This window comes from [Clostridium] symbiosum ATCC 14940 (assembly GCF_000466485.1).
Lineage (GTDB): Bacteria > Bacillota > Clostridia > Lachnospirales > Lachnospiraceae > Otoolea > Otoolea symbiosa.
In genome coordinates, this window is sequence record NZ_KE992890.1 from 1 (window position 1) to 57,671 (window position 57,671).

The 57,671-nt window shown below is 48.4% G+C and carries 49 protein-coding genes and 2 pseudogenes (1 of these 51 running past the window's edge); 38 read left to right on the forward strand and 13 right to left on the reverse strand.

Annotated features, from left to right (window positions below):
* Nucleotides 1-18: 18 nt before the first annotated feature.
* Entirely contained in the window at nucleotides 19-363 is a 345-nt protein-coding gene (locus tag CLOSYM_RS09225; RefSeq protein ID WP_044902300.1) for a hypothetical protein, read from the reverse strand.
* A 154-nt stretch (nucleotides 364-517) separates the two neighbouring features.
* On the opposite strand from CLOSYM_RS09225, the gene CLOSYM_RS23645 reads away from it, so the two are divergent.
* The gene (locus tag CLOSYM_RS23645) at nucleotides 518-643 is read left to right on the forward strand and encodes a hypothetical protein (protein ID WP_021641906.1); all 126 of its coding nucleotides are present in this window, start codon (nucleotides 518-520) and stop codon (nucleotides 641-643) included.
* A 73-nt stretch (nucleotides 644-716) separates the two neighbouring features.
* Here CLOSYM_RS23645 and CLOSYM_RS09230 read toward each other — a convergent pair whose 3' ends face one another.
* The 4 genes from CLOSYM_RS09230 to CLOSYM_RS09240 all read right to left on the reverse strand — a co-directional run bounded on the left by CLOSYM_RS09230 (nucleotide 717) and on the right by CLOSYM_RS09240 (nucleotide 2,528).
* Nucleotides 717-911, reverse strand: a complete 195-nt coding sequence (locus CLOSYM_RS09230) for a hypothetical protein (protein ID WP_044902301.1) — start codon at nucleotides 909-911, stop codon at nucleotides 717-719.
* Between the two features lie 438 nt (nucleotides 912-1,349).
* Nucleotides 1,350-1,529 (reverse strand): hypothetical protein, encoded by a 180-nt coding sequence (locus tag CLOSYM_RS22785; RefSeq protein ID WP_021641908.1) that lies wholly within the window; start codon nucleotides 1,527-1,529, stop codon nucleotides 1,350-1,352.
* 311 nt (nucleotides 1,530-1,840) lie between these two features.
* On the reverse strand, nucleotides 1,841-2,152 hold the full coding sequence (locus CLOSYM_RS09235) for a hypothetical protein (protein ID WP_021641910.1): 312 nt from the start codon (nucleotides 2,150-2,152) through the stop codon (nucleotides 1,841-1,843).
* Nucleotides 2,145-2,528, reverse strand: coding sequence for a hypothetical protein (locus CLOSYM_RS09240; RefSeq protein ID WP_021641911.1), 384 nt, complete (start codon nucleotides 2,526-2,528; stop codon nucleotides 2,145-2,147). The genes CLOSYM_RS09235 and CLOSYM_RS09240 overlap by 8 nt, the downstream gene beginning before the upstream one ends.
* Before the next feature lie 200 nt (nucleotides 2,529-2,728).
* Between CLOSYM_RS09240 and CLOSYM_RS09245 the strand changes: the two genes are divergently transcribed.
* The 15 genes from CLOSYM_RS09245 to CLOSYM_RS09315 all read left to right on the forward strand — a co-directional run bounded on the left by CLOSYM_RS09245 (nucleotide 2,729) and on the right by CLOSYM_RS09315 (nucleotide 19,546).
* Nucleotides 2,729-3,061: a helix-turn-helix domain-containing protein gene (locus CLOSYM_RS09245; protein ID WP_044902302.1), complete on the forward strand. Its 333-nt coding sequence runs from the start codon at nucleotides 2,729-2,731 to the stop codon at nucleotides 3,059-3,061.
* 135 nt (nucleotides 3,062-3,196) lie between these two features.
* A complete protein-coding gene (locus tag CLOSYM_RS09250; RefSeq protein ID WP_021641913.1) occupies nucleotides 3,197-3,391 on the forward strand; it encodes a hypothetical protein in 195 nt (64 codons plus the stop codon).
* 1,330 nt (nucleotides 3,392-4,721) lie between these two features.
* Complete coding sequence (locus CLOSYM_RS09255) at nucleotides 4,722-6,449, forward strand: sigma-54 interaction domain-containing protein (protein WP_021641917.1); 1,728 nt, start codon at nucleotides 4,722-4,724, stop codon at nucleotides 6,447-6,449.
* A 345-nt stretch (nucleotides 6,450-6,794) separates the two neighbouring features.
* Nucleotides 6,795-8,000: a 2-hydroxyacyl-CoA dehydratase subunit D gene (locus CLOSYM_RS09260; protein ID WP_021641918.1), complete on the forward strand. Its 1,206-nt coding sequence runs from the start codon at nucleotides 6,795-6,797 to the stop codon at nucleotides 7,998-8,000.
* 1 nt (nucleotide 8,001) lies between these two features.
* The gene (locus CLOSYM_RS09265) at nucleotides 8,002-9,189 is read left to right on the forward strand and encodes a 2-hydroxyacyl-CoA dehydratase subunit D (RefSeq protein WP_021641919.1); all 1,188 of its coding nucleotides are present in this window, start codon (nucleotides 8,002-8,004) and stop codon (nucleotides 9,187-9,189) included.
* Nucleotides 9,190-9,312: 123 nt separating this feature from the next.
* Nucleotides 9,313-10,188: a 3-hydroxyacyl-CoA dehydrogenase family protein gene (locus CLOSYM_RS09270; RefSeq protein ID WP_021641920.1), complete on the forward strand. Its 876-nt coding sequence runs from the start codon at nucleotides 9,313-9,315 to the stop codon at nucleotides 10,186-10,188.
* Between the two features lie 17 nt (nucleotides 10,189-10,205).
* A complete protein-coding gene (locus tag CLOSYM_RS09275; protein WP_021641921.1) occupies nucleotides 10,206-10,991 on the forward strand; it encodes an enoyl-CoA hydratase/isomerase family protein in 786 nt (261 codons plus the stop codon).
* Complete coding sequence (locus CLOSYM_RS09280; RefSeq protein WP_242828660.1) at nucleotides 10,963-12,207, forward strand: thiolase family protein; 1,245 nt, start codon at nucleotides 10,963-10,965, stop codon at nucleotides 12,205-12,207. The genes CLOSYM_RS09275 and CLOSYM_RS09280 overlap by 29 nt, the downstream gene beginning before the upstream one ends.
* Complete coding sequence (locus tag CLOSYM_RS09285; protein ID WP_021641923.1) at nucleotides 12,200-13,561, forward strand: butyryl-CoA--acetate CoA-transferase; 1,362 nt, start codon at nucleotides 12,200-12,202, stop codon at nucleotides 13,559-13,561. The genes CLOSYM_RS09280 and CLOSYM_RS09285 overlap by 8 nt, the downstream gene beginning before the upstream one ends.
* 44 nt (nucleotides 13,562-13,605) lie before the next feature.
* Nucleotides 13,606-15,006, forward strand: coding sequence for a sodium/glutamate symporter (locus CLOSYM_RS09290; RefSeq protein ID WP_021641924.1), 1,401 nt, complete (start codon nucleotides 13,606-13,608; stop codon nucleotides 15,004-15,006).
* On the forward strand, nucleotides 15,003-15,317 hold the full coding sequence (locus CLOSYM_RS09295) for a (2Fe-2S)-binding protein (protein ID WP_021641925.1): 315 nt from the start codon (nucleotides 15,003-15,005) through the stop codon (nucleotides 15,315-15,317). Before CLOSYM_RS09290 ends, CLOSYM_RS09295 begins: the two co-directional genes overlap by 4 nt.
* A 4-nt stretch (nucleotides 15,318-15,321) precedes the next feature.
* Nucleotides 15,322-16,911, forward strand: coding sequence for an FAD-dependent oxidoreductase (locus CLOSYM_RS09300; protein WP_021641926.1), 1,590 nt, complete (start codon nucleotides 15,322-15,324; stop codon nucleotides 16,909-16,911).
* Between the two features lie 4 nt (nucleotides 16,912-16,915).
* On the forward strand, nucleotides 16,916-17,260 hold the full coding sequence (locus tag CLOSYM_RS09305) for a (2Fe-2S)-binding protein (protein ID WP_021641927.1): 345 nt from the start codon (nucleotides 16,916-16,918) through the stop codon (nucleotides 17,258-17,260).
* Entirely contained in the window at nucleotides 17,250-18,374 is a 1,125-nt protein-coding gene (locus tag CLOSYM_RS09310) for an NAD(P)/FAD-dependent oxidoreductase (RefSeq protein WP_021641928.1), read from the forward strand. The genes CLOSYM_RS09305 and CLOSYM_RS09310 overlap by 11 nt, the downstream gene beginning before the upstream one ends.
* A 14-nt stretch (nucleotides 18,375-18,388) precedes the next feature.
* Nucleotides 18,389-19,546 carry an iron-containing alcohol dehydrogenase family protein gene (locus CLOSYM_RS09315; protein ID WP_021641929.1) on the forward strand — a complete coding sequence of 386 codons (1,158 nt, stop codon included), beginning with the start codon at nucleotides 18,389-18,391 and terminating at the stop codon, nucleotides 19,544-19,546.
* A 151-nt stretch (nucleotides 19,547-19,697) separates the two neighbouring features.
* Here the strand turns inward: CLOSYM_RS09315 and CLOSYM_RS09320 are convergent, their stop codons facing one another.
* Nucleotides 19,698-20,474 (reverse strand): class I SAM-dependent methyltransferase, encoded by a 777-nt coding sequence (locus CLOSYM_RS09320; protein WP_021641930.1) that lies wholly within the window; start codon nucleotides 20,472-20,474, stop codon nucleotides 19,698-19,700.
* Nucleotides 20,475-20,758: 284 nt separating this feature from the next.
* Between CLOSYM_RS09320 and CLOSYM_RS09325 the strand changes: the two genes are divergently transcribed.
* From CLOSYM_RS09325 to CLOSYM_RS09375, 12 genes and pseudogenes are all read left to right on the forward strand, one after another.
* Nucleotides 20,759-21,223: a hypothetical protein gene (locus CLOSYM_RS09325; protein ID WP_024738845.1), complete on the forward strand. Its 465-nt coding sequence runs from the start codon at nucleotides 20,759-20,761 to the stop codon at nucleotides 21,221-21,223.
* Between the two features lie 168 nt (nucleotides 21,224-21,391).
* Nucleotides 21,392-24,244 (forward strand): annotated as a pseudogene (locus CLOSYM_RS24345) (DUF5724 domain-containing protein); the annotation flags it as partial.
* Between the two features lie 118 nt (nucleotides 24,245-24,362).
* A complete protein-coding gene (locus CLOSYM_RS23430; protein ID WP_242828661.1) occupies nucleotides 24,363-26,468 on the forward strand; it encodes a DUF4132 domain-containing protein in 2,106 nt (701 codons plus the stop codon).
* A 329-nt stretch (nucleotides 26,469-26,797) separates the two neighbouring features.
* Entirely contained in the window at nucleotides 26,798-27,835 is a 1,038-nt protein-coding gene (locus tag CLOSYM_RS09335) for a zinc-binding dehydrogenase (RefSeq protein ID WP_044902303.1), read from the forward strand.
* Nucleotides 27,836-27,893: 58 nt separating this feature from the next.
* A complete protein-coding gene (locus tag CLOSYM_RS09340; protein ID WP_044902304.1) occupies nucleotides 27,894-28,736 on the forward strand; it encodes a class I fructose-bisphosphate aldolase in 843 nt (280 codons plus the stop codon).
* A gap of 35 nt (nucleotides 28,737-28,771) precedes the next feature.
* Nucleotides 28,772-30,310 (forward strand): xylulokinase, encoded by a 1,539-nt coding sequence (locus CLOSYM_RS09345; RefSeq protein ID WP_009298657.1) that lies wholly within the window; start codon nucleotides 28,772-28,774, stop codon nucleotides 30,308-30,310.
* A 15-nt stretch (nucleotides 30,311-30,325) separates the two neighbouring features.
* On the forward strand, nucleotides 30,326-31,384 hold the full coding sequence (locus tag CLOSYM_RS09350) for a DctP family TRAP transporter solute-binding subunit (RefSeq protein ID WP_021641937.1): 1,059 nt from the start codon (nucleotides 30,326-30,328) through the stop codon (nucleotides 31,382-31,384).
* 32 nt (nucleotides 31,385-31,416) lie between these two features.
* Nucleotides 31,417-31,947 (forward strand): TRAP transporter small permease, encoded by a 531-nt coding sequence (locus tag CLOSYM_RS09355; RefSeq protein ID WP_021641938.1) that lies wholly within the window; start codon nucleotides 31,417-31,419, stop codon nucleotides 31,945-31,947.
* Nucleotides 31,944-33,242: a TRAP transporter large permease gene (locus CLOSYM_RS09360; protein WP_021641939.1), complete on the forward strand. Its 1,299-nt coding sequence runs from the start codon at nucleotides 31,944-31,946 to the stop codon at nucleotides 33,240-33,242. Before CLOSYM_RS09355 ends, CLOSYM_RS09360 begins: the two co-directional genes overlap by 4 nt.
* Before the next feature lie 179 nt (nucleotides 33,243-33,421).
* Complete coding sequence (locus CLOSYM_RS09365) at nucleotides 33,422-34,381, forward strand: D-2-hydroxyacid dehydrogenase (RefSeq protein WP_021641940.1); 960 nt, start codon at nucleotides 33,422-33,424, stop codon at nucleotides 34,379-34,381.
* A 257-nt stretch (nucleotides 34,382-34,638) separates the two neighbouring features.
* Nucleotides 34,639-35,487 carry a MurR/RpiR family transcriptional regulator gene (locus CLOSYM_RS09370; RefSeq protein ID WP_003503911.1) on the forward strand — a complete coding sequence of 283 codons (849 nt, stop codon included), beginning with the start codon at nucleotides 34,639-34,641 and terminating at the stop codon, nucleotides 35,485-35,487.
* 21 nt (nucleotides 35,488-35,508) lie between these two features.
* Nucleotides 35,509-36,648 carry a glycerate kinase family protein gene (locus CLOSYM_RS09375; protein ID WP_021641943.1) on the forward strand — a complete coding sequence of 380 codons (1,140 nt, stop codon included), beginning with the start codon at nucleotides 35,509-35,511 and terminating at the stop codon, nucleotides 36,646-36,648.
* Between the two features lie 158 nt (nucleotides 36,649-36,806).
* On the opposite strand, the gene hutH is transcribed toward CLOSYM_RS09375, so the two are convergent.
* Entirely contained in the window at nucleotides 36,807-38,327 is a 1,521-nt protein-coding gene (hutH, locus tag CLOSYM_RS09380) for a histidine ammonia-lyase (RefSeq protein WP_003503913.1), read from the reverse strand.
* A gap of 259 nt (nucleotides 38,328-38,586) precedes the next feature.
* Here hutH and CLOSYM_RS09385 point away from each other — a divergent pair, with 259 nt between their 5' ends.
* The 4 genes from CLOSYM_RS09385 (at nucleotide 38,587) to CLOSYM_RS23435 (ending at nucleotide 44,334) form a co-directional block, all read left to right on the forward strand.
* Nucleotides 38,587-39,537 (forward strand): sensor domain-containing diguanylate cyclase, encoded by a 951-nt coding sequence (locus tag CLOSYM_RS09385; protein WP_021641945.1) that lies wholly within the window; start codon nucleotides 38,587-38,589, stop codon nucleotides 39,535-39,537.
* A 150-nt stretch (nucleotides 39,538-39,687) separates the two neighbouring features.
* Nucleotides 39,688-42,594 carry an AAA family ATPase gene (locus CLOSYM_RS09390; RefSeq protein ID WP_021641946.1) on the forward strand — a complete coding sequence of 969 codons (2,907 nt, stop codon included), beginning with the start codon at nucleotides 39,688-39,690 and terminating at the stop codon, nucleotides 42,592-42,594.
* Nucleotides 42,595-42,823: 229 nt separating this feature from the next.
* The gene (locus CLOSYM_RS09395; RefSeq protein ID WP_044902311.1) at nucleotides 42,824-43,366 is read left to right on the forward strand and encodes a DUF6323 family protein; all 543 of its coding nucleotides are present in this window, start codon (nucleotides 42,824-42,826) and stop codon (nucleotides 43,364-43,366) included.
* A gap of 80 nt (nucleotides 43,367-43,446) precedes the next feature.
* Entirely contained in the window at nucleotides 43,447-44,334 is an 888-nt protein-coding gene (locus CLOSYM_RS23435; RefSeq protein ID WP_021641949.1) for a DUF6179 domain-containing protein, read from the forward strand.
* Nucleotides 44,335-44,456: 122 nt separating this feature from the next.
* Here CLOSYM_RS23435 and ftcD read toward each other — a convergent pair whose 3' ends face one another.
* From ftcD to CLOSYM_RS09420, 4 genes are all read right to left on the reverse strand, one after another.
* The gene (gene ftcD / locus CLOSYM_RS09405) at nucleotides 44,457-45,335 is read right to left on the reverse strand and encodes a glutamate formimidoyltransferase (RefSeq protein ID WP_003503917.1); all 879 of its coding nucleotides are present in this window, start codon (nucleotides 45,333-45,335) and stop codon (nucleotides 44,457-44,459) included.
* A gap of 77 nt (nucleotides 45,336-45,412) precedes the next feature.
* A complete protein-coding gene (locus CLOSYM_RS09410; protein ID WP_003503918.1) occupies nucleotides 45,413-45,979 on the reverse strand; it encodes a cyclodeaminase/cyclohydrolase family protein in 567 nt (188 codons plus the stop codon).
* Nucleotides 45,970-47,238 (reverse strand): imidazolonepropionase, encoded by a 1,269-nt coding sequence (gene hutI / locus CLOSYM_RS09415; RefSeq protein WP_044902305.1) that lies wholly within the window; start codon nucleotides 47,236-47,238, stop codon nucleotides 45,970-45,972. The genes CLOSYM_RS09410 and hutI overlap by 10 nt, the downstream gene beginning before the upstream one ends.
* A gap of 86 nt (nucleotides 47,239-47,324) precedes the next feature.
* Nucleotides 47,325-49,082: a urocanate hydratase gene (locus CLOSYM_RS09420; RefSeq protein WP_081697064.1), complete on the reverse strand. Its 1,758-nt coding sequence runs from the start codon at nucleotides 49,080-49,082 to the stop codon at nucleotides 47,325-47,327.
* Between the two features lie 615 nt (nucleotides 49,083-49,697).
* Between CLOSYM_RS09420 and CLOSYM_RS09425 the strand changes: the two genes are divergently transcribed.
* The 6 genes and pseudogenes from CLOSYM_RS09425 to CLOSYM_RS22390 all read left to right on the forward strand — a co-directional run.
* The gene (locus CLOSYM_RS09425) at nucleotides 49,698-50,888 is read left to right on the forward strand and encodes a M20 metallopeptidase family protein (RefSeq protein ID WP_003503921.1); all 1,191 of its coding nucleotides are present in this window, start codon (nucleotides 49,698-49,700) and stop codon (nucleotides 50,886-50,888) included.
* A gap of 26 nt (nucleotides 50,889-50,914) precedes the next feature.
* Nucleotides 50,915-51,178: a hypothetical protein gene (locus CLOSYM_RS09430; RefSeq protein WP_021641953.1), complete on the forward strand. Its 264-nt coding sequence runs from the start codon at nucleotides 50,915-50,917 to the stop codon at nucleotides 51,176-51,178.
* A complete protein-coding gene (locus tag CLOSYM_RS09435) occupies nucleotides 51,175-52,092 on the forward strand; it encodes a hypothetical protein (RefSeq protein WP_021641954.1) in 918 nt (305 codons plus the stop codon). Before CLOSYM_RS09430 ends, CLOSYM_RS09435 begins: the two co-directional genes overlap by 4 nt.
* A gap of 331 nt (nucleotides 52,093-52,423) precedes the next feature.
* Nucleotides 52,424-53,812 (forward strand): MATE family efflux transporter, encoded by a 1,389-nt coding sequence (locus tag CLOSYM_RS09440; RefSeq protein WP_003505730.1) that lies wholly within the window; start codon nucleotides 52,424-52,426, stop codon nucleotides 53,810-53,812.
* 33 nt (nucleotides 53,813-53,845) lie between these two features.
* Complete coding sequence (locus CLOSYM_RS09445) at nucleotides 53,846-55,075, forward strand: DUF4026 domain-containing protein (protein WP_021641955.1); 1,230 nt, start codon at nucleotides 53,846-53,848, stop codon at nucleotides 55,073-55,075.
* A 185-nt stretch (nucleotides 55,076-55,260) separates the two neighbouring features.
* Nucleotides 55,261-56,073 (forward strand): annotated as a pseudogene (locus CLOSYM_RS22390) (GNAT family N-acetyltransferase); the annotation flags it as partial.
* A gap of 47 nt (nucleotides 56,074-56,120) precedes the next feature.
* Here CLOSYM_RS22390 and CLOSYM_RS24035 read toward each other — a convergent pair.
* Complete coding sequence (locus CLOSYM_RS24035) at nucleotides 56,121-57,224, reverse strand: alginate O-acetyltransferase AlgX-related protein (RefSeq protein ID WP_021641956.1); 1,104 nt, start codon at nucleotides 57,222-57,224, stop codon at nucleotides 56,121-56,123.
* Nucleotides 57,225-57,242: 18 nt separating this feature from the next.
* Nucleotides 57,243-57,671, reverse strand: partial view of an MBOAT family O-acyltransferase gene (locus CLOSYM_RS09455; protein WP_021641957.1) — the end only. 984 nt of this gene lie beyond the right edge of the window; only the last 429 of its 1,413 coding nucleotides appear in the window; its start codon lies off the right edge, out of view; the stop codon is at nucleotides 57,243-57,245.

A 57,671-nucleotide genomic window follows, 5' to 3' on the forward strand; every position in this document is an offset into this window, starting at 1 on the left:
AAAGTGCTTGACTTTTTATTAGCAGGCTTTCTTATCACTTGCAGCCGGAAGAGTTACAGGCTGCATCACAATCTCAGAGATAAAATCCAGATCACAGATTTTGAGTACTGGCTTGCCATCGGAGCCGATATTCATCGAAAACTCTGCATCATACAGGCCAGGAGCCTTTACAACTTTGTTCATCAGGTCATAATCAGCGGAGCTTTTCGCTGGCCGGGTGCCTTTTGATCCATTTGTGTTGTCTTCAGCTACTAAATCAACGTTGAAATAGTAGTTCATTGTAACACCTGATTTAATCTCACCTGTTTTTTCTTCCACAATCTGATACTGCCCTGCATAAAGTAAAATAATTTGCTGTTTCATAATATAACCTCTCTTTCTTACTGGCACCGACATAAGAGCCGATGCGTATAATTTTGTGATATATCAACCCTGCAAGGAGGATTGCAATTGAATCGGCTCCCCTGAACTGCTATAATGTAATCAGCAACGAAAAATCATAGAAAGGAGAGGAGCCGTGAACAAGATATTAAATATCCTGTTCGGGCTGATGGAAATCGCAATAGGAGTTGCGATCCGCATAGCCGCTTGTTACTGCATGATGACTGCTATTTTACACATCATCAGTACTCGGTTTATATAATCAGCCTTGCTTTAGTCTGCCTGACGTCAGCTGGAACTTTGTCCGCTGTTATACGGACCCGATTCAAAAGCTGTCAGCACACCAAAAAGCAAAACCGCAGTAACCTTATAGGCGGTATAGGAGCCTTTTCAAGAGCCAGAAGTATCTGCGCTTCTTTAAAACGGCACTCTGAAATTAACTGAATTGCTTCATTTTCTATTGAAGTGCGCAAATCCAAACAAGCCTGTAATTCTTTAACTTCTTGCAGCAATATATCATATTTTTTCATATAACACCCCCAACGCTTCATTTTACCAAGAATGTATCTCAAAAGCTCAGCTGCAGCCAAACATCCGGACTCGATTTTGAGATACAAATCCGAACGATTACCGCGGCCGGAAGTAATGCGGGGACTTCACCCCCACGCCCCCGACCAGGGACCAGCCCCTGGACCCGGATTGAACCCCAAGCCCCTAAAGGGGCCGCGCTCGCCGTTTGGCAGAAGGGGCAATCCATTGTCTTGCCCCTTACCGGGGCAGCTTATGGGGGATTGTGTAAATCAAGGGGCTTTCGCGGCATATCCTCGCTGCGCTTCGGTATTCCACGTTCCCCTTGACTTACGCCAAGGTTCTCGCAAACGCCGGGGGATTGGCAAAATAGAAGGAGAAAAACCCAACCCCTCAAGCGGCGAGCGCGGCCCCCTCTGCGGCTGGACGCCCGTATCCAGTCACAGAAGCCGCCAGTAACAAAAAATGGATAGATACTCGATAAAAAGCGCAATCAGCATCAAAACCATACAAAACCGCTTTATTTCATAGTAAACTTCACAGCCAGAGAACCGCCGGAGCAGCTTCATGGTAAAATACCAAAGGGACAGGCAACCAGCTGCACATAACAATATCGACATAATGATTCCTCCCGTTAGATTGAATGGCTCTCCCAAACCTGCTATAATAGAATCACCACAAAACAAAATAGAAAGGGGGGAGAGCCATGGACAAGATATGGAATATCTTGTTTTGGCTAATTGAACTGGTACTCGGCGTATCAGGTATTTTAGCCATTTGTTACTGCATGATGCCGCTTGTACTACGCGCCATCGGTATATAATTATCAGCTCTGTTGGTGTGATTCTGACATCGGCCCGGATGCAACCCGCTATTATACGGATTACGTCTAAATGGCTGCCAGCACACCAGAAAATAGCTACAGTAACCTCTATTTATCAAGAAATGCGCTGCATTCACCGGAAAGTTCATAGAGCATTCGGTGTACATTCACTGCATTGCGGTGTATACTCTTCAATTCTGCAAAAGACTGTTGTAATTCCTTATACCGGGCTTCAAGCCTGTCATAGTCCTTCTGGAGCATCTCAAGGCGTATCAGCCGCTTATTCTCACTGTGCCTTGCATCAAGGATCACATTTTCAAATTTCTCGTTAAAGCCATCTCCACAATAATTATCAATGTACTTGTATAAGTCCTCTGTCAGGCGGATGGACTTAGAAACGTTCTTCGGCTGCTTATACATTGACGCCTCCTAATGCCTCGGCAAATGCCGGAGAAGACATTAAATCGCCATAAGCGCAACCAGCATATCGATAAACTGAATGCATCATAGCAGATGAAGAAGAACGATACCAAACAGCACGTTTAACATCACCATTATGATTTAAGTTAGGTATTAAAACATTTTCCAAAATATAATACAACTGACATGTTACGATTCCACCGACAATAGTAGGCCGAATTTCCATGATACAGTCAAAACCCTCGATTGCTATGTAGGATAAATAGATTACATCTTTTCCGACATATTCAAACTGCCAATGGATAGGCTTACCAATGCCCCATGAATACTTAATAATTTGCTTTACGTTTGCTTTTGTTACAAATCCCCTTGCCATGCTTTCCTCCCATCTATGACTGGTATAAGAGCCAATCACACACCGTTTTACATTGAGACATTAAAGATTTACAATAGAGGTGACAGTATGGTAAAATGTTATATTAATAACTGAGTCTACTTGTCTATCTCTTAGTTAAATTATACTACTAAAAAGATGAGTGGTCAAGAATAATAATCATAAATATGGGAGGATATTTGATGAACTTTATCACTATAATACTTAAAGAAATGGAAAAACAGAAAATATCAGCCTATAAACTCTGTAAAGACTTAGGAATGAGCCAACAAACATTTAGTAATTGGAAAGATGGAAAGATGCCAGCGCTGGATAAAGCTATAGCAATAGTCATATATTTAGGATTATCAGCAGATGAGATCTTCAACATAAAAACGCAAGAATTAACCACAGAGGAAAAAGCACTTATTAAAGCATACCGTAAGGCTAATCCGGCTATGCAGGAGGCAGCACGTAAGCTGTTAGATGTAAGTGAGACGGAACAGGAAAGATCATCAGCTTCCAGAACTGGTTAAAAAAAATGGTAAATGATAGAAATATTTGCCAGATATTAGATACCTATTTCAAAACGTTGGCCGTTACCCAACATCCAGCCAGCTACTTGAGATATAAAAATGATTAAAAACGATGAAAGAAAAGGATAAAAGGCAATGAAAGAAACAGAAGGCCAAAAAGCCTGGAATGAATATTGGAGACAGGAAAACCCAAAAATCCATAAGAAACATAACATAATGCCAATATTTATTATAATTGCAATAATTATTTCTATTATTTCATTGTTTATGACTGGAAAATTAAAACTCCCGAGTGATGGTAACTTAGATATTGAAACCGGCCGCAGCTAGGCATCCGGCCGGCTATTTGAGATACATTAAATTTAATAGACATAGCCGAAAGATAGAAGTATAATAAAAGTGCTGTTGTTCCTTCCACAGTAGGAAGGAGGTGACACATTTGAATTACATAGCAGACTTTTTAATTTCGGTTATGGCAAGTATAATTGGCTTTTATATTTGCAAATGGCTAAACCGAAATAAAGACAACAGTTAGCCAAAAGAAGCCCTAAGGAATCGCACTCCTTAGGGCTTCGCTTTTGTGACACATTTTTATAGCAAACTTTTTGGCTATCTTGATCTTATATCATATAAACAAATTTGTCAAGAATAATTGTATCTCATAATTTCTGCAGCCGCCAGCTCCGGCTCTCAAAAATGAGATACAAAAATCATGCGTAGTGATGTAGACTCTTAATCTATTTGTCCAGGGTTCGAGTCCCTGAAGGCGCACTGATAAGTACTGATTTTGCAGACTGAGAGCTGTGGGGTCGGTGCTTTTTTTTGCGTGAGAAAGGCCCCGGGGGTTCCGGAGCCTTATTTTGTATCTCAATTTTTTATGCAGCGGTTCCCGGCCGGAGACGAATGCGGCGAAGCGTGAGATACATTAAATTTAATAGACATAACAGAAAGATAAAAGTATAATAAAATTGCTGTCGGCACTCCCAGCAGAAGGGAGGTGTTAACATGCAAGATTTAATAACCTTTTTAGTTTCGATCGCGGCAAGTGTAGCTGGCTACTACATATGCAAATGGCTAGACCGAAATAAGCACGACAGTTAGCCAAAAAAGAACCCTCAGGACTGGCCTCCTGGGGGTTCACTTGTGTTAACATGCATTTAATAACCTTCTAGCTATGATCATATTATACCAAACGAAAAAAAATGTCAAGGGAAACTGCATCTCAAAATTTATGCAGCCACCGGAGCTGGCATCCACGAATGAGACTGAAGGCGCGTTGATAAGTACTGATTTTGCAGACTGAGAGCTGTGGGGGCAGTGCTTTTTTTGCAGTAGTTTTGAGGACACTTTGACTGGATTAATTTACAATATAAAATAAATTCCTCAGCCGTTGGAGATAAATTAATGTGTATCCATATCACAGCAATTTTAATATATTTTAATTTCCAGTACGAATCGAAGATGATATAATGACCGCATAGCGTGCATTATACCGCACAGAAACCGTAAACAGTTTCTGCGTTTACCGCAGTAATCCGGGCTGATTTCCGTCGGAGACTCGTGTGAACGCAGGGAACATGGTATAATAAACCGATAGGGTGATAAAACGGCCTTTTTTACATAAGTGAATACGGATGGATGTATTCAGGAAAGGAATTACATGAAAATAAAACCAGGTGACAGCCGTGAATTGAGCAAATCTTCAGAGACTGAGACTGAGGTTTCAACGGGGACAATCCTGATTGATCAGGATTATCATATTATCTACTACAATGAATATGCTAAAAAAATTCTGTCTGCGGGTGATGATGCAATTGAGCATCGCTCGGTCAGGCATTTTCTTGGACAGACGTTTACACTTCCGGAGGAACCGGACAGCGAAAAATCGTTTTATTATGAAATACAGGGACGGCAAATCCTTGTCACTGTAACCAGATGGGGAGGCGGGGAGGAAAAAGACGTGCCTGCCTATCTGATACTGCTTCTGCTTGAGCCAAAGCTGGCACAGAATGAATTGGAAGAGTATGCAAAAAAACAAGTGCTACAGGATCTGCAGGAGATCATAGAGGCATCCTTTGACGGTATTTTAGTTACAGATGCGGCGGGTAACGTGGAGCTGGTTAACCAGGGATATGTGCATAATACCGGCATTACGCGAAAAGAGCTTCTGGGAAGAAATATACTCAAGCTGGTCAATCCCGTATGGATGAAACAGTCGGTAGTGGGTATGGTACAGGAGAAGAAGGAGACCATATCGCTCAGACACATGACCAGGAATGGAAAATCCATTATTGTGACGGGTACCCCCATCTTTGATGAACAGAAAAATATAAAAAAGATTGTTGTAAATTCCCGGGATATATCAGAGCTTTATGCCCTCAGTGAAAAGCTGGAGTCAGCAAAAAAGATGGAAGAAATCTATATGCAGCGACTGAAGCTGCAGGAGGAACGAGGGGAGACCCCGGATGACGTCGTCATCGTCAATCCGGAAATGCAGCAGGTCTTCCGTCTTGCAAAAAAACTGGGGAATTTTAATACAAACGTTCTTCTTACCGGGGAGTCCGGCGTAGGAAAGGACGAGGTGGCTAAATTCATTCACAAAAACGGTCTTCGGGCCTCCAAACCGTATGTCGCAGTCAACTGCGGCGCCGTACCGGAAAACCTGTTGGAGTCTGAGTTGTTTGGTTATGAGAACGGCGCATTTACGGGTGCCTTGAAATGCGGAAAAAAGGGATTATTCGAACAGGCGGAGGGAGGCGTACTATTTTTGGATGAGGTGGCTGAAATTCCGCAAAGTCTTCAGGTTAAGCTGCTGAGGGCGCTGGAAAACCGCGAGATTATGCGTCTGGGGGGAACAAAGCTGATACCATTGAATGTAAGAATTATTGCCGCGACCAATCAGGATCTGCCTGCCATGGTGAAAAACGGGAGTTTCCGCGAAGATCTCTACTACCGTCTCAATGTGGTAAATATCCGCATCCCGTCACTTCGGGAACGAAAGGATGAGATACCGCTTTTATGTCTGAAATTCGTCCACTATTATAACAGACAGTATGGTGAAAACAAAAAAATGACTTATCCGGTTATCAGGGAATTTGAGAAATACTCCTGGCCCGGCAATATACGGGAACTTAAAAATGTAATTGAGAACATGTTTGTGCTGTCGGACGGAGAATATCTGAATGTCAGGGATATCCCCTGGATTGGGCGGAAACAGAAGCTTGGTAATCAATATGAAGGAAGAACTCTGGAGGAGGCGGTGGAAGAGGTAGAAAGGGAGCTTCTCAGGGAGGCAAAAGAAAAGTTTCATACTACCCGTCAGATTGCAGAACATTTAAAGGTGAATCAATCCACCGTGGTCCGTAAGCTCAAAAAATATCAATTATAAAATGGATATAACCAGCGTTATCGATACCATTGGCTCTAATCAGGCAGCGCAGCAAATTTTGCGCCGTTCTTATTGGAGCCCAATTTATTTATATGCCGTCCGGCATCTTTATGCAAATATGCATCAAAGATGCAGAACGGCATCATTTTTTTGCTTTATTCAGGCATAAAAACAGCTTTATAACGGGTTAAATTATAAAATCAACGCATTTATAAACGATAAAAATTACAATAAATCTTAATTTAAATATTTTTTAATCAGAAATAGATACTTTCAGGATAGAAATGAATTGTCTGGCACGGAAGTTGCTTTTAATAAATCCAAAAAGGGAAAGGAGTTTACGGTATGACATCAAAAGAAATGCTGAATCAGCTTTTAGACCAGCATTATCAAAATGCAATAGAAGCGAAGCAGCAGGGAAAGCTTGTGGCCTGGGCAACATCCATATCACCGCAGGAGCTTTTAGAAACCATGGACATAGCTGTGGTCTATCCGGAAAATCATGCAGCAGCAATCGGGGCAAGAAAGTGTGCGCTTGAACTGCTCGAACACTCAGAATCCAATGGGTACTCGACAGATATTTGTTCCTACGCCCGGGTGAACCTGGGATATATGGAGGTTCTGGAAAGCCCGGCCGGCAATATACCGCTTCCGGATCTGATCTTCTGCTGCAATAATATTTGCAATACTGTGTTGAAATGGTATGAAAATATAGCCAAAGAACTGAATATTCCCATGATTTTAATTGATCTTCCGTTCAACCATGAGTATGAAGTGACAGAACAAAATGTCCGTTACATCAGAGGCCAGCTCTCTGATGCAATCAAACAGCTGGAAAAGCTGACAAAAAGGTCCTTCGATTACGAAAAATTTCATGAAATTATGAAGATTTCTTCCGAGACAGCCGGGTGGTGGAAAAAAGCTTCGCTGATGGCCCGGGCCAAACCGTCTCCTTTAAATGGGTTTGACCTCTTTAACTATATGGCGGTGATTGTCTGCATGCGGGGGCGTAAAGAGGGGCTGGAGCTTTTTAAACTGTGGGTCAGAGAGCTGGAGGAACGAAAAGCTGCCGGATTGGGGCCGTGGAAGGATCAGGAGGAGAAGATTAGAATCCTTTGGGATGGCATCGCCTGCTGGCCGTATCTGTCCGCCACATATAAAACACTTAAAAAGTATGGCATTAATCTAGTGGCTTCCACCTATCCGGACTCATGGACAATTCTGTATGAAGCAGGTGATTTGGACGGGATGGCGAGGGCATACAGTTCTAATTATGTCAACCGGAACCTGGACTACGGAGTAGATAATCTGTCGGATCTGGTGAAAGAGTTTTCAGTTGACGGCCTGATTTTTCATTCAAACCGAAGCTGCAAGCTGATGGATTTCAGGCAGTACGAAGTGATACGCCGGGTAGTGGAGCGGACTAATGCCACGTCGGTTATCTTTGATGGAGATCAGACCGATCCGAGGGCGTTTTCGCTTGCTCAGTTTGAAACGAGGATACAGTCTCTGGCTGAGACAGTGGAGGAGAAAAGAAAGGCAGGTGCGTGAAATGGATAAGCCCCAACAGGAAATTGGATTTTTGTGCCGGGCAGCCGATCATCCGCGGGAAACCGTCTTAAGAGCGATGGAAAAGACAGGGAAGAGGGCAGTGGGATGTTTTCCGCTCTACACGCCGGATGAGCTGGTGGATGCAGCCGGATTTTTGCCGGTTGGAATGTGGGGCGGTCCGGGAGTGTCACCCCGGTCGGGACAATATCTCCAGCCGTTTTGCTGCTCCGTAATGAGAGCAAACATGTCCCAGGCGCTGGACGGAGTTTATGATATGCTGTCGGGCGTGCTGATTCCCACATTCTGTGACACACTGAAATGTGTTGCCGAGAACTGGAAGGCAGGAATCCCCAATATTCCTGTTTTCCCTATGGTTTATCCTCAGAATGTTGGGAGCGCCGCTGCTGCTGCGTATCTGGAGGATGAGTTTATAAGAATAAAAGAGAAGCTGGAGCAGTTGGCGGGCCGAGGTATCACGGAGGAATCCCTGGTGGAGAGCTTTGACCGGTTTGAGAGATGCCGTTCGGTCATGAGAGAATTCACCGGTCTGGCCGCATCCCATCCGGATTTGATCAGTGCAAAGACAAGACATAAGATATTGAAATCATATTATTTTATGGACAAACCGGAATATACCGAAATTCTGAATGGTATTAATGAAGAACTGAAAAAGAGGAAAGGGAGCCGGGATTCGAATCCGGTACGGGTTGTGGTGACCGGGCTGATGCTGGAGCCGGATGCGCTGTTAAATATGCTGGATGCCAACCGGCTCTGTATAGCAGCGGACGATTTGGCACAGGAATCCAGAATTTTCCGTGTACAGGGAAGCAGAGAGGGAACTGTATTGCAGAGGATGGCCAGGAGGTTCTTAGACCAGAGGGGAGATCCGTTTCTCTGCGAACAGGGAAAGAGCAGGGGGAAACACCTGATTGAAATGGTGCGCCAGACTGGGGCAGCCGGCGTTTTGATTGTCATGATGAAATTCTGTGAACCGGAGGAATTTGATTTTCCTGTTTACAGGAAAGAGCTGGATCAGGCGGGAATTCCATACCTTTATATAGAATTGGAGCAGTCGATGAGTCAGGCGGAAAGTATTAGTACCAGAATGGAAGGATTTGTGGAGGTATTACGCAATACAAATGCATCTTTAGGTAACGGTTCAGACAGGTCTGCGCATTTGCTGCGCTGACCGTGCGAAAATGTAGTGGAAGCAAGCATCCGGCTCATCGCACAGCAATTTTATCAGCCGGATGCCGTAACAGTTCATGCTGTCTGAACTGTTACATCTTCCGGCAGATCAGGGGAGGTTTAAATGAAGATTAAAAATGTGGCCGTACTCGGATGCGGCACAATGGGGAACCAGATTGCCATACAAAGCGCTCTGTGCGGATATCGGGTTACAAATTATGATTTGAATCAGGATATGATTAGAAAAGCAGAGACATTTACAAGGGACTGGTTCACTTCCAGGATAAAAAAAGGAAAGATGGACAAGGAGGAAGCGGTCAAAGCGCAGGGGCGCCTTGTATTTACCGACAGCCTGGAAAAAACGGCTGCGGGTACAGATCTTGTGATAGAGGCTGTTCCTGATATTCTGGCCGTTAAAAGACAAGTTTTGAGCGAGACAGACCAATACACACCGGAGCATACCATTTACGCGAGTAACAGTTCCTATATTGTAAGCTCCCTGTTTGCAGATTCGGTTAAAAGACCGGAAAAGGTGGCCAATTTTCATTTTTTCAATCCGGCCCTTGTGATGCAGCTTGTGGAGATTGTACGGGGGCCTCATGTATCGGATGAGACGGTTGATACGCTGATGGAATTTGCCGCCTCCATTAATAAAACACCGGTTTTGGTGAAAAAAGAAATCTACGGATTTGTGGTAAACAGGATATTCAGCGCGATCACTAAGGAGGCCTGCTATCTGCTGGATCAGGATGTAGCATCGGCGGAGGATATAGATACGGCTGTAAAAAAAGGTCTGAACCACCCGCTTGGCCCCCTGGAGCTTCTGGATATGACAGGAATTGATCTCGAATATCACGTACTGATGGAACATTACCGGATGACGGGTGAGCTTGCCGATAAGCCGTCGGCGGCCATTGTGGAGCATTTTGCAATAGGAGAATACGGCAGGAAAACCGGGAAAGGTTTTTACCGGTATGAAGATGGCAGCAGACGTTTGTGAAGGGAGGGTTATTGTAGATGGGAAGTTTTGTCAGGCTTGCGGTAAAGGAACGGATTGCGTATTTGTCACTCGAGCGTCCCAAGGCGTATAACGCGCTGTCAAGACAGGTGGTGGATGAACTGGATGAAGCGCTAGAGGAGATTGCTTCATGCGGGAGTATCAGTGTATTGGTAATCAGGAGCCGGAAAAACTTTGCGTCAGGAGCGGACATACGGGAAATGGCGGATTTAACGCAGGCGGAAGCGGAAAAGTTTTCATTCAGCCCTACATTTGACAAACTGGCTGAAATCCCGATTCCCACGGTAGCGGCGATCGAGGGTTACGCCCTGGGCGGAGGACTGGAGCTGGCACTGGCCTGTGACTTGCGGATTGCCAGTGAAGATGCAGTGCTTGGTTTACCTGAAATTACACTTGGCATTATGCCGGGAGCCGGAGGCACGGTCCGCCTGCCGAGGATTATCGGGGAGGCTAAAGCAAAAGAACTGATTTATATGGGCGAAAAAATCACTGCCAGGGAAGCCGGCAATATTGGTCTTGTGAACAGCGTTGTAAGTCCGGATAGCTTTGAGGAAGCTGTGGAAACTCTGGCCGGGAAGTTGAGCGCCGGTTCCGGTTCCGCCCTGCGTGCGGCTAAAAGATCAATCGATGGCAGCCTGCAGGAGCCGGATCGCAGAAGAGCTTCGGGAAATGAGCGACAAAATTGGTCCGCCCTGTTTGGCACATATGATCAAAAGGAGGGGATGCACGCATTTATCGAAAAGAGGAGACCGGAGTTTGAAGCCGGAAAAAGTGAAGGGAGCTGAGGAAATGAGAAGCGTAGTAATTACAGCGGCATGCAGGACGCCTATAGGTGCGTTCGGAGGAGCTTTTAAGAATCTGGGAGCACTGGATCTGACAATACCTGTGATGCAGGAACTGATTAAAAGGAGCCGTCTGGATGCAGGGCGGATTGATGATGTAATCTGGGGATGCAACTACCAGAAAACATACAGGGAGAATAATCTGGCGAGGGTAGCTGCAGTGAAAGCCGGACTTCCGGTTACAGTACCGGGGATCACGGTTCACAGAAACTGTACCTCCTCGGTGTCATCGGTACAGTTGGGATTTTACCAGATCCTGGCCGGAGAAGCAGACTTTATTCTGGCCGGAGGCACCGAAGTGATGAGTAACGCCCCGCACACAGTGGAAGGAGTCCGCTGGGAGAAAAAACTGGGGAATTTTGAAATTCGGGATTCCATGTGGGATTCGCTCACGAATCTTGGCATTGGGCCGGCCATGGGAATTACGGCAGAAAATCTTGCCGAGCGGTATCAGATAAGCCGAAAAGAGCAGGATGAGCTGGCGCTGCTCAGCCAGCAAAGAGCGTGCAGGGCAGTGGATGAGGGGAAATTTAAGGAGGAGACGGTTCCGATTGAGGTGAAGAGCAGGAAAAAAACGGTGCTGGTGGAACGGGATGAGTATCCCAGAAAGGATGCTTCCCTAGAGGCACTGTCTAAGCTTTCCGCTTCCTTCAAAGAGGATGGAACCGTGACGGCCGGCAACGCCTCCGGGATGAATGATGCCTCCTCCGGCGTGATTCTGGCGTCGGAAGAAAAGGCCAGAGAACTTGGCCTTCCCATTTTGGCCCGTATCATCTCAACGGCAACGGTGGGGGTCGAGCCGGATATAATGGGAATCGGTCCTGTGGAGGCTGTCAATAAGGCGCTTAAAAAAGCAGGACTGAGATTGGAAGACATGGAGCGGGTCGAGATTAACGAAGCATTTGCCGCCCAGTATCTGGCCTGTGAAAAGGCATTAAACCTGAACCGTGAAATTACGAATGTAAACGGCAGCGGAATATCGCTGGGACATCCTGTGGGAGCCACAGGCACACGTATCATCACATCTATGATTTATGAGCTTTTGCGTGAACGGAAGCGTTACGGGCTTGCGGCCATCTGTGCCGGGGGAGGTATGGGAACGGCAATGGTTCTCGAAGCATTGCAAAAAGAAGATCAGGAGGAGCGGTCTCATGTATAAATTGAGCGAGCTTAAACGCCGTTATCAGGAAAAGCTTGTGACGGCAGAGGAGGCGGTGCAAAACGTACGATCGGGGGATCGTGTGCATTACGGGCTTTTTGGGGGGATCGTAAGGGAACTGGATCAGGCGCTTGCGCTGAGGGCCGGAGAGCTTTCCGATGTCACAGTCTATGCCACCATATGGGGAAACGGATATATTCCCGCTATTATACAGGCAGATCCTGGGGCAGAACATTTTCATTACTGCAACACTCATTTCAGTACGCTTGACAGAAAATTAAATAAAGAGGGGGTATGCTGGTTTGTACCCGTGCAGTTCAGGGAAAATCCAAAGCTGTACGCGGAAAATGTAGACGGCGGGATCGATGTGGCGATGTTCCAGACGGCTCCCATGGATGCATACGGAAATTTTAATTTTGGTCCGCAGATTGCGGAATATTGGGGAATCTTAGAAAAAGCGAAAACCGTAATCGTGGAAGTAAATGAGAAGATGCCGATAAACCACGGCATGCAGAATGTTATTAACCTGAGTCAGATTGATTATGTTGTCGAAGGAAAAGGCTATCCGCTGAATTATTTGGAATCAAAGCCGGCAACGGAGGAAGAACTTAAAATTGCGGAACACATCGTTCCCCACATCAAAAGCGGAAGCACGCTGCAGCTTGGGATAGGAGGAATTCCCAATACGATAGGAGCCATGCTGGCCGATTCCAAGGTGGATGATTTAAGCGTCCATACGGAGATGTTTGTGGAAGCATACCTGAAGCTTTACAAGGCGGGTAAAATATCCGGCAGCAAAAACATTGATAAAGGAAAGATGGTTTATACCTTTGCCAGCGGCAGCAAGGAATTATTTGACTTTATCGACAATAACCCGATTACATGCGCCGCGCCGGTTGACTATGTCAATGATATAGGAGTTATCGGAAGTATCAATCAGATGGTATCTATTAACAGCTGTCTGCAGGTAGATCTGTTTGGCCAGGTGAATTCCGAGTCATCCGGCTGGCAGCATATCGGAGGCACGGGGGGACAGCTTGATTATGTGCTGGGAGCCTTTCAGTCAAAGGGCGGGCAGAGCTTTTTATGTACGCCGTCGGTACGGACCGGAAAAGACGGAAGGAGAGAATCGCTGATTAGGGCGAGGCTTCCGGAGGGGAGTATCGTGTCAGTGCCGAGAAGTGCGGTTCACTATGTGGTGACAGAGTATGGGGCAGTTAATCTGAAGGGAAAAACGACTTATGAGAGGGCAGAGCTTTTGATATCAATTGCCCATCCGGATTTCCGGGATGAACTGAGGGAAGAGGCAAAACGTATGGGTATCTGGAGAACAAGCAGCAGGGTTCTGGCATAATAACGTTACTGTATTCAAATGATAAATTTAAGGGGGTATAAGATATGACAGTTTACACTGTTTTAACAGATTTTGCATTAGCATCCTTTTTAATACTGGTTGGACAGCTCCTTCGCGCAAAGGTACCGCTTATCCAGAAATATTTTATTCCATCCAGCCTGATGGCCGGTTTTCTGGGGCTTTTCGCTGGCAGGGAATTTTTGAACATTTTGCCGTTCTCCGATTCTATGGGGTCTTATACCAGTGTGCTGATGATTATAATATTTGCAGCAATCGGTATTAACGGATTTAAGATCAATAAGGGCGTCCTGAAAAGGGAAGCGGAGCGTGTGGTCGGATATGGCCTGTATAAGGGGGCACAGAGCGCTTTGCAGTGGTGGCTTCCCGCACTGGTGGGAGTGCTGGTCATCTCCAAAATATGGCCGGATATTAATTATGGCTTTGGGCTTCTCCTGGCAGCCGGGTTTTTGGGAGGACACGGCACCGCAGCAGCAGTTGGAACGACAATGGCGGAGCTGGGCTTTGCCGATGCCCCGGATCTGGCTATGACCTCGGCAACGGTAGGCATCCTGGCGGGTGTGTTCGGCGGGCTGATCTTTATCAAATGGGCCACGGCCAAGGGATATACTCAGTACATAAAGAACTTTGCTTACCTGAGTGGCGACTTAAAGACTGGTATGGTCAGCAGGGAAAACCAGGAGGAGATGGGAAGGGATACGGTTTCCTCAATTGCCCTGGATCCCCTGTGCTGGCATTTGAGTATTCTGATGGTTCCCACAGGACTCGGCTATCTTTGCAGCAAGCTGGTAAAAAGCTATTTTGCCGTCAATATTCCCAATTATGCCTGTGCGTTTATTCTGGCACTGCTCTTCTTCTGTGTGGCAGGCGGTCGTACGGACAGAGGAGTCTACCGTTATATTGATAAGCGGGTGAATACGCGCATCAGTGGAACATGTACCGACTATCTGGTGTTTTTCGGAGTAGCGAGTATCAAGATACCGATTATTGTAAAATACGCAGGCCCTCTTTTCGTTCTGATGATTTTGGGCATTTTCATTGTCTGGTTTATACTTCGTATCCTGGGACCGGCCATGAACCGCGACAGCTGGTTTGAACGTTCTATATTCGTATACGGCTATGCAACCGGCGTATTCGCCATTGGCTTTTTACTCCTTCGCATTGTAGATCCGGAAAATGAGTCTAAGACGCTGAACGATACCGCATTTACAACACCATTTCTTACACCGGTGGAAACCTTTGTATGGGCGGCCGGTCCGGCAATGCTGATGGGGGGTCAGCACTGGCTGTTCATAGGGATATTTGCAGCAATGTTCTTTGGCCTTATTATTGCCGCAATGGTAATGAAATGGTGGTATATAAAAATTCCGCTGTCGGAAAGAAAGGCGATTGTTAATTACAGCGGGGAAGAGGAGGAACAGCTATGAGAATCGATACGCATCCAATCATCGGCCGGATAGAAAAGGGGAGGATGGTCGAATTTGAACTTGACGGCATGAAAATGAACGGTTATGAGGGGGAACCTATTGCAATGGCGCTTAAGGCGGCCGGAATCCAAATCCATCGGTACACATCCAAACAGCATGAACCGCGAGGGATTTTCTGTGCAATTGGAAGGTGTACGGACTGTGTAATGATTGTAGATGGAAAGCCGAATATCCGCACCTGTGTGACTCCGCTGAAAGAAGGAATGAAGGTGCAGACACAGTACGGCGTCTCGGCAAAACCGGAGGAGTGAGGACATGAAGAGATATGAATTAATAATAGTTGGGGCCGGACCGGCCGGCCTCTCTGCCGCGATAGAGGCGGCAAAGAGGAACATGCAGGTGGTCGTATTTGATGAAAATTCCCGCCCGGGAGGCCAGTTGTTTAAACAGATCCATAAGTTTTTCGGTTCAAAAGAACATAAAGCAAAAACAAGGGGATTTATCATAGGGGAGGAACTGCTTGTACAGGCAAAAGAGCTGGGGGTCGAGGTGATTTTAAATGCCACAGTAATCGGCCTTTATCGTGAAAAGGAAGTCTGCGTCATGCAGGATGGGCAGCTCGTACATTATAAGGGAGACAATATTATCGTTGCTGCGGGAGCCGCGGAGAATATGGTGACATTTCGCGGCTGGACGCTGCCGGGCGTAATCGGAGCCGGAGCGGCCCAAACGATGATGAACCTTCATGGAGTAAAACCTGGAGAACGCATTCTTATGGTGGGATCCGGTAATGTCGGCCTGGTAGTCAGTTTCCAGCTGCTTCAGGCCGGCTGTAAGGTAGTGGGAGTGATAGATGCGGCCAAACGAATCGGAGGATACGGCGTCCATGCGGCCAAACTGACCCGGACGGGAGTACCGTTCTATCTTTCCCACACGATTGTGGAGGCAGAGGGCGGCGATCACGTGACTGGCGCCGTTATAGCGGAGGTGGATGACAAGTGGCAGACGGTTCCGGGAACCCAAAAGCATCTGGAGGCAGATACGATTTGTATCGCAGTCGGCCTGTCGCCTATGTCCCAGCTTGTGCGGATGGCAGGATGTGAAACAGCCGACGATCCGAGAAAAGGCGGCCTGGTTCCGGTTTGTAATGAATACGGGGAGACTTCCATCCCGGGAATCTTTGCCGCCGGAGACGTGGCCGGAATTGAAGAGGCCAGTTCGGCAATGATACAGGGCAGAATCGCCGGCCTGGCGGCGGCTGAGAGAAGCGGTTATCTGGAAGAAGATGAGATGAGCGCATTGTTTCTGGAAGCCAACAGTTCCCTCAGCCGGCTTCGACAGGGCATGTTCAGCCATGCAAATAAGGGCAGGACAGATTTAACAGAGACGGATGAGGGATACCGGCTTTCGGCCAGCCTTCTGTCGAGGGGGTATGTGGAGGACTCTGAGATTCAGGAATTCCCCTGCGCTGTTTCCCACACGCCGGGAGTGCATCCGGTCATTGAATGCACTCAGAATATCCCGTGTAATCCGTGCCAGGATGCCTGCCGTTTCGGTTGTATCAGGGTAGGGGAGACAATCACGTCCCTGCCGCAGATAAGGGAGGATGCAAAATGTGTGGGATGCGGAATGTGTGTTGCAAATTGTTCCGGGCAGGCAATTTTCCTGGTAGATGAGGACTATGATGAGAGCCATGCAAGTATAACGATACCCTATGAATTTCTTCCTCTTCCAGAAAAAGGGGCGGCAGGAACCGCGCTCAGCCGGAGCGGGGACAGGCTCTGCCGGGCTGTGGTATCGGATGTCAGGAGCGTAAAAGCAATGGATCACACGAATCTGGTTACCATGCTGGTACCGAAGGAATTTGCAGGATCGGCGCGGTTTATCGAATTTGAGGAGGGATAACGGAATGGAAACAATTATGGACCGTTCAATTGATATCGGGAAACTGATTCCCCAGCCGGACGACGATGTGATTGTCTGCCGTTGTGAGGAAGTTACAAAAGGGGAGATCCGTCAGGCTGTTCATGATGGAATGCGCACATTGAATGAAATCAGAAGGTATCTGCGCACAGGGATGGGACTATGCCAGGGGCAGACCTGCGGAAAGCTGGTTCAGTCTATCGTAGCCAGGGAATTAGGGGTAAAACCGTCCGATCTCCAAATGAATACGGCAAGGAGCCCTGTCAGGCCCACGGAAATGGGAGTATATGGCAATGAGATTATAGAACAGGAGGGAAAAGATGAAGCATAATGCACAAGTGGTAATAGTCGGAAGCGGCCTGGTCGGCTGCTCAGCGGCCTATTATCTCTGTAAACATGGCATTCAGCCGATTGTTCTTGAGAAAAAGGAAATCGGACACGGCGGTTCCAGCAGAAATGCGGGGGGAGTCCGGCAGTCTGCAAGAGATCCCAGGGAACTTCCGATGGCGATGTATGCAGTCGAAAATATTTGGCCGGGACTCAGCGAAGAACTGGGAATTGACATTGAATACAGGCAGAAGGGGAATCTCCGGCTTGCGAAGACATCTGAGCATATGACGATTCTGGAAAAAACGGCTCTAAAATGCCAGTCCCTTGGTCTTGCCATGACCATGCTGTCGGGGGAGGAGACGAGAAAAAAGAATCCATTTATCTCCGATGAAGTGATTGGTTCCAGCTGGTGTCCGACGGACGGGCATGCCAATCCGCTTCTGACGACTCTCGGATTTTATAAAAAAGCCCGGGAAATGGGGGCCAGATTTATCACGGGAGAAGAAGTCGTTTCGCTCAGGAAAGAGAGAGGAAGAATCTCAGGCGTAGTCACAAAATGTAATGTATACGGAGCGGAACAGGTAATTGTCGCAAGCGGGTTTGAGAGCCGGGCGATTCTCAATACGGTTGGAATTGATATTCCCATGCGTAAAAAGCTGTTGGAGAGCCTGGTGACGGAGGAGATGCCGTATATGTTTGACGAAATGCTTGGTGTGGCGACCTCAGATTTTTACGGGCATCAGACGAAGCATGGCTCCTTTGTCTTCGGCGGGGACGCAGGATTTGGAAATTATTATGATTTCCAGAAGGAGACGATGTCCACCAGCCTGTCGCCGTCCGTGATTTGCCGTGGAGTTCTGCGGTATTTCCCGATGCTCTCGGAAATGAAGGTGGTACGTGCCTGGGCCGGATGGAAGGATGAAAGCGCCGATGGGATTCCGGTTATCGGTCCGATTGGGGAAGTGCCGGGACTTTACGCTGCCTGTGGTTTTTCGGGACATGGTTTCGGCATTGCCCCGGCAGCCGGAATGGAGCTTGCGAACCTGATTGCCGGCGGAAAAAGCGTGCTGGATCTAAGAGAGTTGAGATATAACCGTTTTCTCCCGAAAAAATAGGATGGAGGTACACAATGAAAGCATTTACATTCAATATGCCTGCTAAAATCTATTTTGGGGCAGGGGTAAGCAAAGATTTATCGGAGCTTACGCGCCGGTTTAACGCGGACAAGGTTATGCTGGTTACGGATCGGGTGATCGGAAATACAAAAGGTTTTGCCGCCATCGCGGAAGGCCTTGAGAAAAATGGAATACAAGCCATTGTCTACGATGACACGTCACCGGAACCGCCGGTGGAGGCAGTGGACAGAGCGGCGGCTGTTATGAGGACGAGCGGCTGTCAGATGGCGGTTGCAGTGGGCGGTGGCAGCGCTATCGACAGCGCTAAGGCAATGTGTATGCTGTGTACAAATGAAGGCTCGGTCCGGGATTATCTGTTTGGAGGAAGCCGCACAATTGAAAACCGCCCCCTTCCGTTAGTCTGCGTCCCGACGACGGCCGGAAGCGGAAGTGAGGTGACCGCATCCAGTGTAATATCGGATCCGGAGAGGGGAATTAAGCTGTCCGTAACCCATGAATGGCTGATTCCTCTGGCTGCAGTGATTGATCCTGTTCTGCATATGGATATGCCTCCTGTTATTACTGCGTCGACCGGAATGGATGCGTTGACCCATGCAATTGAAGCGTATGTTTCCAAAAACGCGGAACCTTTGTCCGACGCGCTGGCCCTTGCCGCCATTCGTTTGATAGGGCAGAATATCCGCACTGCAACATACCGGCCGGATTGCCTGGAGGCACGCTCCGCCATGGCGCTGGCGAGTCTGATGGCGGCTGCAGCATTTGTCAACGGAGGTCTGGGAGCAGTGCACGGTATATCCCAGGCAATGGGCGGAATTGCCCATGTGTCCCACGGAATCGGCAATGCTCTGCTTCTCCCCTTTGTATGCGAAGCCAATCTGCCGGGTAATATGGAGCGCTATGCACAGATTGCACCACTGCTGGGAGAACGGACGGAGGAGCTTTCACTCCATCAGGCAGCCCGCTGCTGCGTGGATGTCATCCACCGGATGATTAAAGAGCTGGGGCTGCCGGCCGCACTGCATGAAGTTAAGGTAACGAGAGAGATGTTTCCTGATATTGCGAAAGGGGGCATGGAATACCGGCTTATGCCGCTGAATCCGGTACCTTTGAGCGAGAAGGAGATCCTTGATATTTTAGAAAAAGCATATTAGAATTTTGAAGATTATATCTGAAAAATAAAGAGGGCGGAAGTGTTTCCGTCCCCTTTGCATTAGCGGTCACGCTTCAGCGCGCGGGTCTTACTTAAACGCAGGCACCTACACTCCCGCCGAAATCGGCGCTGGCAGACTATGTTACAGCCCGTCAAATCACCCGGCACGGCACTACCTCTTTTAACTTCACGGCCCTGGTCATTATAAAGCTGGGAATATTATGCTCCTTCAGATTGCCTTCATCGTTTGTATCTTCCAGGATGTGCGTCAGGAGGAATCCGGCCTCCAGCTGTCCTCCTATCTGATCCTCCAGTGTATGGGAGAACTGTACCCCGCAGTCCGTATCTTCCAATTGTTTCATATGGTTAGCATTTTTTAACGGATTGAAGGGCAGAGAGTTTGTCAGCATTTTTTCATCGTCGTCAAAAATATAGTTGATTCCGGTGTCAAGACCTGAGAGCATTACGCCCTTGTCTTTCAAAATCCGGTAGCATTCCCTGAAGATTGGCTTCACTTCCTCTACATAGCAATTGGAAACGGGGTGGAAAATGAGATCAAAGCTTTCGTCTTCAAAAGGCAGCGGTTTTGTCATATCTGCGCGGATGATTTGAATATCATAGCCTTCCCGGGCCGCCACCATCCGCTCGCTTTCCAACTGCTTCGGTGAATAATCCAGCACGGTGCAGTCTGCGCCCGCCGCGGCAAAGAGCGGCATCTGCTGGCCTCCTCCGCTTGCCAGACCAAGAACTTTTTTTCCCCGCAGGCGGCCGAACCACTCTGCAGGCACCGTTTTGTTCGGGGTCAGCACTACGCTCCAATCGCCGCGTAAGGCGTGTTCATATTCTTCGTGTGAGATGGGGGTGCCCCACACCCAGCCGTCTTCTATCCAACGGTCAATTGTTTTCGCATTAATATCCTGATAGTTCATAATTATAATTACTCCTTTAAGCGCACCTGATTATCAGCGGGTTTCCTGTTTTACTTGTAGGTGCGATTATCCCTGTCATTTCCACTGTAAGCCAGGAGGGCAGTCCTGTCAAGTTATTACTTACGTCGGCGTGAATCACGGGATACTCATATGAAATGAAGGGGCGGCATTCCGGCTAAAATCCGGCTTGCCAACCGCTCCTGTACAAGTTAAACTGATATCAGACAGGCATAACAGGGTAACAGTTCATGCTGTCGGAACTGTTACATAACAGGAGGTGGCACATGGCGTTTACGATTTATGCAAAGATGAAACGAGTGGGGAAACAAAAAAAGGAGGATTTGCTGCCGGTTCCGTTTGAACTGGAAAAGAGACCGGACACGGTGCGGGAGCTTGTGACGGCTCTGGTACGGCTGTCCGTATCGGAATATAACGAGCGTAAAGATGAGGGGCAGGTGCTGCGGTATCTCACGAAAGAGGAGATAAGCGGCCTGGCCTCGGCAGGCAAAGTCTCGTTCGGTGTTCGGGGCGGCAATGATGCGGATCCGGAAAAAGCGGTCGAGAATGCGCTCCAGTGCTTCGAGGACGGGATTTACCGCATATTTGCCGGAGAAGAGGAGCTGACCGGACTGGAAGAGCCGGTTCCATGGGTGAACGGGGCAGAAGGTAAAGAAGGTAATGAAGATAAAGGAGACGATAAAACCCCGGTATTTACGTTTATAAGACTTACAATGCTGTCGGGGTGGTAATGGAAACGGAGGGTTTTGATGGCAGATTATACATATCAGACAAGGCGGAAGATGACGGAAGACTGGGTTGCCCATGTAAAGGAGAAAGCAGGTCATTTGTCGAAGAATGAAAAGCAGCTTCTGCCCGGGGCAGCTTACCATTCAGTTGCCCAGGCACCGCAGGATTGGATGAGGGGGCTTTTTGACAGCGGTAAATATCAAAAGCTCAGTGATTTATACAGAGGGGAACTGCCGGGGCTTGTTAAGGCGTGTGTTCCGGAAAAACTGACAGAGGAATTTTATTATGCGCTGGATCAGATGAATCAGTTTCAGATGACGGCTGGATGGTACCGCCGAAGCGTCCGTTCTGACAGCTACCGTCCATTCGTCTATCAGAGCGTACAGCTTTTATGGGCTTATGCCCGGCTGGAATTTTACGGAGGCTCTCTGGCCGATATCTTAACCGGCCGGATCGATCCGGAGCAGTATGATCACGCCAGAACAGAGCGCTGGAGCTATGCAGAAATGCTGGCGGCGCAGATAGATCGGAAGGAAGAGGCGACGATACAGGCGGTGAAGGACATACTTCTCGGAGAGGGAAATACCCTGATGATCAGCCACAAACTGATACGGGGTATTGTCATGAGCAAAAACACAGAATTGTACGAGATACTCGGAAAGTTCCTGCTGGCGGCACGCCTTCAGGAAGGGGCGAGGCAGGCTGTCTGTGAGACGATGGATGCAGGCCGCCCGGAGGCATTTCTACATCTGTTCGGTGTCATTGAAGAAAATAACCTGGTACGATATTCTTCCGTTAAACGGGCAGTCAGCACCTGGATCGGAATCTTTGACGAAAAGAGCGCGGAGCGTATCACTGAAAAGCTGGTTCGTCTGATGGGACAATGTCTGAGAGATGACGGTTTCTGCCGGGAACAGCTTGCCTCCAATGATTCTATTGCCATCAGCTGCGGACTGTGGGCGAAAGGATTTTACGATGCGCAGCAGGCTGTCACGGAAGTCCTGGAGCTGATCCGCCATGGAACGAAGAATCAGAAAATGACAGCGTCCTATTTTAACCGTTCTCTTCAGTTCGGCTATTTAAAACAGAAGGCGGCAAAGGAGGCGATTCTGAGCTGGCCGGATGATTTGGAGCTGGCGGCCTGCTTCCTCCCGAGCTTTATGGATAACACTTACCGGTGTTTTACACAGCTGTTAGAGGAAAAAGACGGGCGATCTTATCTTCAGCTTTGCGACGGCAAGGTCAGGAAGCCGGATAACCTGCCGGTGACGGAAATCTTTGAAAATGAGAAGGAAGCCAGAAAGGTTTACATTCTGTTCCGGGATATGTTAAGCCGGATTCCGAAAAAGGGTATAGACTTAAATCCCTGCATCTTCCCATGGTACCGTGTGACGATGACGCAGTCGGATATTGCCCTCAGGATGTGCCTGATTGCCTGGATGCTTCAGGATGAGGCTTATCTGGATGAGGCGGCGCGTCTGATTCCGATTGTCGGCCAGGGAAATACGTACGGCGCAGCGCGTGCTGCAGCAGCCAGGGTGCTTTTATACCGGCCGCAGACACCGGCGCGCAGGGAAGTGCTGTTTGAGCTCCTCCACAATCCGGAGGAATATACGATGCAGTCGGCATACCGGCTGGCGGAGGACATGGAACTGGCGGTCGGGGACTACCTGATAATTGAAAAGAACCTGAAATATAAAAAGGGCAGGGCCGGTGTCCTGGCTCTTCTTCGGAAACAGGAACCGGCAGCGCTGCGGGAATCGGTCGGCCGGCTTTTGGAAACGGATTCGGAGGAATGCCGTATGGGCGCCCTCGATCTGGCGCTTCAGATTAAAAAGGAAGGTCCGCAGGAATTTGCAGCCGTCAGGCCCCTCCTTGAGACGCTTACCGGGCCGACGGGACGGGAACAAGTGATTCTTGGAGAACTTCTGGGAACAAAAAGCGAGGCTCAGGATATTTTGAATACACCGGGCTTCGGCCTTTATGATACAACGAAAGAGTGGCTTCTGCCTCCTGTGGAGGTGGACGAAAAACAGTCTGTAAAGCTGTTTGCAGGCGGCGAAGATGCGTGCATCCAGATTCTGGAGCGGCTGAACAGCCTGATTGAAGAGAAAAATGAGCTGGAGTACAAGACGGCCTGGGGCGTAGAAATGCTTCTGGGCACAAAGCTGGATAACTGCCGGTGGATCCACGGGGATCCGGAGGCAGAGCCGTTAGATGCCCTGCCGTTTCGGGAACTGTGGGAAGACTTCTACAGGAAAGAGATTAAAACGGAGGAAATGCTGCTGGAGCTTTATCTGTATCAAAAGTGCCGGGCCCAGCGCAACGACTACGAAAGGAATCTGGAGCTGTACAGGAAAGTGTTCGGCAGCGGGCTTTTGAAAAAACCGCCGTTTAAGAAGCTGGTACAGGGCCTGCGTTATGGAGCGCAGGCGGGGACAGTCATAGACACTTTGTTTACCCAGTACGTTCCGGCAGGCCTGAAAGCCCGGTGGGGACTTAAAGGGACTGCAAAGCTGCTGGCGGTGCTGGAAGCATCCAATGCATTTTATGAATGTGAGGAGAAACGGTGGAATGGAGAGAAGGAATGTTTTACAAAACGGGCTGCCGAGCTTCCCATCTTTAAGGAAATGCGCTGGTGGCTGTCTCTCGCGGACGAAGGCGATTGGGGAAGCGCCTTTACCCTGCGCTTTAAGCTTCAGGAGTTCTATGATAAGCTGAGAGGCAAAGAGGTTCTCCGCCGATATGACAGAGTAAGGGCCGGTTATCTGACTCTTGCGGACTATGTGGACTGCTATGTAAAAGGCATTTGGGACAAGGATCTATTCTACAAAGCGGTATTTACCTTCCTGAGCCTTAAGAGTCTGATTGGACCTGCCAGCACAGTGGAGCAAAAAGGGGCTGTATCATCCAGGGATGCACGTATCGGGGAACTGAATGCCTTTTTTGGGCAGGGGGTAATCCTCCCGGTGGATGGAAAATATCATTTTGACCAGATCGGGGATGAGGTACCGGCAATGAAGCTGGCCCACGAAATCTATCAGGAGGCGGTTCCGCTGATCCTGAAGGTGGAATTAAAAAGGGGGGGAGCAGGAGACCCCATTCTCAGGATACGTATCATCGATTCAGGCGATTTATGGCATCGATGTGATGATTCAGATTCTGACTGCGCTTGGGAAAGAGACATTACAGCGCAGTTCAGGCTATTATTCAAGTACAACCGAGCGGAAAGCCGTTTTAAGCCATCTGCTCAAGGTGTGCCGGCCAAAGCCGGAGGAGACGGCAGAAGACTTGAAAAAAGCCCTGAAGGGAACGGATATCACAAGGAAGCGGCTGGTGGAGCTGGGCATGTATGCGCAGCAGTGGATTCCTCTTTTGGAGGAATATTTGAATCTGCCGGGATTCCAGAGCGGCTGCTATTATTTTATGGCCCACACAGGGGAACGGCTGGATGAGTTTACTACCTCTATGGTAGCTAAATTTACTCCGCTCACCCCGGAGGAGCTGCAGGACGGAGCTTTTGATATCCACTGGTTCTTCGAGGCATATGAAATGCTGGGAGAGAAGGAGTTTAAGCTTCTCTACGATGCAGCCAAATATTCTTCCGCCGGGGCCGCCCATGCCCGGGCCAGGAAATATGCCGACGCCGCTCTCGGCAAAGTGGAGAAGGAGGCGTTAAAAGCAGAGATAGCGGAGAAGAGGAACAAAGATCTGCTGATGAGTATCGGACTTTTGCCTCTCGCTCCGGAAAGTAAGGATGAAGAAGATCGGAAGAGACGGGAAGAGGATTTGCTCGACCGTTATCAGTTTATTCAGAAGTTTCGGAAAGAAAGCAGGAATTACGGTGCGCAGAGGCGTGCCAGCGAAGGCCGGGCTGCTGCGCTCGCGCTTCAGAATCTCAGCGTCAATGCCGGTTTTACCGATGTGACAAGGCTGACGCTTCGGATGGAGAACCGGCTGGTGGAGACAATGGACCGTTATTTTGAATGGGCGCCGCTTGATGAGCTGGAACTCAGGATTCTGGTGGATGAAAACGGAAAGAGCAGTCTTCAATGCCAAAAGGGAGGAAAGCTGTTAAAAGCAATTCCGGCAAAATATAAGAAAAATGAGATTGTTGCGGAATATCAGGAGGTCAATAAAAAGCTGAAGGAACAGTACAGCAGGACAAGACAGATGATGGAGCAGGCGATGGAAGACAGGACGTCCTTTGAGATATGGGAATTCCTGGAGCTGGCGAAAAATCCTGTCGTCCGTCCGATTACCTCCCCTCTTGTAGTAATGGTAGCAGGAGAAGCCGGCGACATCCCCGGCAGCAGGTTATCCGGCAAAACGGCCGCTTCTTATGACGGCGAGGCAGCAGAGGGGGCCGGAATGCGGATGGGATTCCTGACAGAGGAAGGGCTTAGAGACTGGTCCGGTACACTGACACCTGTAAAGCGGGATGATAAGATCCTCATAGCACATCCCTCTGATTTGTATAAAGAGGGGCATTGGCATGAGTATCAGAAGTTCTTATTTGACAATCAGCTCAGGCAGCCCTTTAAGCAGGTGTTCAGGGAACTGTATGTGAAGCTTCAGGAAGAGCTTGATAAAGACGACTCCAGAATGTTTTCCGGAAATCAGATCCAGCCTCAGAAGACAGTCGGTGCCTTGAGGAGCCGCCGCTGGGTTGCCGATTACGAGGACGGACTCCAGAAGATTTATTATAAAGAGAACATTGTTGCCAGAATCTATGCAATGGCGGACTGGTTCTCGCCCAGCGATGTGGAGGCTCCCACTCTTGAGTGGGTGGTGTTCTCCGATCGGAAGACCTTCAAGCCCCTGAAAATCAGGGAGATACCGGATGTGCTGTACAGCGAGGTTATGCGGGACGTCGATCTGGCGGTCAGCGTAGCTCATGCGGGCGGAGTCGATCCGGAGACAAGTCATTCAACGGTTGAGATGCGCAAGGCGGTTGTGGAGTGCAATCTGGAACTGTTTAAGATTAAAAATGTCCGCCTGGAGGGGAGCCACGCCTTCATTGATGGGAAGCTGGGGCAGTATACGGTGCATCTGGGAAGCGGAGTGGTCCACCAGATGGGAAATGCGATGCTGTTCGTAGTGCCTGTCCACTCGCAGCACCGGGGCCGTATCTTCCTGCCGTTTGTCGATGATGATCCGAAGACGGCGGAAATTATGTCCAAGATTCTTTTATTTGCGGAGGATAATAAGATTAAGGATCCAACCATTCTGGAACAGATTCGATAGGATTTTCAGATATAAGCCGGACATGGGATAAAAAAGAGGAAGACTATATGGTTAAGCCATATGGCCTTCCTCTTTTTGGTGCGTTCAGATAATGTAATATTATTTCAAAAGAAACAATCCGATCTATAGAAAATGATTGTGCATAATGCATATAAAACCATTGAAATATAGAAGCTAACAAGCTATAATATAATACTTTTAACGAAAATTGAAATATATTTACAAAAATACATGTATCATATTGAAAAAAAATTACAGATATGATATTATTCGAATGTAATAAGAATACAAAACAATCCAGCATAAAAAGGATAAGGGGAGGAGTTAAGATGAAAGCAGTAGTTCTTCATGGACCGAACGATTTTGCGACGGAAGAGATCAAAAAACCGGAAATCGGAGATCACGAAATGCTTTTAAAGATGAGAAAAGCAGCCATCTGCGGAACAGACATGAGAATTTTCGCAGGAACCAAGACTAAGGGAATCAGATATCCTTCGGTCGTCGGCCACGAGATGTGCGGCGATATCTGTGAAGTCGGAAAAGAGGTTGAGGGCTTCAGAGCGGGGGACAGGGTTTCCATCGCAAATGTGATTCCGTGCGGTTCCTGTCCGGCCTGTCTGGAAGGCAGGGAGAATGCCTGTATGAACAGAAAGGCGATTGGCTATGAGTTCGACGGCGGTTTTGAAGAGTACGTACTCCTTCCCGAGATTCTGATAAAAAGCGGTAATGTTGTAAAATTACCGGAGGATGTCTCTTACACGGCGGGAGCGCTGATAGAACCTCTGGCCTGCTGTATCAGAGGGCTCAAAAATGCAGGGACAGGATTTAACGATGTGGTCCTGATTGCGGGAGCAGGGCCAATCGGCCTGATGCATATGCAGCTCTCCAAAATTGCAGGCGCAAAAATGGTCATTGTCAGCGAACCGAATGAGATGAGAAGAAAAGCGGCACAGGAACTGGGCGCAGACCTTACGGTAAACCCGATCGAAGAAGATTTACATAAAATTGTCATGGATGCTACAAACGGTATGGGAGCCGATGTCATCGTGATGGCAATCGGAGTTCCGGCTCTCGTTAATTCCACCCTGAAGCTCTGTAAGAAGGGGGGAACGGTTAACCTTTTTGCGGGTTTTGCGGGGACGGGGGAATGCACGATAGAAGTCAACACGATCCACTATAACGAAATCAATGTCAACGGCAGCACCGCATACAAGAGAATAGATTATCTGGAAGCGGCCGACATGGTTATCAATAAAAAGATAAACCTGGACAGGATTGCAACCGACACCTTTAAACTGGACGAATTCAAAGAGGCGTTTGAGTACTGTAAAAGCGGACAGGGCCTGAAGGTAATGATTGAACCGTAAGCACACGAAAATGAAACAAGTAAATAACCAAACAGACCAAATCAGGAGGAAAAGAATTATGGCAATGTTAGGAAAAGAAATCAGAATGAGCAGATTAGTTAATCCGGTGAGCAATAAAATGATGGCCATCACGGTAGATCATGCCACATCCAGAGGAATCGCCCCAATGACCGGAATTCAGGACGTGCAGTCTGCAATTGACAAAATCATTCTCGGCAAACCGGATGCAATGACAATGACAAAGGGAATTGCGGAGCGCTGCATGTACCAGCACGCGGGAAAGGTTTCTATTTTAATGAAGATTTCCAACTACTCCCCTGTGGCTCCGACTAAAGATACAATCTTTGGAACCGTTGATGAGGCAATCCGTATGGGAGCCGACGCAGTATCCATGGGCTGTATGACGCTTGGAAACTTCCAGGGCGAGCAGTTCGAGGCAATCGGCAGAGTGGCTGAGGAATGTATGAGAAAAGGAATGCCGCTGATCGGCCATGTTTACCCGAAGGGAGAAAGCGTTCCGGCCGACAAGAGAACGGCATGGGAAAATATCGCATATTGCGTCAGAAGCGCCTGCGAGCTGGGCATGGATATTGTAAAGACAACTTACACGGGAGATCCGGACAGCATGGCAAAAGCCATTGCCTGTGTACCGTCGAGCTTCAGAGTCGTTATTCAGGGCGGAGATTCATGCAAGACACTGGACGACTATCTGGAAATGACGAGAGAAGCGATGGACTGCGGCGTAGGCGGCGTGACAATGGGGCGTTTTGTATGGGACTACAAGGATGTGACGGCGCTTGTAATTGCGCTGAGATACATGATTCATCACGGCTACGGCGTAAAAGAGGCGAAAGAATTGCTGGCCCAGCTTGAAAATGATAAAAATTACGGAGACTTTTAATAAAACTGGGGCACGGCAGAAGAGGGTAATGAATTATGGCGGGGAAATACTTATTAGGCGTTGACGTCGGCACCACCAGCGTCAAGGTGGCGGTTATCGATGAAAATGCCGGCGTGCTGGGGATCAGCAAAAGCTCCTACAACCTGATTACTCCGGAGCCGGATTACCAGCAGATAGACACAGAAGATATGTGGAGAGCGTTTCTGAAATGTGTGGAGCTTGTATCGGAAGGCAAGGGGCTTGATTTGTCACAGATTGCGGGAATCGGAATCTCAAGCCTATGTCCTGGTCTCGCCGCGTTCGGAGAAGATGGAGAGGTGCTGGTAGACCCGATTCTGTATTCCGACAGAAGAAGCACAGAAGAGGCAGAGATAATCCTGAGCGCGGTGGGAAGCGATAAGCTGTTTGAGATAACGGCCAACACCGCGATGGCGGGAGCTACATCCGGAACCTCCATGCTTTGGATTAAACGCAATCTGCCGGAGATTTATGAAAAAACGAAATATTTCGGCCATGTCAATACGCTGATGGCCCTGAGGATGACCGGACGGTACGCAATTGATTATTCCAACGCGTCCTACAGCAATTTTTTCGAGACGGCCGGCGGCTTCAAATGGTCTTCCCATATCTGTGACAAGGTCGGGATCGACATGGAAAAACTGCCTCCTCTTCTCCATTCTACTGATGTGGTGGGCGGTCTTATCAATCAGGAGCTGATTGGAATGGGGCTGAAACAGGGGACGCCTGTGGTGATAGGAGGCGGTGATACGGCCTGCGCCTCCCTGGCGGTGGGAGTGACAAGGAACGGGGATGTATGTGAGTCGGTCGGAACCACCAATGTGCTGACAATCTGCGTGGATCAGCCCAAATTTGACCACGGCTTCATCAACCGGTGCCATGTGGTGGACGGAACCTGGATCTACCAGGGGGCAATGTCCCATACGGGAGCGGCCTACCAGTGGTTCAAGGATGAGTTCTGCAAGGATCTTCAGGATGAATCGGAACTGACGCACCAGGATGTATTTATCCGGATGAACGAAGAGGCGGCAAAAGCAAAGCCGGGCTGCGGAGGCCTTGTGTTCCTTCCCTATATGCTGGGGGAGCGCAGCCCGGTCTGGGACCCGTATGCGAGAGGAGTCTTTTTCGGGATTTCCCTTCATACCACCAGAAAAGATTTTAACCGCGCCATTATGGAGGGCTGCGGATACGGACTCCGCCAGCTGGCGGAGATAGCCGGACGAGTGACAGGAAAGCATATCGGGGAATTTGTCTCCATCGGCGGAGGCGCCAAGAGCGAGGTGTGGGCACAGATCAAGGCGGATATTATGGGGGTAAACATAAAAGTCCTGGATCTGAATGATATGGCTCCCATCGGGGCGGCGCTTTTAGCCGGAGTCGGGGCCGGATGCTTTGCAGATGTCTATGAAGCGTCCGCGAAGGTGGAGAGGAAGGTCTGCCGCGAGGTGACGGCCTCCCACAGCAATGATGATGTATATGAGCGGGGGTACCGGGTCTATACGGAGCTGTATCCCCGGATTAAAGACCTGTATAAAATAACAAGCAATTTGCATTAAGAGGAGGATTTCATTATGAGCAAAAAAATTTTGGCGGTCGTTATGGCTGCGGCAATGGCAATGACCGGGCTGGCAGGATGCCAGGGCAAAGGGACATCGACGGCGGCAACTGGGGGAGACAACGGTGCAGCGCCCTCTGCCGAAGCAACAAAAATTACGATTTGCGTGCCGGATCCGGAGGCGTCTTATATCTATCAGGCGGCTTCGGAGTTTGCAAAACGTGCGGAAGAATATTCAGGCGGCACTCTGACCTTCACAATATCGGGAAACGGTTCCCTCTACGGTGGGGATACGGCGGCGGGCATCAAACAGCTTTCGGCCGGTTCACTTGACATGGTTATTCTGGCCACCTCGGTCTATGCCAGCTTTAACCCGGGATTCAACGTGCTCTCCGTACCGTACATGTTCGACGATCAGGCCCAGCTTCTTAATTACCTGAACAGCGATACGGGAAAAGGGCTGATGAACAGCGTATCTGAGATGGGAATCACAACGGTGGGAAGCTGGACCAGATCGTTTCGGAAGGTCACAAATTCCAAACGTCCGGTCAATACGCCCGAGGATATCAAAGGACTTGTGCTGAGAGTGCCGAACAATTCCCTTTATGTGGAATTCTTCAAGGCATGCGGCGCTACCTGTACGCCGATGAACTTCAGCGAGGTATACAATGCACTTCAGCTTAAGACACTGGACGGCCAGGAGAATCCGATTGACGTACCGTACTCCAATAAGTTTTACGAGGTGCAGAAATATATTTCCCAGACCGACCATATGGCGGACGCCTGGCTGGTTGGATTCAACACGGCAAAATTTGATAAACTGACGGATGAACAGAAAAACGCGATCACAAAGGCCGGTGAAGAGGTGCAGCAGTGGAATGTGGAATTTATGGAAAAAGAAGATCAGACCGCTCTTCAGACACTGCTTGACAACGGTATGGAATATAATGAAGTTTCTGCCGAGAACCGCCAGCTGTTTATCGACATTTCCAAAAGCTGCTATCCTGTATTCAAAGAGCTGATTGAGGATGAGGAATTATTTAACGCCACAGCCGAATTCTGCGGCAAACAGTAGGGCAGAGGCCGGCAGACGGGAGGGATTGCGAAATGGGACGGAAGAAATCACCGCTTTATAAATTATTTGACTGCGTGGACTTTTTAGAGAATGTTATAGTTGGGGTTGCACTTACAGGGATGTTTTTTACAATTATGGCCCAGATTATCGGACGATTGATAGCACATCCGTTTCCATGGACAGAAGAGACAACACGATATCTGTTTATCTGGATGATGTTTATCGCCCTGGCTGCCGGTTTTAATAAGGCGGAGTCTTCAAGAGTCGTTTTGTTCCTGAATCTGGGGCCGAAATGGCTGAAAAAATTCAGTGAGGTTTTATATGCGGTAATTGTAATCGGCTTTTTCGGTTTTATGGTGATTTACGGCTGGGAGCTGGTTATGCAGCAGAAAATGCTGAATGAGATGGGAACCGCGCTGCGGATTCCTATGACGATTATAGGATTTTGCGTACCGCTCTCCGGTGTTCTGGGGATAACCGGAACGATCCAGAGCTTTCTGGAATACAGGGGCAATGTTGCAATTTCCGATGATACCAAAGCAGAAGGGGGGAATGAAGCATGAGTTTAGTTCTTCTTGTACTTTTTATCGTGCTGATGTTTTTGGGCGTGCCGATCGCGGTTTCCCTCGGAGCAGCCTCGGTTATTACGATTATCACGATGTCGGATCTGCCGCTGAGCATGGCGGTGCAGTCGATGTTTACCTCGATGAACAGCTTCATCATGGTAGCGGTTCCGCTGTTTATCCTCTGCGGCTCGCTGATGGATGAGGGCGGCGTGGCGGACCGGATTTATGAACTGGCAGATGCGGGCGTTGGCTGGATTTACGGCGGACTCGGCCATGTTTCCGTAGTGGTTAACATGCTCTTTGCCGGAATGTCCGGCTCCTCCGTAGCGGCAATCGCCTCTATCGGAAAGATGAGCATCAACGCCCTGGCTAAAAAGGGCTATCCTAAAGAGTATGCGACGGCGATCAATCTTTCGGGCTCCATGCTGGCCTCGGTGATTCCGCCCAGCATTCTGATGATTGTGGCGGCCTCCACGGCCAATGTCTCCATCGGCCAGGCGCTGATTGCCGGTCTTATCCCCGGAATTATCATCGGCCTTATCTTTATGGCGTACAACTTTGCTTACTGTAAAAAACACGGAATCGGAGACCGCTCAAGCTTTGAGCTGAAACGGCTTGGAAAGGCATTTCTCACCGCCATTCCTGCGCTTCTCACCCCTGTAATTCTGTTGGGCGGGGTATTTACCGGATTTTATACGCCGACCGAAGGCGCCGCAATCGGCGTGGGCTACACGATTCTTGTGTCCATTTATGTATACAGGGATTTAAAGTGGAGTGATATTCCGAGGATTATCTGCAAAAATGCGAGAACGACGGGAACGATTCTGTTTGTGGCCATTTCGGCCAAACCTGCCTCCCTGATTTTTGAGATGGACGGACTTCCCGGACGCGTGGCAAATATGATCATCGGAGTATCCGATAACCGCATCGTTATCATGTTTATTCTGTATGCATTCCTGATACTTGTAGGTATGTTTATGGATGCAACGGCTGCTATCTACATACTGGTTCCGATTCTTCTTCCGGCTGTGATTTCAGTTGGAGTATCGCCGCTGTTTTTTGTGGTATTCCTTGTAATCACACTGTCCTTCGGATTAATTACACCGCCGGTCGGCGTGTGCCTGTATGCAGCTCAAAATGTCACGGGCCTGACACTGGAAAAGATAATTAAAGCGTCGGTGCCGTGGATCATTCTGATTGCAATAGCGCTGTGTATTTTCATCCTGTTTCCCGGAATTATTACCGGGCCGGTGGGAATGCTGTTCGGCGTTACTGTTCACACCATGCCATAAAGCGGCATGCTGCAAACAATAACACGCTTCGCGATGCACAGAAACTGCATAAAACGCAGTTTCGCGCCGTGTAACTCGGGATTTTCGCGCAGAAAACGCACGCAAACACCTCGCGGGACATAACCATGTGAACAGTAACGGTTCGGTTCATAAACGAGAGGGCAAAATAGGAGGTAATAATGTTGAAAATTGTTGTATTGGACGGATATACGGAAAACCCGGGCGATTTGAGCTGGGAAGGTTTTGAGGCGCTGGGGAATGTGACGGTATACGACAGGACTCCGGAAGATAAAATTGCGGAGCGGATTGGGGATGCCGAGATAGTCATCATGAACAAGGCGCCGATCACCGGGGAAACAATTGCCGCGTGCAGGAATTTGAAATATATCGGCGTGCTGGCCACCGGATTTAATGTTGTGGATACAGAGGCATGTAAAAAGGCCGGTATCGTGGTGGCTAATATCCCAACTTACGGAACGGATGCGGTCGGCCAGTTTGCCGTCGCGCTGCTGCTGGAAATCTGCCATCACGTTGCCCACCACAGCAATGCTGTCTATGAGGGCCGCTGGGGGGATAATCCCGACTGGTGTTTCTGGGATTACCCGCTGATTGAGCTGTCAGGCAAGACGATGGGGATTATCGGTTTCGGCCGTATCGGCAGGGCGACGGGCAGAATTGCAAAAGCAATGGGCATGAAGGTCATAGCCTGTGACGAATATCCAAGCCCGGAGGGGGAAGAGCTGGGAACCTATGTCGGCCTCACGGAGCTTTTAGAGCAGTCAGACGTTATTGCCCTGCACTGTCCCCTGACGCCGGAGAATACGGGGCTTGTCTGCAGGGAAACGATTGAGAAAATGAAGGACGGCGTGATTATTATCAATAATTCCAGGGGACCGCTGATTAATGAAGCGGATCTGGCGCAGGCCCTGAATTCCGGCAAAGTTTATGCTGCCGGTCTGGACGTGGTGTCTGCTGAGCCGATTCGTGATGATAATCCTCTTTTAAAGGCAAAGAATTGTTTCATTACCCCCCATATTTCCTGGGCGCCGAAAGAATCAAGACAACGTCTGATGAATATTGCCGTGGATAACTTAAAAGCGTTTCTTTCCGGAACTCCGGTCAATGTGGTGAATCCGTAATTAATGCACAGAAACTGCCAAAACGCAGCTTCGCGCCGTGTGACTCGGGAATTTTATGCAGAATACGCACGAAAACACCTCACGGAATAGAACCGTGTAAACAATAACAGGGATTTTTCAGCGGAAGTTGAAAAGTCCTTTTTGTCTTTTCGTGAAATATCTTAAAAAGTGCCCGCAGTATGATATAATGGTAAAATAAAAAGCCGCCGGCGGCATCAGGCAGCACAAGGCAGTAAAGGAAGATAGGGGGAATATGTGTGGTTGAAGTAAGCTGTAAAGAAAAGATTATGGGAAGCATGCATCTGCTGACCAACAGTGAGAGTAAAATAGCAAAATACGTCCTTGATAATTTCAATGAAACGCTGAATTATAATGTGTCTGAACTGGCGGACAAGGCCGGAGTCAGCGACGCCTCCGTCGTCCGTTTCTGCAAGAGTCTTGGTTACAAGGGGTTCCAGGATTTTAAAATCAGCGCTGCGCAGGATATTCTGCCGCGGGACCGCTATTTTAATCCGAGCCTGGAACAGAATGACGATGTGATGACAATATGCAAAAAAATATTTAATCTGGAGATGGCGGCCCTCAACAGAACCTTTTCTCTGATTAATTTTATCGATATGGAAGCGGCCTGCGAGGCCATCAGCAAAGCGGATAAGGTGCTGGCAATGGGCAGCGGGGGCAGTCTGATTGTGGCGAAGGATATGCAGCATAAACTGATGAAAATAGGGATTCAGTCATTCGTCCATGACGATATCGACTTGCAGATGATGGCAGCCTCCCTTCTGACGGAGAAAGACGTGGCAATTTGTATCTCCCATTCAGGGAGCAACCGTAATATCCTGAGCGGCCTGAAGCTGGCGCACGATAAAGGGGCCACGACAATTGCGCTGACCGGCCAGGGAAAGACTCCGATTGCCAATACAGCGGATATCGCCCTCTATGTGGCCTCTGAGAAAACGATGTTCCGTTCGGAATCAGCCAGCACCAGGATAGCCCAGCTTTCTATGATCGACTCTATGGTATCAATTATAGCATTTAAAAATTATGAAAAATCTTACCGTGCCGTCCAGCAGACGAGACAGGCAACGGCAGAGAATAAATTTTAACGCACATACAGGAGGTATGGGATGAAGGTTACAATTGCAATCGATTCGTTGAAAGGGAGCCTGACCTCTCTGGAGGCCGGACAAGCGGCGGCAGAGGGGATCAGGAGAGTATACGAAGATGCCGATATCTGTATCCGGCCCCTGGCGGACGGCGGAGAGGGAACCGTGGAGGCCCTGGTCCGCGGAATGGGCGGGGAACTTAAAAGAATCACGGTGACAGGCCCACTGGGAAAGCCGGTGGTCTGTGAATACGGGATTATCAAAGAGAGCGGCGCGGCTGTCATTGAGATGGCCGGCGCGGCCGGAATTACAATGGTGGACGAGGAAGAGCGCAACCCGCTTTACACGACGACATATGGCGTCGGGGAAGTGATCCGGGATGCGGTCAGGAGCGGATGCAGAAGATTTGTTGTGGGAATCGGAGGCAGCGCAACCAATGACGGAGGTATCGGGATGCTTCAGGCGCTGGGATACGGTATCCTTGATAAGGAGGGCAGGCAGGTTCCCTATGGGGCCAGGGGGCTTGCAGAAATCGCGTCTGTAACAGACGATAACGTTTTGCCGGAGCTTTCCGGCTGTACCTTCCGGATTGCCTGCGACGTAACGAATCCTCTGTGCGGAGAGCAGGGCTGCAGCGCCGTGTTCGGGCCGCAGAAGGGGGCGGATCCTGAGATGATCCGGCAGATGGACGGCTGGCTGGAACACTTTGCCGCTCTTTCGCAGGAGAAGTACCCGGCTGCCGATCCGCTCCGTCCGGGAACGGGAGCTGCCGGAGGATTAGGGTTTGCCTTCCTTGGATTTACAAAGGCGGTGCTTGAGTCGGGCGTGAAAATTGTGCTGGATGAGACGAAGCTTGAGGACTATGTAAGAGACGCCGATCTCGTCATCACCGGGGAAGGGCGTCTGGACGGTCAGACCGTAATGGGAAAAGCGCCCATCGGAGTGGCAAAGACAGCGAAAAAGTATGGGAAACCGGTAATCGGCTTTTCCGGCTGTGTGACGAAAGACGCAGTGGCCTGTAACCGGGAAGGAATAGACGCGTTTTTTCCAATCCTGAGAGGAGTGGTGACTCTGGACGAGGCGATGAAGACGGAGAACGCAGGTGCGAACTTAGCGGATACGGCGGAGCAAGTGTTCCGTCTGATCCGGACCATGGCATAGAAGAGCAAGACATAAAAACCAATACCGGCCTCTGCGTGGCAGCAGAGGCCGGTACCGGCTTTTATGGGTTCAAAGTTCAGTGAGAGTCTGACTGCCGAGGTGTTCGAGGGTCCTGTGGCAGTCATTATAAGGATAGGTTGAATATATGTAAAGGCTTGTTAAGCCAGTTTACCAACTGCTTTTTCAACGGCTTCAACGAATTCGCCGTCTTTTAATACTTTAAAAATCTTGTTCATATCTTTGTAGATTGCGCGGTCTGTCTCCATAAAGGATACCTCGCGGCGTACCAGGTCGTAAACAGCCTTTGTGCCTTTTCCGAGTTTGTCGGCGCCCTTGAAATCAGCGGCCTGAGCAGCACAGATAAGCTCGATTGCCAGTACATGCTCCGCGTGGTCGATGATGGTGGCTGCCTTACGGGAAGCGATGGTGCCCATACTTACATGGTCTTCCTGGTTTGCGGACGTAGGAATGCTGTCAACGCTGGCCGGATGCGCCAGAACCTTGTTCTCGGATACGAGAGCTGCGGCAGCGTACTGTGCAACCATGAATCCGTCGTTGATTCCTTCCTCTACACAGAGGAAACCGGGAAGTCCGCTGAGCTGCGGATTAACAAGGCGCTCAATTCTGCGCTCTGCAACATTGGCAAATTCCGCCATGGCGATTCCCAGAGTGTCCATTGCGATGGCAACAGGCTGGCCGTGGAAGTTACCGCCGGAGAAGATGTCTCCGTTATCCGGGAAGATCAGTGGGTTATCGGTTACGGAGTTGATTTCTGTCTCAATTACGCTTCTTACATAGTCAAATGCAAGACGGCTTGCGCCGTGAATCTGAGGCAGGCAGCGTAAGGAATAGGCATCCTGTACACGGATCTGTCCCTGTCTGGTGGTCAGCTTGCTGTCCTGTAAAATCTGAAGCATATTTGCTGCGACATCGATCTGTCCCTTGTGCGGACGAACCATCTGAATTCTTGGATCGTAAGGATCGATGATACCTTCCAGAGAATCTACGGTAAGAGCAGAAGTGATATCTGCCATCTTTGTTAAAATTTCAGCGTCATGGATAGCCAGGCTGGCTACACCCAGCATAGCGCAGGTGCCGTTGATTAAAGCCAGGCCCTCTTTCGCCTTCAATGTTACAACCGGGATACCGGCAGCTTCCATTGCTTCGCGGCCTTCCATCACTTTACCCTGGTATTCTGCTTCGCCTTCTCCAATCATAGGAAGAACCATGTGAGCCAGAGGGCACAGGTCGCCGCTGGAACCTACTGAGCCTTTTTCAGGGATTACCGGATGAACGCCCTTATTCAGCATTGCAATCATTGTCTCGACTGTCGATAAGCGGATACCGGAAAAACCTTTTGCAAGCGCATTGACACGCAGCAGCATGATAGCTCTTGTCACGTCCTGTTTAAATGGATCGCCCACGCCTACGGCGTCGGATAAGATAAGGTTTAACTGTAATTTGTCCAGTTCATTTTCTGATATTGCCACATTTACGAATTTACCGAAACCGGTATTAAGTCCGTAAATAACTTTTTTCTCTTCAATATTTTTTTCCACAATGTCACGGGATATCTGAATATTCTTTTTTGCTTCTTCGCTTAAGCCCACCTCTGCCTTGTTGCGGGCGATTTCTACCACCTGATCAATTGTCAGGCTGCTGCCGTCCAGATAAATCATAATATGTAAACCCTCCAATCACGTAATTTGCCGCTTCGGCGGCCGTTCGTTGTTTTGTTAGTTACAGTCTACACCCGGGCTGTCGATAAACTGTCGATGCAGGGGCCTGTACTAAAAGTATATTCCTTTTTTTATAAAAACAGAAGCGTATTTTTTATCGTCGTTTTGATTTTTTACCGACGATTTAGGAAAAAAGTGTTTTGGCTCATGTTTTTTCTTGTCTTTTGTATATTCTAAATGTTAATATGATAACGAAGGGATGGTAGAAAATTATATGGATGATTTAGAGCAGTACAAAGACAGACTTCGTATCGCATTAAGCTCCGCAAAAATCTGCATTTTTGAGGTGGATCTGCTGCGGCAGTTATATACCTTTTTTGAAAATGCGGAGGACATATTCGGCGTCTCCGGTGATAGTATTTTAAAGGATGTGCAGTCATACAGCACACTGGCTCCGGAAGCGTACCGGCTGGCTGTCAGCAAATATTTTTCACATCCGGACGATTCGGCAGTGATTGAGGCAGCCTTTGCACAGATCCTGAGAGGAGAACCGGCTACCTATGAGGCTCGAATGAAAGCGGGAGGCTCGGCGTTCATATGGTGCAGAATTTCTGTGACGCCGATTATAGAAGATGGCAAGCCGGTAAGAATGGTTGGCGTGATTACAGATATCACGGATTTGAAAGAAAAAACAGAAAGTTTGCGGAGGGCCGTCAACCTGGACTCATTTACGGGTCTTTATAATAAAGATCACACGATAGCCCTTATCAATAATATTTTAGACATGGGCACGCATGTGAAGCACGCTCTCGTGATTCTGGATATCGATAATTTTAAAAAATTTAACGATACTTACGGTCATGACCAGGGCGATAAAATCATTAAAGCATTGTCACAGAAACTCAAAAACACGTTCAGAAAAACAGATATTGTGGGACGGTTTGGAGGCGACGAATTCATTGTATTTATCCAAAATATCGAAGACGATCAATGGCTGCGTGATAAGCTCCATCATCTTATCCGTTTTGAAGCAGGAACATTTACCTGCACGAGCAGTATGGGAGTTTCCGTTTTTCCGTTGGATGCGGCAAACTTTGAAATGCTTTTCAAAAAGGCAGACATTGCGTTATACCACGCCAAGTCCGCAAAAGAGAAAGCTGTGTTTTTTTCGGCTCTTGACAGGAATGAAAAAAAGGATTCTCTGAGGTAAACGGCGCCTGGTTTTACAAGGGCTGCTGTTAATGGAAAGTTATTTTCCGTAATTCCTTACAAAATAAACTTGTGTTTGGTTGCGTATTTATCAAATATGCATTAATATTGTAGCAGGACACTTTGACGGGACTTGGGGAGGCCTTGTTTGATGAGAGATGTAACAGTAACGCTAATGAATACGCCGTCCGTGGTGGTGGATGGGGAAAAGAAAGTATTTCCTTACAGGAAAGTCGAAGGTTTATTTTACTATATCTGTGTCAGAAAACGGATCACAAGGGATGAAGCGATAGGGATTTTCTGGGTTGACTGCGATGAGACCAGTGCCAGAAAAAATCTGAGGGATGCTTTATATCACATTAAAAAGATAGTAGGGCCGGATATCATCAGCATGGATGGGAATGTATTTATATCGCTGAATCCGGAGCAGCATATTAAAGTAGATGTTGACGCCGCCAGGGAGAATATCCTGGAAAATTACAAGGGCGAGTTTATGAGTTTCTTCTATGTAAAAAACTGTCTGGAGTTTGAAAACTGGATGGATGATTACAGGAGAGAGCTGAAGGAGCATTATATTAAAGCCGTCTTAAAAAAGGCGGAACAGGCTATACACGCTAAGGACACGTCGGAGGCTGCCCGTTATGCAGGCAAGCTGGTGGAAGTTTTCTATTTAGATGAGAGCTTTTACAGACGGGTTCTTACATTTTTGATGGAAGAGGCGGAATATTCATCCGCTATTTCCCTCTATCAGAAGTTTGCATTGTCGCTGAAGCAGGATTTGGAGGAGGAGCCGGAGGCGGAAACCCGGGCGCTGATGGACAAGATCCTGAAGCTGCGCAAGAAGATAGCAGAGCATCCTGTAAAGGAGCAGCAGGTCTTCATGGGCCGTCAGAAAGAGCTGTATGGCATTTATGAGAGCATCCAGAAACACAGGGTGAAGGGGAAGGATTCCGGAGAGAATTTCGTTCTTATATCTGGGGAAGCGGGCGTTGGTAAAACGGCTTTGATGGGGCAGCTCCGGACCCTGCTGGAGGAAGAGAACCACACGATATTCTCGTACTGCTGCTGTCCCTCGGAGTCTGATTTGTACCTGAAGCCATGGAATGATATATTAAGCCAGGTGCAGGAGTTCTGCATGAAGCAGAGGAAGGAACTGAAGGCATCTGAATACTTTGCCAACAAAGATGTGACGGATTACCGTATATTTGCGACGCAGTACGGTATTCATCTGGAGGATTTAATCCGGGCTTTCTGCAAGGACTTTGGCCGCTCGGAAATCATCCTGTTTTTCGATGATATCCAGTGGATGGATCCCTCGAGTATCCAGCTATTAAATAATACGTTATTCCACCTCAGGGACTGCCCGATTTTTATCGTGGCGGCCAGCAGGCTCGAGGTCGTAAAAGAAATTGAGGATTTGCGGGTTTCACTGATGCGGGAGGCATTAATCAAAGAGGTAAAGTTGAAACGGTTCACTCTGGAGGAAACGAGAGAACTGATTGAGGTTCAGGCGCAGGAACTGCTGGGCGATCCGGAAAACCTGGACAAAATTTATGAGTATACGGATGGAAATGCCCTGTTTCTGACCGAGCTTCTTAAGACAATGAAGGACAACGACGGAGGGATGGTGCCGGAGAATCCGCTGACCTCCAGGATGGTGAGCATCATCCAGAGCCGTCTGATGAAGCTGACGGAACAGGAGCATACCCTTTTGAGTGTGATGTCGGTATTCTATCATGCGGTGACAATCGAGGATATCCAGATTCTCTATCCGGAACCTGAGCTTAAGATATATGATTTACTGGAGCATCTTTTGGAGCGCCAGATTATCTATGAGGATGTGGGGACTGCCGCCATTACGTATCATTTTACCCATATATTGATACATAACTATGTCCAGTCGAAGATATCGGCCGGCAGAAAGCAGATCTATCACCGGCAGGTAGCCGGATATTATGAGCAGAAGTACAAGGAGACAGGGGATATCACCTTGATGCCGGAATTGATTTACCACTTCGAAAATGCCAATGATATGTACAAAAAATATGAGTACAAGCTGGAGTATTTCAAGGAATTTTTCTCAGGAACCCAGGAGATATATCCGGCAATGTCTTTGAGCTTTACGGATAAATTCTTCTTCCCGGATCTGGATTCCAGCGAAAATGTGCTGATTCCGTTGGCTGAGGAGATACGCGCACTGCCGAACCGGGATCAGAGATATCAGGAACTGCGTATGAAGGTGGAATATCTGATTGGAAGGTATGACCTTTCAAGCGGTGATTACCAGTATGGCCTGCGCAATATGAACGCCTGTATCGAAGCGGCAAAAATCCTTAAAAATTCGCGCTATCTGATGGACAGCTATCTCCAGATGATTTATTATGCGATACAGGTTTATGACCTGGATATGATGAAGGAATATATCACGTACTGCTCCGAGCTTTTGGAGGAATACCAGTACTCTAAATCAACACCATACACGATACAAAGGCTCAAGGCTTTGTATTACAGTAAGACGGAACAGTTTGACAAGGCGGAACAGATACTGGAATCACTGATTCCGAAGCTGGAAAAGCTGCAGATGGATCCCTCCTGCCAGGTGGGCCTGATAGCCTGTTATAATTACCGGGGAGAGATATGCATGAAGCAGGGGGACTGTGAGACTGCGCATACCTATATAAGCAAAGCACTGGCCAGCAGCCATGCATCGCAGCCAACAGCCGGACTTGGGATGTCATACACCAATATGGGAATTATTTTATACAGATTGGATAACTATGACAAGGCTTCCGAGTATTTCGACAAAGCCAGAGGCTGTTTCCAGAATCTTTCCATCCAGTGGGGACGCGCCAAAGAAGAGGCGTATTCCGCGCTGCTGGAGCTGAAGCTGGGCAAAAGCAAAAGCGCGCTGGCACGCTACAAAGCGGCATGCAAGTATGCGGATAAAGACTACAGCCCCAATACGCTGCTCATGCTCCAGACCGTGTACGCCCAGCTGCAGGATCTGCCCGGACTCGAACCTCAGGAACCTCCGAGGATCCCTAAGCAGGCAAAATAATGATAATAGAAAAAATAATAATATAAAAAAGAGGAAATCCAGTCAGAAATAATCCGGCTGAATTTCCTCTTTTTCTATTATTATATTACCATAAAAATGACTGTTTTTCAAGACTTGTAATGAGGCGGAGGCGGGCGTATAATGCTGGGAACAACGGACAATGAACAATCGTGACAGTTCAGACATCAACCACTAATCATAAAAGCAGCTATATATGGAAGGGGACGGTATGGAAAAGACTATTTTTGATGTGATGCAGCTCAGCAAGAACACGGAGGAGCTGGCTGCGGTTATGGTCTGCAGCAGGAAGACGCAGATGTATGGCCTGTCGCTCACGGAGGAAGAGGCCAAAGAACTGATAGTCAGCAGAAATGATACTCTGAAGAAGTTTAAAAGGGTGGAACTGGGCAGGGGAATGCTGGATAAGCTGATTTATATGTTCTGTGATTCGGAATATATAAACAGCGATAATTATCCGGAAACGCTGGAAAGGCTGATGGAACTGTTTTATGAATTCAGGAATGAGACGGACGACAGGCTGACGGATGACGAGCTTCTGGCGTTCATGAAGGAGCAGTTTGAGGGCGTCTGCTTCGGGGATTTGGAATATCTGGGAGGAACCTGCCTGGAGCGGTTTGCCGCTTCGGTCAGATCCGGGTACGATGGCTTCAGAAAGACGCAGGGCCTGGGTGAGTATGAGGCGCTTTCCGGAGAAAAGAGGTGGGACAGTGAAGTTTACAGGCAGGTTCTGAGGGAACAGTTCTGGGAGTGACGGGAGAACGCTGGTCATAGAACTGCGGTTTTCAGCAGGGCTGTGACCGGTAGTACGGGGAGCGCCGAAAGGAGAAGAATATGCAGTATGAGATGTCTCGGTTAATCCGGCTGACCGGATGGCTGGCAGAACAATATACTTCAAAGGACACCAGTTCCATCACGTATGAGACGGCGGAAATGCTGATGGAGGCCGTTCTTTATTGTATTAATGAGTATGAAGAACCGGGAGAGCCGGGGGAACACGGGGACGTATCAGGGGAAGATAATGGTGTACAGGCGGAAAGAGTACCGGCGGCAAGGACGGAGCCGGATGCGGAAACCGCCTGGCGCTGGGGATATCAGGCTGTGCTTGGAAAGGTAAGGCGGGCCGGGAAAATTTACGAAGCTGTGGTAGATGAGTTTGAAGACTATGGCTGTCAAAATTACAGGGATACCATAACCAGGGGAATACCCGGTTTTTTTGTCCGTTATGACGCAAAATTTTGTCCGCAGGATCACATCCTTTCACTCGATTATCCGGTGATGGGTGGAAATGCATTAAACAGGGGAGAAAAACGGCTGACCGGTATTGATTTGATCTATGAATATCTGAAGATAATCCGGATGGAAAAGAAATTCCTGGACTGTTTTGAAAGACAGGCGGTTGTAAACCTGATGAGCGCCATTTATCCGCAGTATCAGGAATTATATCTGGATAATCTGTGCAGTCCGGTGCTTTTAAATGCCCTGGGCTGTCTGATTGCCGGAAAAACGGTTGGCAGACTGGAACCGGGACGGGACGGCCTGTGTCTCATAGAAAACTATTTCACAGGCTGCGGGGCAGAGGAGATAGAGCGTAAGCTGGTACCGTGTATCCGTATTCTGACCGGTAATTTGGAATGGTTTGACAGGTCGGCAAGGCATTATGCGCCGCAGATTGAAAATGCGCTCAGATTCGGCTGCCTGGATCGGCTTTTCCAGGTCTAAAAAAGGGAAGAGACACCTATCACAATATCTCTTCCCCATATATAATCACCATTTTTATACAGCCGGCAGCCGCTTATCCATCTGCCGGCCGCTGCATTTATCACTATTAATTCAAGAGGTTTTTAAAAATATAACTGTTCCATTGAGAAAGTATGTGTTCTCAGATAGAATTTCAGAACTTCTTCCAGTGCATACACCGGAACAGGTCCTACCAGCTCACAGTCCTCTACAAGGATGCCGTACTGGGATGCTTCGGATTTGATTGTCTCAAATACACGGTGAATAGGAGTCTTTTCATAGTTTGTCAGGTTCATGGATACCTGTACAATGCCGCGCTCTTCCAGAGGAAGCGCGATAGCGCGCACGTTCTGGTAACCGCCCGCAGCGCCCCTTACGGCTTTGACGATCTGCTTTGCGATTGCGATATCGGCAGTCTTTAAGTTAACATTGAAAGCAACGAGCGGGAAACGGACGCCTGTAACGGTTGCGCCGCTCTTGGCGTTGAAATCCTTCGGGCCTTCATCCGGAACCCATGCAGGATCTTTCATGCGCTCGCAGAGCGCTTCATATTCGCCCTTACGGATGCGGACAAGATTTTTTCTCTCTTCGCATGTAGCGGCATCTTCATAATAATAAACGGGAACTCCCAGCTCATCGCCCAGGTATTTGCCGAAAGCTCTTGCAATTACAAGCGCTTCGTCGATGGATACGTCTTTTACGGGAATGAACGGAACAACGTCAACGGCGCCGATACGCGGATGGCTTCCCGTATGCTTTGTCATATCGATTAATTCGATCGCTTTTGCTGCCAGGCGCTTGGTACCATCTAAGACAGCCTCCGGGCTCCCTTTGTAAGTAAATACGGTACGGTTGTGATTTGCATTGGAATTGATGTCCATGACATCAACTGCTTCTCCGTCCAGTAGAGCGGCTTTTACCTGCTCGACCAGATCCAGATCTTTGCCTTCGCTGATATTGACTTCAGCCATTAATACTTTCATTGCTTTTCCTCCTGATCTTAATTCATGGTGCTTTTATATTAATTATTTGTTACATCATAATTGGTGCATCATAATTGTTACATCATACCTTTGCCGAGATCTTCCATGGCCTCTTCCATCTCCCGGGTCCTGGCCTCGTCCTTAATCATGGACAGGTTAGCCTGGATGTTTAAAACACAGCCCTTTACTCCCGATTCCGACAGATACTTGGCGCTCATGAGGTCTGAAAGGCAGGCCGGATTGGAAGAACCCTCGAGACGGCATACAAGCTCGTAGACTCTCTTATTATTATAGCCGTTGTTTTTTGGAACAAGGGCAGCCTGGTAAGCGGCGTCACGGACAGCCTGTTTTCTCACTTCTTTTTCTTCATCAGTTGATTTGGGAAGAGCGAAAGCATCCTTAATCATACAGTAAGCTTCCGTATCCTGCTCGGAGCCTTTTAACAGTGTTTGGGCCAGTTCGTCCAGTTCTTTTGACATGGCCGTATATTCTTCCTGAGTGAGGTTAACCGGTTTTGCCATGGAGAGCTTTGCAACCATGGAAGCCATTCCGGCAGCCATAGCCCCTGCAAGTGCGGAGGCAGAGCCGCCGCCAACGGTAAAATCATCCGAATCAACCACCTTGTTAAATACGTCTAAATACATAAAATTCCTCCTTTAGCCGCAACTTTTCCTTTTTTAATAATCGTTTCAATCGGATTACGGCCATATTTATAAATTAAGTCTTCGTAAGTATCGGTGTCGAGAATCAGCAGATCGGCAAGCTTGCCGGGAGTCAGGGAACCTCTGTCCTTTAATCCCATTGCTTTGGCGGCTCCCTTTGTAGCGGCGCGCAGCGCTTCTTCAGCGCTGAAACCATGCTGTCTGCAGGCAAGCACGAGGATGAAAATCATGGATTCACACCAACAGCCGGGACAGCAGTTGGTAGCCAGTCCGAGATCCATGCCGATATCCAGCATCGGGCGCGGATCAACCTGCTTTGGATGATTTACCGCAAAATCGGTTCCAACCAGCAATACGCCTGTGACATCGGCGTCTTTTAGCTTCTGGAACACACTGACAGGAGTATAATTCAGATGATCGGCAGACAGCATATGCATATCGGCGGCCAGATCAGAACCTCCTATATAGGAGTAGGCGTCGGTGTGGATTCTGGGGGCCAGGCCATAGTCACGGCCGGCGGCCAGCACGGTTTCACATTCTTTTGCCGTATAATGACCTTCATCGCACCAGATATCGTTGCAGACAGCCAGTTTTTCTCCGGCTACCCGCGGGATCATCTCTTTGCAGAGCAGATCGATGTAAACTTCTTTTTTCATGCCTTCCGTCCAGCCATGAGCGCCCAGGAAAGTGGAGAAGATATCCAGAGGAAGTTCTTCGTTCAATTCGCGGTTTACTTCCAGCATACGCAGTTCGGACTCCATCGTCAGGCCGTAACCGCTCTTGCCTTCCAGTGTAGTGGTTCCGTTCATGAACATATTTTCCAGGCGCCGTTTTGTCTGGGCCTTTAACTCCTCTTTCGGGAGGTTAATTGTCATATTTACAGAGGCGTAAATTCCGGAGGGAATCCCTTTTTTAGCCAGAGTTTCCGGATTGTCGTCAACCACGGAAACGGCATACGCCGCAACGCGTGAACCGCCAAAGGTTACGTGGGTATGGCAGTCAATGAAGCCGGGCAGTACTACTTTGCCGGATGCATCGATGGTTTCAACCTCCGTGCCGCCGGCCCTCAGTCCGCCGGCCAGTTTCTCAATATCCCCGGTTTTACCGGCTGCTTCAATCAAACCGTCCCGGATCAGGACACTTCCGCCTTCAATCAGGCCGATATCATTATTGTGATCGCCTTCCATGGTCAGGAGCTGTCTGGCGTTATGGATCAGGAGAACTTTTTTACCGTTGTCCATCATGGATCTCCTTTCATTTTAAGCATAATCAGGAGGGCACATAAGTACCCTTATGAACCCTCCTGCCATATTGCGTTATTTGTATATTATCTGATATATTCGCCTTCCGGAGCAAAGGTAACTTTATCAGCCGGCTCCCACCACAGCGGAATCTTGATGCTTTCGCCGCCTGCGATCTTGCCGTTTCCGTTGCAGACATCTTTTGCGGACTGGTATCCGGACTGTGCATGACGGACAACACCGATACCGGAGTCAACGGTCAGAGCGGAGTCAAGTCTTACGTCAGCTTCTTCTGTACCATCAGCAATCATGGTAACACCTGTATGTACAGCCTCACCCATGGAGTAGTTAGCCTGGATAGCGATCAGGTCGCAGCCTGCTGCACAGTTTAATAAGCCGTTTAAGTATGGCCAGTCGGAGATGTAGTCGCCGCCATCTGGCATGTTCTCGGACTCGAATGTCGGGTTAACGATAGAACCGGAGTCTAAGTTATCTCTGGAGAATGCTACCGGGCCCTTTACCTCGCCCTTCTTAATTAATTCGTTTACTGCAAGACCAAAACGTCTTCTTTCGCCAAAGCCCATGTAGCAGATACGTGCCGGAAGAGCCTCGATCGGAAGGTGTTTTCTGGCCAGGTTGATCCATCTCTCAACCAGGTGGTCACCCTTGCAGATTTCAAGTGCCAGGTCATCCAGACGAGCCAGGTCGGCCGGGTCACCGGAGATACAGGTCCAACGGAACGGTCCGCGGCCTTCGCAGAACAGTGGTCTGATGTATGCTGCTACGAAACCTTCAATCTGTTTTGCTTCTTTTTCAGGCATACCTGCATCGATACACTCTTTACGGATGCTTGTGCCGTACTCAAATGCTTCAACGCCGCGTTTCTTGAATTCGATCATGGCGCGTAACTGACGCTGCATTGTCTCACGTGCTGCTTCAAGGTAAGCTTTTCTGTCTTCGCCTCTGAATTTATCAGCCTCAACTCCTGTGTATCCTGATGGGATATAGGAAATCGGGTCATGGCAAGGACACATTTCTGTAACAACGTCCGGAAGGAAGTTCTTAGCAAGAGCCTCTTCATAAACATCTGCTGCGTTTCCGACAACACCGATGGAGATTGGCTCATCTTTCTCAAGATGCTCTTTAGCGATAGCGATAGCTTCATCTAAGCTTCTGACCATCATATCCATGTAGTTCTTCTCAATACGTCTCTGGATAACTCTCTCATCAGCGTCAACCAGGATAACTACCGCACCGTGCATCTTGCCGGCCCATGTCTGGTTTCCGCCCATGCCGCCTGCACCGGCTGTTAAGAAAATCTTGCCGTGCATGTCATTATCCCACTCTTTTTTAAGAGAGATAGCGGACAGAGTCTCGAATGTTCCTTCGATAACGCCCTGTGTTCCGATGTACTCCCATGGAGCAGCCGTATACTGAGCGAAGATTGTAAGGTTTTTATCCTGAAGGTCGTAGAAACGCTCCCAGTCAGCTTTCATAATATTAGTAGTAGCCATAACAACACGTGGAGCTAATTTGTGTGTTCTGAAAACTGCAACAGGCATACCGGACTGGATAACCAGTGTCTCATTATCTTCAAGGTCTTTTAAGGACTGAACGATTGCATGGTAGGATTCCCAGTTTCTTGCGCATTTTCCGTTTCCGCCATAGATAACCAGCTGCTCTGGAATCTCAGCATTTTCCATATTGTTCTCAAGCATTCTTAAGATGGTTTCCTGTTTCCAGCCCTTACATCTTAATTCGCCACCTCTTTGAGCTTTTACGGAATAATAGATTTCCGGTTTTCCTTCCTTTGCTGGATACATGTTTCCGCCGTTCATTGACATAACTAAATTCCTCCATTTCTTTTTGTTTGCTTTTTTCTTTGTTTTTCTCTACACCCTATGTAGTATTGTTTTTTGCCGTTCCGATATTGGCATTTCGGAAGTGGCGTTTGTTTGTATCTGATGGTTCAAGTATATGTACAGGCAGTCGAGGAAATGTCGATGTTTCCCGTAAAATAACAGGATGTTAAAATTTTTTTTGGAAAGCTTATATCGACACTTTCTCGGCGGAACGTAAATATACTTGTCATAGTTTTTGTTTAGAAACTGGAATTACACTGTAACAAAAGGACATAATCGAATTCTCTTTAAGAAATCACAGGCAATAAGATGTTTTACAGGAGTTTAAAAAGAATAGTAGAACATTAAAGATTCAGTGATCTATTGGGAGTAAGGATGGAAAGCGGGGGATGCTGAAAGCGGGAGAGAAAAAGAAATACTATTATATTAGAGGGCTTTATGCTAATAAAGTATTAAACAGTAAGGTGTTTCTCTGTATTTAAGATGAATGGGGAAACGGCTCCGGCTGCACGGCTGCATATTACAGGCAACACGTGCGGCAACGGTAAACATGAAATCTGTTTACGGGGGCCAGTATGTTAGTTAGGAGGCTTAAAAATGGAAGACTTATTAAAAGAGGCGCAGGAACTGCAGCACAAGATAGTAGAGTGGAGAAGAATACTTCACCGCTATCCGGAAACGGGGTTAGTGCTTCCAAAGACAGCAGATTTTGTTACAAAACAGTTAACAGCGGCAGGCATTGCTTACAAGACTTATAAGAACCATTCAGGAATAACGGCTGTGATTGGCAAGGGTGAGGGGAAAACAATTGCGATCAGGGCCGATATGGACGGACTTCCCATAAAGGAAGAGACTGGTCTTACATATGCTTCTGCAAATGAGAATATGCACGCCTGCGGCCATGACGCTCATACGGCGATGCTCATTGCGACAGCAGTTATGCTGAAGAACCATGAGGATGAGCTTAAGGGAAAGGTAAAACTTATTTTCCAGCCGGCGGAAGAAGGCCCCGGCGGAGCAGAGCCGATGGTGAAGGATGGAGTAATTGATGATGTGGACGCGATTCTGGCGCTGCATGTGGGCACGATGTTCGGACCGTTCAATAACGGGGACATTTGTGTGAGCTATTCCAACACTACGGCGGCCGACGATCAGGTGCTAATCAATATTACCGGTTTCGGAGGACACGGCTCCGTTCCTCATGAATGTATTGATCCGGTTGCCATTGCAGCGCTTATCATCAACAATATTCAATATATTATCAGCCGCGAAGTGGCCCCGGCCGAATCTGCGGTTATTACTCTGGCCAGTGTGGAGGCAGGAAGAGGAGCGTATAATATCATTCCTGAGACAGCAGTTGTAAAAGGAACGATTCGCAACGGTTCTCCTGTGGTAAGGGAGTTTGTCTTGAAACGTATTGAGGAAATTGCAACATCGACAGCCCGTATGATGAGGGGAAATTGTACGGTTCAGATACTGGATGGCTATCCGGCGCTTGTCAATGATCGCTCAGTAGTGGAGAGCTTCCTGAAATCTGCAAGAAAACTGATTCCGGAAGAAGAGATTCATATCGCCAGCCATGGAATGATGGGTGGAGAAGATGCGGCGTTTTTCTTCCAGGAAATACCGGGATGTTATTTTTTCCTGACAAATGGTGCGGCGTGCCCGGCTGACGGCAAACAGTATGGGGCGCATCATCCAAAATTCTGTCTTGATGAAGATGTCTTTTACAGGGGACCGGCATTATTCACCCAGGCGGCAATGGATTGGCTGGAAGATAACAGGTAAAAAATAAATAAGGGGATGTTTCGATTATGTATTTGGATGCAATATTTTATTTTATGGTAATTCTGGCCATAATGGCTGTCGCCGATATTATTTCGACAGCAACAAGAGCCATGATACCTTCGATGTTTTCAATTTCTGTAATATGTATTGTACTGTTTTGGAGCGGCCTGCTTCCTCCGGATGTTCTGGAGCTGGCCGGTATCAGTTCGACGCTCGTGTATGTAATCTACTATCTGCAGCTTCCTCATATGGGGGCTCTTATGAGCATGAGGGAAATGGCAGTTCAGTGAAAACAATTGTGATTTGTCTGGCCGGTCTGGTGGGAATGTGTATTCTCAATGTAACAGTCGGCACATTATTATTAGGTAAACTGGTTGTGCTGGCCGGAACACCTCCGCTGAGCGGCGGTATCGTAGCTTATATGATTGTAAGTGAGCAGGCAAACGCAATGGGGCGCCCGGATTTATCCACTCTGGCTTTGGCAGTATTCGTATTACAGAGCTTCGTTGGGTATCCGCTTACCGCTTTCTTCCTTAAAAAAGAAGCAAATTATCTTCTGAAAAACTACAGAAACGGTATTGTGGAAGGCGAAAAAGAAGCTATTAACAGCAGCAAGAAGCCGCTTATTCCTCAGCTTCCGGAGAAATACAATACAACAAACACAGTTCTTTTCAAAGTTGCGGTTGCCGGTGTAATCGGTATTCTTATTACAATTGCAACCAGAGAGTTCCTGTCCCGGTATGTAATTCTTCTGATTGTGGGCGTTATTCTTTCGGAAATCGGATTCCTGGATCGCTCACCGCTTATTAAGTCACAGGTATTTGGCTTCTCAATGGTAGTTATTATTGGTTATGTTGTAGTTGCAGGTATCGGCGGAACAACGCCGGACGTAGTCCTTTCCTCACTGATTCCTACGGTTGGCGTTATCGTGATCGGAACAATCGGTCTGGCAGTCGGGGCAATGATTGCCGGAAAGCTGCTGGGATTCAGGAAAGAAATGGCCATCTCGGTCGCTCTGACGGCTCTTTACGGGTATCCTGGAACTTATATCCTGTCCCAGGAAAGCGTTAAGGCTGTCAGTGACGATGAAACAGAGAAAGAATATCTGAGGTCCAGAATTGAGCCTAAGATGATCGTTGGCGGTTTTACCACAGTAACATTTGCATCCGTATTTGTTGCAAGTATTCTGGTGAAATTCTTCTAAACAGTCTGTCCGTTTTGATGAACGGAAAGCTTGTTATTTAAATAAAACCATGTCTGGGCCGCGGCCTTCACATCCGGAATTGTACCTCCGGTTGAGAAGACCGCGGCCTTTCCAATTTTAAGGACAGAGAATATGCCTGAGTCTATTGAAATAACTATGGAAGAATGTGTCGAAAGAATAAAGCGGAATTTCAGCGAAAAATACCTCTAGCCGTCGAAAGAGGGGAGATGAAAGATAAAGTCATCCGTTGTAAATTCAAAAACTCTGTGATACACTGAAATTGTCTGATTATCTGTGCAAACAGAGTAATAATATGACGGGAGACGGAAATATGACGGTAGAAAAAGAGATAAATACAGAGAAAAATAATGATATGCTGACAGGACATCCGGGACGGAGCCTGTTGTTTTTTGCTTTGCCTATGATACTGGGCAATCTGTTTCAACAGTTTTATAATATAGTGGATTCGGTTGTTGTGGGGAAATTTGTCAGTGAAGAAGCGCTGGCTTCCGTCGGAGCATCGTATGCGATCACCAATGTGTTTATTGCAGTTGCCATAGGCGGAGGCGTCGGAAGCGCAGTCATTATATCGCAGTTTCTGGGAGCGGGGAGAGCCGGTAAGATGAAGACCGCTGTCTCCACAACATTGATTAACTTCCTGATCATCAGCATGCTTCTGGGGACGGTGGGACTGATCGGAAACGACTGGATACTGCGGCTTCTCAAGGTACCGGAGAATGTGTTCCGGGATGCGGCGGCATATCTGAGAATCTATTTTCTGGGGCTGCCATTCTTGTTTATGTACAATGTACAAGCCTCTGTATTCAATTCCCTTGGGGATTCACGCACGCCCCTGTATCTGCTGATTTTCTCATCCCTGCTGAATATTTTCCTGGATTTGGTGTTTGTGATACAATTCGGCCTGGGCGTAAAAGGAGTTGCTTTTGCCACTTTGATTGCACAGGGAATTTCAGCCGTCATTTCCTTTGTCCTTCTGCTCCGGAAAGTAAAGAAATATCCTCATGAGCGCTCAGAATTTCATTTCTATGACGGAAAGATGCTGCGTTCCATGACACGGGTGGCGATTCCGTCGATTTTACAGCAGTCGATTGTCCATATGGGAATCCTGCTGGTACAGTCGGTCGTTAATACCTTCGGTTCCGCCGTTATGGCAGGTTACTCCGCGGGGACCAGGATTGAGTCGCTGGCAATTGTTCCTATGACCGCGGTCGGCAATGCGATGTCCACATTCACAGCCCAAAATATGGGGGCAGGCAATGTAAAACGCGTTAAGGAGGGGTATAGGTTCTGTTATATTATACTGGGCTGTTTTGCAGTCCTGCTCTGCGGTTCCATCCAGTTGTTCGGACACTCCTTTGTCTCCGCATTTCTGGATGCGGATGCCAGCAGGGCGGCATTTGAAACAGGAATCTCATACACTGATTTCATTTCCTTTTTCTTTATTTTTATCGGCCTAAAGATGACCACCGACGGGCTGCTGCGCGGCGCCGGCGATGTGACGGCCTTTACCGTCGCCAATCTGGCGAATTTAAGTATCAGAGTATTTGTTGCCAACTATTTCGCCCCACGGTACGGAGTACAGTTTGTCTGGTATGCAGTTCCGATAGGATGGGCGGTTAATTATATTATCTCCTTTACCTGGTACTTGACGGGAAGGTGGAGCCGGATCAGGCTGGTTGGGAAGAAAGCAGAAACATAACAGAAACAATAGCAGAAAGACAGGAGGTACAGGATGAAAGAGAAATCGTATATGCTTGCTTTGCCGGGGGAGCAGGAGCCGGAGGGTAGAATGGAGGTTCTCAGGAGGCTTAAAAATGCTCCTGATTTTAAGGTGGTCACTGCTGATACGGAGGATGAAGGGAGCCTTGAGCTTACAGTTGAATATAAGGGAAACAGGTACAGGGCGCTGCTGTATCCGACCGGATTTGAACTGCCAGAGTTCTACCGATGCCAGCATTTGTTTCCCGACGTGGATATAGAAGTAATGGAGAGGGCAGAGAGCGGACTGGCAGTGGAGATGATGTTTGGAGAAGATGCGCTGGACTCTTATCACCTTCAGCTTAAGCTGATTCATGCCGTTCTTCCCGATGCCGTGGCAGTTCTCGACGACAGCTCGGAAAAGATACTGTCGGGACATTGGGTTGCCCTGGCCGCTGTCTCGTCCGTTCCCCCGGCGCCCCGCTACATTTATACGGCGCAGGCGGTATCAGGGGAGGAAGAGATCGTCTGGCTCCATACCCACGGCCTGAACCGCTGCGGCATATCGGAGCTGGAAGTGCTGAATTCCACGAAGGATACATATAACAGCCATTACAATGTCCTGGAAACAATGGCAAACCGGCTTCTGGAGCTGGAAGAACCGCTGGAGCCGGAGGAGCCCCTGTATCTTGCACGCCTGACCGACCGGGCGGCTCTGGTTACGACGCTGGTTCCCTGGAAAGAAGCCGTGGAATTGTATGACGATGATATGCTGGGAGGAAAGGGTGACAGGGCCGAGGGGCATAACGGCAATACAAGCGTGATATTTACCTATCCGTCCAAAGCCGATTATGAGGAAGGCAACTATTCGCCGCTTTCCCACTATGATGAAATTCTCGGAAATAATCCAATCTACTGGATATCCACGCCGGAGACGGAACGGATGAAGGCGCTGGCCGTCGAACGCGTTTCCTATATGCTGCGCGCCATGGAGGTTAAGGAGAATCATATCCTGGTGAAGGTTGGCCTGACTATAGACGAGGAATATCAGGAGGACAACAATACGAAGGAACATATCTGGTTTGAACTGCTCGAGGCGCAGGACGGTAAATTCACTGCAAAGCTGACGCAGGAACCATATTATGTCAGCGGAATGCATCAGGATGATATCGGAACGTATACATACGATGATTTGACGGATTGGATCATATTTACGCCGGAACGGAGAATTACGCCGGACGATGTGTATATTATGGATTTGTAATTTTGTTTAATTAAGCAGATGAGGACGCCGCCGGGACGGCCGCTGATTGTCTCATGCGTTAAGTGCGGGGGGATAATTTGTTGCGGCGGCTAAGTGTTTCCGTGTATTAAAGGTATTATTGGAGTAGACTGGACTTTTTGTTATTGGAAAAGAGGTGTGGAATGGTTGAGATTAGACCTGTTATTATGGAACAAGAGAAGTATTTTCCCCTGTTGCAGGAGATTGAACCCAGTGGGGAGATGGTTGAACGGAATCTCAGAGAGGGGGAATTCTACCTCCTGAAAGCAGAGCGGGAGGCAGTCTGTGCGGCGGTTATTATCCCTCTTTCCGACAATACCGGCGAGATTAAGTACCTGGCGACGCGGCAGGATTTGCGGGGCAGGGGATATGCCGGACTTCTGGTAAACTGGCTGTGTGGGCGGTATACCCAGACTTTTACAGCCATGAAGGCGGAAGTTTCCGGCAGCAGACTATCCTTTTTTCAGAAATTAGGCTTTACCGTCTGCACCGATGACAAAAATCCTTCTCATACATATTGTCTGTGCCGTGAACTTCCGGTGGGAGAGGACAGGCCTGAGGGGACGCTGCGCTGTGGGCAGGCGGAGATCGGAACGCCTGCTTATCAAAGTACTTTAGAGCTTCGGCAACGGGTGATGCGTCTTCCGCTTGGACTGGATCTCTATCAGGGTGATATGAGCCGGGAGGAAGAATTTGTCCATTTTGCGGCGATGGATGAAAAAGACAGGGCATGGGGCGTGGTGGTGGCCGATCTGAGGCCCGACAGAACTGTGGAAGTCCGGGCAGCAGCGGTAGACTTGCGGATCCAGCGGTCAGGCTGCGGGCGAAGGCTAATGACGATGATGGAAGACTATTGCCGCAGCCGGGGGATGAAAGAAATAATCCTCCATTCACGGAAAACGGCTGCCGGCTTCTATGAACAACTGGGATACACCAGAACACCCGGAGAATTTATAGAGGTCACAATTCCTCATTGTGAAATGCGGAAAATATTTGGCCGTCCCGGCGGCGTCTTCCCCTGCTTAATTCATCGAAATGCCTCCGGCGCCAATTTCATCATATCTTCCGGGATTCTCCCCTGCTCCCTTTCAACAACCTCATATACCACAACATCGGGCCGGTTCTCTTTCAGCAGGGAGGCGTCAAACGCCTGCCAGTGGTAGTAATCCGTATACCGGAAGTATTTACTCAGTGTCTGTGACAGCGAATAGCCGAAGGAGTCCCGGTAAACCGCAATGCGCCTGGGATCCGGGGCATCCGGTGTCACCTGATGGGTAATGTTGCCGTCTCCGTTCACATCCTCCCGTGTTGTGCTGAGTTCGTCATAATAGCCGCTGATCACTGCCATTGTGTCATCGGTGCGGGAGGGGGGCATATGGAATAATTTTCCCAAATCACCTACGCCGGAAGGAAGGTAGGATACCGTCACATCCTCGATTGGGACAGGTGCTCCGCCCAGAGCTTCGATAAGCATCTGGTTTGTCACGTAACCGGCGGCATCGTTCCAGTGGGTGTCGGTCTTGAAATACCACTGGTAATCCCGGTTTTCGGCAAAATAGGGGGCGGGATCGATGACGGTCACCGTACTGTGCGTTCTGATATAGGAAATCAGTTCCTCCGACCGGGTAGGGGAGGCAAGCTGCCTGCAGCTGTCCGGGAGATATTCCCTGTAAACCGACTCCTTGCTGGGAGGGAGAACAAGGATAAACTGAATGCCCTGAGATTCGAAGTAGTCGGCAGCCGTCTGGATATGCGCGGTTATGGCCTGAAGCACAGGCTCGGGATAGCGGTTGATTCCGAGGCAGTCGGCCAGGGAGGAACCGGCAGTATAGAAGTACCAGCCGTCCTTTCCCTTCAGGACTTCTGTGGAATCCGGGTAGTCAAACAAATCCAGGTTCAGCCGGGCATTCAGGGAGAGAAAACGGTTTCGGAAAGCGGCGTGATCATTGATGTAGCTGTCCATCTCGCCGGGATAGCTCTCCAATGTCTGGAGGCTCAAATGAGGAAAGTCTGCCAGCGCCCGGTTTTCATCCGTTCCTGTATCCGACTCGTTCTTCATAAATGGATAGAGCAGGTTAGGGGCCAGAAGGCACAGCCAGAACCCGGCAATCATAATTATTTTCTTATTCATAAAGTAAAACTCCTTAAATCAGAACTGAAAATAGATAAATGCGGTGTAGGTACTGCTGACAACGACCATGGTTGACAGGAACAAAAGCACAATCATCACTGCAATATCGCCGTAGGATACGTTTTCTTCATCAAATATATGGTTACGGAACCTGGGAAACAGGGCCTGGACCGGGCCGCATAAGAGGATTCCCAAAACGGCGAGGAACAGGATTTTATTATTTGCGAACAGTCCTGCATTCCATAGCCCTTTAGAAGGCCTTATCATCGCCTTTGCCAAATCGATGGCGTACGTCATGCTGGGTGCGCGAAACAGCAGCCAGCCAAAGACGACGACAACCATGGCGTACAGATGATTCAAAAATTTAACCGGGTTGCGATCCAGCACTTTTTTCAGCCACAAACGTTCGGAGAGGATGAAAATGCCGTGATAGATTCCCCATATAAT

Bases quoted from the DNA above. Each gene is read 5' to 3' on its own strand.
- CLOSYM_RS09225 (WP_044902300.1), bottom strand. From the start codon at position 363: ATGAAACAGCAAATTATTTTACTTTATGCAGGGCAGTATCAGATTGTG.
- CLOSYM_RS09230 (WP_044902301.1), bottom strand. From the start codon at position 911: ATGAAAAAATATGATATATTGCTGCAAGAAGTTAAAGAATTACAGGCT.
- CLOSYM_RS22785 (WP_021641908.1), bottom strand. From the start codon at position 1,529: ATGTCGATATTGTTATGTGCAGCTGGTTGCCTGTCCCTTTGGTATTTT.
- CLOSYM_RS09235 (WP_021641910.1), bottom strand. From the start codon at position 2,152: ATGTATAAGCAGCCGAAGAACGTTTCTAAGTCCATCCGCCTGACAGAG.
- CLOSYM_RS09240 (WP_021641911.1), bottom strand. From the start codon at position 2,528: ATGGCAAGGGGATTTGTAACAAAAGCAAACGTAAAGCAAATTATTAAG.
- CLOSYM_RS09245 (WP_044902302.1), top strand. From the start codon at position 2,729: ATGAACTTTATCACTATAATACTTAAAGAAATGGAAAAACAGAAAATA.
- CLOSYM_RS09250 (WP_021641913.1), top strand. From the start codon at position 3,197: ATGAAAGAAACAGAAGGCCAAAAAGCCTGGAATGAATATTGGAGACAG.
- CLOSYM_RS09255 (WP_021641917.1), top strand. From the start codon at position 4,722: ATGAAAATAAAACCAGGTGACAGCCGTGAATTGAGCAAATCTTCAGAG.
- CLOSYM_RS09260 (WP_021641918.1), top strand. From the start codon at position 6,795: ATGACATCAAAAGAAATGCTGAATCAGCTTTTAGACCAGCATTATCAA.
- CLOSYM_RS09265 (WP_021641919.1), top strand. From the start codon at position 8,002: ATGGATAAGCCCCAACAGGAAATTGGATTTTTGTGCCGGGCAGCCGAT.
- CLOSYM_RS09270 (WP_021641920.1), top strand. From the start codon at position 9,313: ATGAAGATTAAAAATGTGGCCGTACTCGGATGCGGCACAATGGGGAAC.
- CLOSYM_RS09275 (WP_021641921.1), top strand. From the start codon at position 10,206: ATGGGAAGTTTTGTCAGGCTTGCGGTAAAGGAACGGATTGCGTATTTG.
- CLOSYM_RS09285 (WP_021641923.1), top strand. From the start codon at position 12,200: ATGTATAAATTGAGCGAGCTTAAACGCCGTTATCAGGAAAAGCTTGTG.
- CLOSYM_RS09290 (WP_021641924.1), top strand. From the start codon at position 13,606: ATGACAGTTTACACTGTTTTAACAGATTTTGCATTAGCATCCTTTTTA.
- CLOSYM_RS09295 (WP_021641925.1), top strand. From the start codon at position 15,003: ATGAGAATCGATACGCATCCAATCATCGGCCGGATAGAAAAGGGGAGG.
- CLOSYM_RS09300 (WP_021641926.1), top strand. From the start codon at position 15,322: ATGAAGAGATATGAATTAATAATAGTTGGGGCCGGACCGGCCGGCCTC.
- CLOSYM_RS09305 (WP_021641927.1), top strand. From the start codon at position 16,916: ATGGAAACAATTATGGACCGTTCAATTGATATCGGGAAACTGATTCCC.
- CLOSYM_RS09310 (WP_021641928.1), top strand. From the start codon at position 17,250: ATGAAGCATAATGCACAAGTGGTAATAGTCGGAAGCGGCCTGGTCGGC.
- CLOSYM_RS09315 (WP_021641929.1), top strand. From the start codon at position 18,389: ATGAAAGCATTTACATTCAATATGCCTGCTAAAATCTATTTTGGGGCA.
- CLOSYM_RS09320 (WP_021641930.1), bottom strand. From the start codon at position 20,474: ATGAACTATCAGGATATTAATGCGAAAACAATTGACCGTTGGATAGAA.
- CLOSYM_RS09325 (WP_024738845.1), top strand. From the start codon at position 20,759: ATGGCGTTTACGATTTATGCAAAGATGAAACGAGTGGGGAAACAAAAA.
- CLOSYM_RS09335 (WP_044902303.1), top strand. From the start codon at position 26,798: ATGAAAGCAGTAGTTCTTCATGGACCGAACGATTTTGCGACGGAAGAG.
- CLOSYM_RS09340 (WP_044902304.1), top strand. From the start codon at position 27,894: ATGGCAATGTTAGGAAAAGAAATCAGAATGAGCAGATTAGTTAATCCG.
- CLOSYM_RS09345 (WP_009298657.1), top strand. From the start codon at position 28,772: ATGGCGGGGAAATACTTATTAGGCGTTGACGTCGGCACCACCAGCGTC.
- CLOSYM_RS09350 (WP_021641937.1), top strand. From the start codon at position 30,326: ATGAGCAAAAAAATTTTGGCGGTCGTTATGGCTGCGGCAATGGCAATG.
- CLOSYM_RS09355 (WP_021641938.1), top strand. From the start codon at position 31,417: ATGGGACGGAAGAAATCACCGCTTTATAAATTATTTGACTGCGTGGAC.
- CLOSYM_RS09360 (WP_021641939.1), top strand. From the start codon at position 31,944: ATGAGTTTAGTTCTTCTTGTACTTTTTATCGTGCTGATGTTTTTGGGC.
- CLOSYM_RS09365 (WP_021641940.1), top strand. From the start codon at position 33,422: ATGTTGAAAATTGTTGTATTGGACGGATATACGGAAAACCCGGGCGAT.
- CLOSYM_RS09375 (WP_021641943.1), top strand. From the start codon at position 35,509: ATGAAGGTTACAATTGCAATCGATTCGTTGAAAGGGAGCCTGACCTCT.
- hutH (WP_003503913.1), bottom strand. From the start codon at position 38,327: ATGATTTATCTGGACGGCAGCAGCCTGACAATTGATCAGGTGGTAGAA.
- CLOSYM_RS09385 (WP_021641945.1), top strand. From the start codon at position 38,587: ATGGTAGAAAATTATATGGATGATTTAGAGCAGTACAAAGACAGACTT.
- CLOSYM_RS09390 (WP_021641946.1), top strand. From the start codon at position 39,688: ATGAGAGATGTAACAGTAACGCTAATGAATACGCCGTCCGTGGTGGTG.
- CLOSYM_RS09395 (WP_044902311.1), top strand. From the start codon at position 42,824: ATGGAAAAGACTATTTTTGATGTGATGCAGCTCAGCAAGAACACGGAG.
- CLOSYM_RS23435 (WP_021641949.1), top strand. From the start codon at position 43,447: ATGCAGTATGAGATGTCTCGGTTAATCCGGCTGACCGGATGGCTGGCA.
- ftcD (WP_003503917.1), bottom strand. From the start codon at position 45,335: ATGAAAGTATTAATGGCTGAAGTCAATATCAGCGAAGGCAAAGATCTG.
- CLOSYM_RS09410 (WP_003503918.1), bottom strand. From the start codon at position 45,979: ATGTATTTAGACGTATTTAACAAGGTGGTTGATTCGGATGATTTTACC.
- hutI (WP_044902305.1), bottom strand. From the start codon at position 47,238: ATGGACAACGGTAAAAAAGTTCTCCTGATCCATAACGCCAGACAGCTC.
- CLOSYM_RS09420 (WP_081697064.1), bottom strand. From the start codon at position 49,082: ATGTCAATGAACGGCGGAAACATGTATCCAGCAAAGGAAGGAAAACCG.
- CLOSYM_RS09425 (WP_003503921.1), top strand. From the start codon at position 49,698: ATGGAAGACTTATTAAAAGAGGCGCAGGAACTGCAGCACAAGATAGTA.
- CLOSYM_RS09430 (WP_021641953.1), top strand. From the start codon at position 50,915: ATGTATTTGGATGCAATATTTTATTTTATGGTAATTCTGGCCATAATG.
- CLOSYM_RS09440 (WP_003505730.1), top strand. From the start codon at position 52,424: ATGACGGTAGAAAAAGAGATAAATACAGAGAAAAATAATGATATGCTG.
- CLOSYM_RS09445 (WP_021641955.1), top strand. From the start codon at position 53,846: ATGAAAGAGAAATCGTATATGCTTGCTTTGCCGGGGGAGCAGGAGCCG.
- CLOSYM_RS24035 (WP_021641956.1), bottom strand. From the start codon at position 57,224: ATGAATAAGAAAATAATTATGATTGCCGGGTTCTGGCTGTGCCTTCTG.